The 57,671-nt window shown below is 52.4% G+C and carries 54 protein-coding genes (2 of these 54 running past the window's edge); 24 read left to right on the forward strand and 30 right to left on the reverse strand.

Annotation, left to right across the window (positions count from 1 at the left end):
* Positions 1-623: the end of an apolipoprotein N-acyltransferase gene (lnt, locus tag KO508_RS12555; RefSeq protein WP_216008646.1), read on the forward strand. It extends 928 nt beyond the left edge of the window; the window shows 623 of its 1,551 coding nt (coding positions 929-1,551); the start codon falls outside the window, past its left edge; it ends in the stop codon at positions 621-623.
* 186 nt (positions 624-809) lie between these two features.
* Here the strand turns inward: lnt and KO508_RS12560 are convergent, their stop codons facing one another.
* Complete coding sequence (locus tag KO508_RS12560) at positions 810-1,358, reverse strand: zinc ribbon-containing protein (protein WP_216008647.1); 549 nt, start codon at positions 1,356-1,358, stop codon at positions 810-812.
* 261 nt (positions 1,359-1,619) lie between these two features.
* Here KO508_RS12560 and leuS point away from each other — a divergent pair, with 261 nt between their 5' ends.
* The 5 genes from leuS to KO508_RS12585 all read left to right on the forward strand — a co-directional run bounded on the left by leuS (position 1,620) and on the right by KO508_RS12585 (position 7,009).
* On the forward strand, positions 1,620-4,205 hold the full coding sequence (leuS, locus tag KO508_RS12565; RefSeq protein WP_216008859.1) for a leucine--tRNA ligase: 2,586 nt from the start codon (positions 1,620-1,622) through the stop codon (positions 4,203-4,205).
* 1 nt (position 4,206) lies between these two features.
* Positions 4,207-4,797, forward strand: coding sequence for an LPS assembly lipoprotein LptE (lptE, locus tag KO508_RS12570; RefSeq protein WP_216008648.1), 591 nt, complete (start codon positions 4,207-4,209; stop codon positions 4,795-4,797).
* Positions 4,794-5,801 carry a DNA polymerase III subunit delta gene (gene holA / locus KO508_RS12575; protein ID WP_216008649.1) on the forward strand — a complete coding sequence of 336 codons (1,008 nt, stop codon included), beginning with the start codon at positions 4,794-4,796 and terminating at the stop codon, positions 5,799-5,801. The genes lptE and holA overlap by 4 nt, the downstream gene beginning before the upstream one ends.
* Positions 5,802-5,910: 109 nt before the next feature.
* Positions 5,911-6,174, forward strand: a complete 264-nt coding sequence (locus KO508_RS12580; protein ID WP_216008650.1) for a hypothetical protein — start codon at positions 5,911-5,913, stop codon at positions 6,172-6,174.
* Positions 6,175-6,373: 199 nt separating this feature from the next.
* On the forward strand, positions 6,374-7,009 hold the full coding sequence (locus tag KO508_RS12585) for an endonuclease (protein ID WP_216008651.1): 636 nt from the start codon (positions 6,374-6,376) through the stop codon (positions 7,007-7,009).
* Between the two features lie 129 nt (positions 7,010-7,138).
* On the opposite strand, the gene KO508_RS12590 is transcribed toward KO508_RS12585, so the two are convergent.
* The 9 genes from KO508_RS12590 to bioB form a co-directional block, all read right to left on the reverse strand.
* Positions 7,139-8,935, reverse strand: a complete 1,797-nt coding sequence (locus KO508_RS12590) for an acyl-CoA dehydrogenase C-terminal domain-containing protein (protein WP_216008652.1) — start codon at positions 8,933-8,935, stop codon at positions 7,139-7,141.
* A 233-nt stretch (positions 8,936-9,168) separates the two neighbouring features.
* A complete protein-coding gene (locus KO508_RS12595; RefSeq protein WP_216008653.1) occupies positions 9,169-10,968 on the reverse strand; it encodes an acyl-CoA dehydrogenase C-terminal domain-containing protein in 1,800 nt (599 codons plus the stop codon).
* A gap of 314 nt (positions 10,969-11,282) precedes the next feature.
* On the reverse strand, positions 11,283-12,104 hold the full coding sequence (locus KO508_RS12600; RefSeq protein WP_216008654.1) for a putative metalloprotease CJM1_0395 family protein: 822 nt from the start codon (positions 12,102-12,104) through the stop codon (positions 11,283-11,285).
* Between the two features lie 12 nt (positions 12,105-12,116).
* On the reverse strand, positions 12,117-12,362 hold the full coding sequence (locus KO508_RS12605; protein WP_216008655.1) for a flagellar biosynthesis protein FlgE: 246 nt from the start codon (positions 12,360-12,362) through the stop codon (positions 12,117-12,119).
* Positions 12,363-12,413: 51 nt separating this feature from the next.
* Positions 12,414-13,106: a dethiobiotin synthase gene (gene bioD, locus KO508_RS12610; RefSeq protein WP_216008656.1), complete on the reverse strand. Its 693-nt coding sequence runs from the start codon at positions 13,104-13,106 to the stop codon at positions 12,414-12,416.
* A 19-nt stretch (positions 13,107-13,125) separates the two neighbouring features.
* The gene (gene bioC / locus KO508_RS12615) at positions 13,126-13,965 is read right to left on the reverse strand and encodes a malonyl-ACP O-methyltransferase BioC (protein WP_216008657.1); all 840 of its coding nucleotides are present in this window, start codon (positions 13,963-13,965) and stop codon (positions 13,126-13,128) included.
* On the reverse strand, positions 13,962-14,714 hold the full coding sequence (locus KO508_RS12620) for an alpha/beta fold hydrolase (protein ID WP_252738089.1): 753 nt from the start codon (positions 14,712-14,714) through the stop codon (positions 13,962-13,964). Before KO508_RS12620 ends, bioC begins: the two co-directional genes overlap by 4 nt.
* A complete protein-coding gene (gene bioF, locus KO508_RS12625) occupies positions 14,711-15,886 on the reverse strand; it encodes an 8-amino-7-oxononanoate synthase (RefSeq protein WP_216008658.1) in 1,176 nt (391 codons plus the stop codon). The genes KO508_RS12620 and bioF overlap by 4 nt, the downstream gene beginning before the upstream one ends.
* A 120-nt stretch (positions 15,887-16,006) precedes the next feature.
* Positions 16,007-17,065, reverse strand: a complete 1,059-nt coding sequence (gene bioB / locus KO508_RS12630; protein ID WP_216008659.1) for a biotin synthase BioB — start codon at positions 17,063-17,065, stop codon at positions 16,007-16,009.
* 263 nt (positions 17,066-17,328) lie between these two features.
* Here bioB and KO508_RS12635 point away from each other — a divergent pair, with 263 nt between their 5' ends.
* Positions 17,329-17,850, forward strand: a complete 522-nt coding sequence (locus tag KO508_RS12635) for a ComF family protein (protein WP_252738090.1) — start codon at positions 17,329-17,331, stop codon at positions 17,848-17,850.
* A gap of 16 nt (positions 17,851-17,866) precedes the next feature.
* Here KO508_RS12635 and KO508_RS12640 read toward each other — a convergent pair whose 3' ends face one another.
* A complete protein-coding gene (locus KO508_RS12640; protein WP_216008661.1) occupies positions 17,867-18,976 on the reverse strand; it encodes an NAD(P)/FAD-dependent oxidoreductase in 1,110 nt (369 codons plus the stop codon).
* A 148-nt stretch (positions 18,977-19,124) separates the two neighbouring features.
* Between KO508_RS12640 and KO508_RS12645 the strand changes: the two genes are divergently transcribed.
* From KO508_RS12645 to cmoB, 4 genes are read left to right on the forward strand one after another with little or no spacing between them, the layout of a single operon-like run.
* Entirely contained in the window at positions 19,125-20,126 is a 1,002-nt protein-coding gene (locus tag KO508_RS12645; RefSeq protein ID WP_216008662.1) for a serine/threonine protein kinase, read from the forward strand.
* Between the two features lie 30 nt (positions 20,127-20,156).
* Positions 20,157-20,543, forward strand: a complete 387-nt coding sequence (locus KO508_RS12650; RefSeq protein WP_216008663.1) for a kinase — start codon at positions 20,157-20,159, stop codon at positions 20,541-20,543.
* Positions 20,536-21,291, forward strand: a complete 756-nt coding sequence (gene cmoA, locus KO508_RS12655) for a carboxy-S-adenosyl-L-methionine synthase CmoA (RefSeq protein ID WP_216008664.1) — start codon at positions 20,536-20,538, stop codon at positions 21,289-21,291. The genes KO508_RS12650 and cmoA overlap by 8 nt, the downstream gene beginning before the upstream one ends.
* Before the next feature lie 25 nt (positions 21,292-21,316).
* Positions 21,317-22,309 carry a tRNA 5-methoxyuridine(34)/uridine 5-oxyacetic acid(34) synthase CmoB gene (cmoB, locus tag KO508_RS12660; RefSeq protein ID WP_216008665.1) on the forward strand — a complete coding sequence of 331 codons (993 nt, stop codon included), beginning with the start codon at positions 21,317-21,319 and terminating at the stop codon, positions 22,307-22,309.
* Positions 22,310-22,324: 15 nt separating this feature from the next.
* Here the strand turns inward: cmoB and alr are convergent, their stop codons facing one another.
* The gene (alr, locus tag KO508_RS12665; protein ID WP_216008666.1) at positions 22,325-23,410 is read right to left on the reverse strand and encodes an alanine racemase; all 1,086 of its coding nucleotides are present in this window, start codon (positions 23,408-23,410) and stop codon (positions 22,325-22,327) included.
* 36 nt (positions 23,411-23,446) lie between these two features.
* The gene (locus KO508_RS12670) at positions 23,447-24,706 is read right to left on the reverse strand and encodes a D-amino acid dehydrogenase (RefSeq protein ID WP_216008667.1); all 1,260 of its coding nucleotides are present in this window, start codon (positions 24,704-24,706) and stop codon (positions 23,447-23,449) included.
* A 272-nt stretch (positions 24,707-24,978) separates the two neighbouring features.
* Here KO508_RS12670 and cofG point away from each other — a divergent pair, with 272 nt between their 5' ends.
* The 11 genes from cofG to KO508_RS12725 all read left to right on the forward strand — a co-directional run bounded on the left by cofG (position 24,979) and on the right by KO508_RS12725 (position 35,761).
* On the forward strand, positions 24,979-26,106 hold the full coding sequence (gene cofG, locus KO508_RS12675) for a 7,8-didemethyl-8-hydroxy-5-deazariboflavin synthase CofG (RefSeq protein ID WP_216008668.1): 1,128 nt from the start codon (positions 24,979-24,981) through the stop codon (positions 26,104-26,106).
* 20 nt (positions 26,107-26,126) lie between these two features.
* The gene (cofH, locus tag KO508_RS12680; RefSeq protein ID WP_216008669.1) at positions 26,127-27,338 is read left to right on the forward strand and encodes a 5-amino-6-(D-ribitylamino)uracil--L-tyrosine 4-hydroxyphenyl transferase CofH; all 1,212 of its coding nucleotides are present in this window, start codon (positions 26,127-26,129) and stop codon (positions 27,336-27,338) included.
* Positions 27,335-28,297, forward strand: a complete 963-nt coding sequence (gene cofD / locus KO508_RS12685) for a 2-phospho-L-lactate transferase (protein WP_252738091.1) — start codon at positions 27,335-27,337, stop codon at positions 28,295-28,297. Before cofH ends, cofD begins: the two co-directional genes overlap by 4 nt.
* Positions 28,291-28,992: a 2-phospho-L-lactate guanylyltransferase gene (gene cofC, locus KO508_RS12690; RefSeq protein WP_216008670.1), complete on the forward strand. Its 702-nt coding sequence runs from the start codon at positions 28,291-28,293 to the stop codon at positions 28,990-28,992. Before cofD ends, cofC begins: the two co-directional genes overlap by 7 nt.
* On the forward strand, positions 28,929-29,768 hold the full coding sequence (cofE, locus tag KO508_RS12695) for a coenzyme F420-0:L-glutamate ligase (RefSeq protein ID WP_252738092.1): 840 nt from the start codon (positions 28,929-28,931) through the stop codon (positions 29,766-29,768). The genes cofC and cofE overlap by 64 nt, the downstream gene beginning before the upstream one ends.
* On the forward strand, positions 29,765-30,430 hold the full coding sequence (gene npdG, locus KO508_RS12700; protein ID WP_216008671.1) for an NADPH-dependent F420 reductase: 666 nt from the start codon (positions 29,765-29,767) through the stop codon (positions 30,428-30,430). Before cofE ends, npdG begins: the two co-directional genes overlap by 4 nt.
* Positions 30,431-30,487: 57 nt before the next feature.
* Complete coding sequence (locus tag KO508_RS12705; protein WP_216008672.1) at positions 30,488-31,492, forward strand: TIGR03842 family LLM class F420-dependent oxidoreductase; 1,005 nt, start codon at positions 30,488-30,490, stop codon at positions 31,490-31,492.
* Between the two features lie 140 nt (positions 31,493-31,632).
* Positions 31,633-32,865: a Zn-dependent hydrolase gene (locus KO508_RS12710; protein ID WP_216008673.1), complete on the forward strand. Its 1,233-nt coding sequence runs from the start codon at positions 31,633-31,635 to the stop codon at positions 32,863-32,865.
* A 32-nt stretch (positions 32,866-32,897) separates the two neighbouring features.
* Positions 32,898-34,061, forward strand: coding sequence for a Re/Si-specific NAD(P)(+) transhydrogenase subunit alpha (locus KO508_RS12715; RefSeq protein WP_216008674.1), 1,164 nt, complete (start codon positions 32,898-32,900; stop codon positions 34,059-34,061).
* A complete protein-coding gene (locus tag KO508_RS12720; RefSeq protein ID WP_216008675.1) occupies positions 34,061-34,348 on the forward strand; it encodes an NAD(P) transhydrogenase subunit alpha in 288 nt (95 codons plus the stop codon). The genes KO508_RS12715 and KO508_RS12720 overlap by 1 nt, the downstream gene beginning before the upstream one ends.
* Before the next feature lie 3 nt (positions 34,349-34,351).
* Complete coding sequence (locus KO508_RS12725; RefSeq protein ID WP_216008676.1) at positions 34,352-35,761, forward strand: NAD(P)(+) transhydrogenase (Re/Si-specific) subunit beta; 1,410 nt, start codon at positions 34,352-34,354, stop codon at positions 35,759-35,761.
* Positions 35,762-35,862: 101 nt separating this feature from the next.
* Here the strand turns inward: KO508_RS12725 and codB are convergent, their stop codons facing one another.
* The 9 genes from codB to KO508_RS12770 form a co-directional block, all read right to left on the reverse strand.
* Positions 35,863-37,164 carry a cytosine permease gene (codB, locus tag KO508_RS12730; protein WP_216008677.1) on the reverse strand — a complete coding sequence of 434 codons (1,302 nt, stop codon included), beginning with the start codon at positions 37,162-37,164 and terminating at the stop codon, positions 35,863-35,865.
* Between the two features lie 152 nt (positions 37,165-37,316).
* Positions 37,317-38,597 (reverse strand): amidohydrolase family protein, encoded by a 1,281-nt coding sequence (locus tag KO508_RS12735; RefSeq protein ID WP_216008678.1) that lies wholly within the window; start codon positions 38,595-38,597, stop codon positions 37,317-37,319.
* Between the two features lie 613 nt (positions 38,598-39,210).
* Entirely contained in the window at positions 39,211-39,858 is a 648-nt protein-coding gene (locus KO508_RS12740) for a TetR/AcrR family transcriptional regulator (protein ID WP_216008679.1), read from the reverse strand.
* 346 nt (positions 39,859-40,204) lie between these two features.
* Entirely contained in the window at positions 40,205-40,642 is a 438-nt protein-coding gene (locus tag KO508_RS12745) for a DMT family transporter (RefSeq protein WP_216008680.1), read from the reverse strand.
* A 52-nt stretch (positions 40,643-40,694) separates the two neighbouring features.
* Positions 40,695-42,134 (reverse strand): dihydropyrimidinase, encoded by a 1,440-nt coding sequence (gene hydA / locus KO508_RS12750; protein ID WP_216008681.1) that lies wholly within the window; start codon positions 42,132-42,134, stop codon positions 40,695-40,697.
* A gap of 38 nt (positions 42,135-42,172) precedes the next feature.
* A complete protein-coding gene (locus tag KO508_RS12755) occupies positions 42,173-43,693 on the reverse strand; it encodes an NCS1 family nucleobase:cation symporter-1 (RefSeq protein WP_252738093.1) in 1,521 nt (506 codons plus the stop codon).
* Positions 43,694-43,768: 75 nt separating this feature from the next.
* Positions 43,769-44,641, reverse strand: coding sequence for a nitrilase-related carbon-nitrogen hydrolase (locus tag KO508_RS12760; RefSeq protein WP_216008682.1), 873 nt, complete (start codon positions 44,639-44,641; stop codon positions 43,769-43,771).
* 31 nt (positions 44,642-44,672) lie between these two features.
* Complete coding sequence (locus KO508_RS12765) at positions 44,673-44,813, reverse strand: hypothetical protein (RefSeq protein WP_216008683.1); 141 nt, start codon at positions 44,811-44,813, stop codon at positions 44,673-44,675.
* 342 nt (positions 44,814-45,155) lie between these two features.
* A complete protein-coding gene (locus KO508_RS12770) occupies positions 45,156-46,076 on the reverse strand; it encodes a LysR family transcriptional regulator (protein WP_216008684.1) in 921 nt (306 codons plus the stop codon).
* Between the two features lie 237 nt (positions 46,077-46,313).
* Here KO508_RS12770 and KO508_RS12775 point away from each other — a divergent pair, with 237 nt between their 5' ends.
* Positions 46,314-47,609, forward strand: coding sequence for an aspartate aminotransferase family protein (locus KO508_RS12775; RefSeq protein WP_252738130.1), 1,296 nt, complete (start codon positions 46,314-46,316; stop codon positions 47,607-47,609).
* Between the two features lie 31 nt (positions 47,610-47,640).
* The gene (locus tag KO508_RS12780) at positions 47,641-49,131 is read left to right on the forward strand and encodes a CoA-acylating methylmalonate-semialdehyde dehydrogenase (protein ID WP_216008686.1); all 1,491 of its coding nucleotides are present in this window, start codon (positions 47,641-47,643) and stop codon (positions 49,129-49,131) included.
* Positions 49,132-49,200: 69 nt separating this feature from the next.
* Here the strand turns inward: KO508_RS12780 and KO508_RS12785 are convergent, their stop codons facing one another.
* The 8 genes from KO508_RS12785 to mutL form a co-directional block, all read right to left on the reverse strand.
* Positions 49,201-50,496 carry an adenylosuccinate synthase gene (locus tag KO508_RS12785; RefSeq protein WP_216008687.1) on the reverse strand — a complete coding sequence of 432 codons (1,296 nt, stop codon included), beginning with the start codon at positions 50,494-50,496 and terminating at the stop codon, positions 49,201-49,203.
* Positions 50,497-50,594: 98 nt separating this feature from the next.
* Entirely contained in the window at positions 50,595-51,776 is a 1,182-nt protein-coding gene (locus KO508_RS12790) for an ATP phosphoribosyltransferase regulatory subunit (protein ID WP_216008688.1), read from the reverse strand.
* A gap of 180 nt (positions 51,777-51,956) precedes the next feature.
* On the reverse strand, positions 51,957-52,832 hold the full coding sequence (gene hflC, locus KO508_RS12795; RefSeq protein WP_216008689.1) for a protease modulator HflC: 876 nt from the start codon (positions 52,830-52,832) through the stop codon (positions 51,957-51,959).
* A gap of 2 nt (positions 52,833-52,834) precedes the next feature.
* Positions 52,835-54,022, reverse strand: a complete 1,188-nt coding sequence (hflK, locus tag KO508_RS12800; RefSeq protein ID WP_216008690.1) for an FtsH protease activity modulator HflK — start codon at positions 54,020-54,022, stop codon at positions 52,835-52,837.
* Positions 54,023-54,101: 79 nt separating this feature from the next.
* Complete coding sequence (hflX, locus tag KO508_RS12805) at positions 54,102-55,400, reverse strand: ribosome rescue GTPase HflX (protein WP_216008691.1); 1,299 nt, start codon at positions 55,398-55,400, stop codon at positions 54,102-54,104.
* Positions 55,401-55,516: 116 nt separating this feature from the next.
* Positions 55,517-55,768 carry an RNA chaperone Hfq gene (gene hfq / locus KO508_RS12810; protein ID WP_071264098.1) on the reverse strand — a complete coding sequence of 84 codons (252 nt, stop codon included), beginning with the start codon at positions 55,766-55,768 and terminating at the stop codon, positions 55,517-55,519.
* A 36-nt stretch (positions 55,769-55,804) separates the two neighbouring features.
* Positions 55,805-56,800 carry a tRNA (adenosine(37)-N6)-dimethylallyltransferase MiaA gene (gene miaA / locus KO508_RS12815; protein WP_216008864.1) on the reverse strand — a complete coding sequence of 332 codons (996 nt, stop codon included), beginning with the start codon at positions 56,798-56,800 and terminating at the stop codon, positions 55,805-55,807.
* 73 nt (positions 56,801-56,873) lie between these two features.
* A protein-coding gene (mutL, locus tag KO508_RS12820; RefSeq protein WP_216008692.1) for a DNA mismatch repair endonuclease MutL crosses the window boundary here: on the reverse strand, positions 56,874-57,671 show its 3' portion. The gene runs 1,119 nt beyond the window's last position; the window shows 798 of its 1,917 coding nt (coding positions 1,120-1,917); its start codon lies beyond the right edge, outside the window; the stop codon is at positions 56,874-56,876.

The raw sequence follows: 57,671 nt of genomic DNA on the forward strand, positions 1-57,671 counted from the left end.
CCGGTATTCCGTGGTACGGGTTCAGCGAGCGGGCTAGCGACTTCACCTTCCACAATAGCATTACGGCCATTGGGAACGGCGAAGGAATTTATCACAAGCAGAAGTTGGTGCCTTTTGGGGAGTATGTTCCGCTTGAGGGCGTTTTACGCGGGTTGATCGGTTTTTTTGATTTACCCATGTCGAGCTTTACCCGGGGCCCGGAAAACCAGTCGCCTTTGATCGCTAATGGTACCAAGGTGATGCCTTTTATCTGTTATGAGGTGGCTTACCCGGACTTTCTTGCTCGCAATGCGGTGAATTCGGATTTGCTGCTAACGATCAGTAACGATGGTTGGTTCGGTGATTCTGTGGGGCCGTTGCAACATTTACAGATTGCGCGTATGCGAGCTTTGGAAACCGGGCGTTATATGATTCGCGGTACCAATAATGGGGTGACGGCGATCATCGATAACAAGGGGCAGATTACGGCACGTATTCCGCAGTTTGAGCGTGCGGTGCTAACTGGTGAGGCATTTAAGGCTAGTGGTAGCACGCCATACATGATGACGGCTTCTTGGCCGGTTCTTACCTTGGCGTTGATTTTGATTGTGTTTGTTCGTGAGAGGGTTATTCCTAAGAACTGAACCCCTCATAGCTATATTTTCGCAGCACGCAACCAAGATCGGGCAGCTTTTCAAAACACGCCGCAAGTACATCCTTGTAGGCTCGGCTCCGCCATCCATGGCTCCGCACGGTTTTGAAAAGCTGCCCGATCTCGGTTACCCCGAGCCCGGAAGCAGCCTGCTAGCCCCTCTTTCACCGACTAGGTATCAGCTTTCCTTGCGCGGCCAAATACTGGTAACCCGCTTGTAGTATTGCGATCCGCAGGCTTCGCATGGTTCTAAATGGCTAGTCGATGTGAGGCACAGCATGTGCTCGCAGTTCAGACACTGGAACATACCAGCGGTGGCCACTTCCCCGGCGATGTATTGCCCGGCGTCGTGGCTTTCGAGTTTTTGCTTCAGTGCGAGAGTATCGACCAACGTTTGGTCGGCAACCGACAACAAACGCTCGGAAAGCCGCTGCTCTAGCAACGCCAAATCAAGCTGCAACCATTCCGCCAATCCTTCACCGGTTTCGTCCACAAAGTGGATAAGGTGCTCAAGATCTCGCTGAAGGTAGGTCCCGAGGAGGCTGATTTCATCTCTGGTCATCTCCTCCAGCTCTTGCTCTGCCTCAATCGCTTTATCAACCTCTTCTTCCAAAGTGTCCAAAGAAGTTTCCTGTATTGCTCTTAGGCGGCTCTGCACTCGCTCAAGCATACGGTCATAGACCTCGAGGGCTTTTCCGGATAAGTGACTTCTTTCGGGCTCTGTCATTAAGGACTCCTCATAATTTACGGGGCGTCAGCCGGTGGGTCTCCCCGGAACTGTCGGCAGCAGGGATGCTGCCGTCAAGCCTACATGGATGTATTCACGGCGTGTTCCGGGGAGAGCCAACAGCTGGCAACCTTCAGCTTATTTATCATCATGGCACAGTATCAGGCTTTTGGCAGGCTACCTGTTACGCCTTGTGTGCGTTAGAATGTTCGGCCGCTCCGCACATCATTTTGATACAGGGTAACTTTGGTAATGGCAGGTATGGACGAGCAGTACAATCCCCGTGACGTTGAACACAATGCGCGCACCTTCTGGGACGAGAACAAAACCTTTGAAGTCAGGGAAGAACCGGGTAAGCCGAAATACTACTGCCTGTCTATGTTCCCCTACCCCAGCGGCAAGCTGCACATGGGGCACGTACGCAACTACACAATCGGCGACGTAATCTCCCGTTATCAGCGCATGCAAGGCAAAAACGTCATGCAGCCCATGGGCTGGGACGCGTTCGGCCTGCCTGCAGAGAACGCAGCCATCGCCAACAAAACGGCACCGGCAAAGTGGACTTACGCCAACATCGATTACATGAAGAACCAGCTCAAACAGCTGGGGTTTGGCTACGATTGGAGCCGCGAACTGGCTACCTGCAAGCCAGATTACTATCGCTGGGAACAATGGTTCTTCGCTCGCCTTTACGAAAAAGGCTTGGTGTACAAGAAAATGTCCACCGTTAACTGGGATCCAGTGGATCAAACCGTCCTTGCCAACGAGCAAGTGGTTGACGGCCGCGGCTGGCGTTCAGGCGCTCTGGTTGAGCAGAAAAAGATTCCCCAGTGGTTTATCCGCATTACCGATTACGCCGAAGAACTACTGAACGACATGGACGATCTCGATGGCTGGCCTGAGCAGGTCAAGACCATGCAACGCAACTGGATCGGCAAATCTGTTGGCACGGAGCTGACCTTCCCACTGAAAGACAGCGAAGACGGCCTCACGGTTTACACTACCCGCCCCGACACTCTGATGGGCGTGAGCTACATGGCCGTCGCCGCAGAGCATCCTCTGGCCAAAGCGGCTGCCGAGCGGCACACAGATGTGGCTAATTTTGTAGAGGAGTGCCGTAACAGCAAAGTTGCCGAGGCCGAAATGGCCACCATGGAAAAGAAAGGAGTTGATACCGGATTCAAGGCCATCCACCCGCTGACTCAGGAAGAAATTCCGGTTTGGATCGCCAATTTCGTGCTTACAGATTACGGCACCGGCGCGCTAATGGCGGTCCCCGGCCATGATGACCGCGATCACGAATTCGCACTCAAGTATCGCTTGCCCGTAAAACAAGTTGTCGCCGCCAATGATGGCCGCGAAATCGACGTGCAAGAAAAGGCTTTTACAGAAAAAGGTGTGCTGGTTTCCTCTGGTAAGTATAGCGGCCTGACCAGCGATGAAGCCTTTGACGCCATTGCCGAACACCTTGAAGACAATGGCATTGGTAAGCGCACGGTCAACTACCGCCTGCGTGACTGGGGCGTGTCACGCCAGCGTTACTGGGGCGCGCCCATTCCCATGATGACCATGGAAGATGGCTCCCAGCGCCCGGTTCCGGATGACCAACTCCCTGTTCGTTTGCCGGAAGATGTCGAAATGGACGGCGTTCAGTCTCCCATTAAAACCGACCCAGAGTGGGCAAAGACCTCCTTCAACGGCCAACCAGCAACACTGGAAACCGATACCTTCGACACCTTTATGGAGTCATCTTGGTATTACGCACGCTTCTGCAGCCCGAATTACGACAAAGGCATGCTGGACCCGGCGGCTGCAAACTACTGGCTGCCTGTAGACCAGTATATCGGTGGCATCGAACACGCTATCCTGCATCTGCTTTACGCACGTTTCTTCCACAAGCTTCTACGTGATGTTGGCCTAGTAAACAGCTCCGAGCCTTTCAAGCAGCTACTAACCCAAGGCATGGTATTGGCAGACACCTACTATCGTGAAGACGACAAGGGCGGCAAAGTCTGGATTTCACCCGCAGACGTCGTTGTAGAGCGGGACGAAAAAGGCCATGCCATTGGCGCGGTGCACAAGGAAGACGGACAACCTGTAATTGCCGGTGGCGTTACCAAGATGTCTAAATCCAAGAACAACGGCATAGATCCGCAGTCCATCATTGACGCTCACGGCGCTGATACTGTTCGCCTGTTCATGATGTTCGCTGCTCCTCCCGAGCAGTCTCTTGAATGGTCAGACAGTGCCGTAGAGGGTGCTCATCGCTTCCTCAAACGCCTATGGCGTTTGGTGAACGAACAGGTCGCAGGCGCCGCCGCCCCAGCCCTTGATGCCAACGCTCTGAATGACGCCCAAAAAGACTTGCGGCGCAAAACCCATGAAACCATTGCCAAGGTGAGCGACGATATCAGCCGCCGTCTCACATTCAATACCGCTATTGCTGCCGTAATGGAGCTGCTGAATGATGTCAGCCGCTTGAACAACGACGAGCCACAGACGCGCGCTGTTCGCCAAGAGGCTCTTGAGGCCGCTGTGGTGATGCTGTCGCCCATTGTGCCGCATATTTGCCACACACTGTGGCAGTCTTTGGGCCATAGCGATCCTGTAGTTGATGCATCCTGGCCTGTAACCGATGAAGCCGCTATGGTTCGCAGCCAGATACAGGTGGTTCTTCAGGTGAACGGCAAAGTGCGGGCTAAAGTCGACGTTCCTGCGGATATCAGCAAAGCAGATCTGGAGGCTTTAGCATTGGAGAATGAGAACGTCATACGCTTTGTTGAAAGCGCCACCGTTCGCAAAGTCATTGTCGTGCCCGGCAAACTGGTTAACGTGGTAGCTAACTGATATGCAGCTCCGCACTGTGTATGCAGGCACCGCCAAATGGGTTGTCGCCGGGTTACTGGCGGCCAACCTAGGTGCCTGCGGCTTCCAGTTGCGGAGCGCACCGCCGGTTTCCTCGGCTTTAGAACCGCTTATGCTGGACTGTCAGCCTCCCGTACCTACTTCCCTTTGCCTAGCCGTGCGTCAGCAACTTGAACTTGGAGGCGTTGAGCTGGCAGCGGAGAAGGCAGGCTCAAACTATCAGCTCAGGATTCGCGGCTTTGAGCAGGATCGTCGCGCCTCGGCTATTACCGTTCAAGCTGCAGCCGCAGAGTACACACTTAGATACTCGGTGAACCTCGAGCTGATGAGCACGGATGGCGTTCCCGTTATTGCCAACACACGCCTCACCACTACAGAGAGCTACAGGTACGACGAGACCAATGTACTCGCCAAACAGCGCGAGGAAGACAATCTGCAGCAGCAATTAAGCGATCGATTAGCCCAACAGATCGTCTTCCGACTTGCTCCGATTACCAGACAACGGCTACAAGAAATCCGCGACCAACACCAGAAGCCCAACTCTCCGGCAAAATCGCAAAACGCCGCACCATGAAGACCAATCCGGGCCAACTGACACAGCTGCTCCGAAAAGGTCTCGCACCGGTCTACCTTATTTCCGGAGACGAACCGTTACTGGTGCAGGAATGTTGCGATCAAATCCGAAGCGCTGCCAAAGATGCAGGCTTTCACGACCGTCTAACCTTTCATGCGGATCAACAACTCGACTGGAACACTGTGGCCGACGAATTCAGTGCCATGTCCCTGTTCTCCGACCGGCGCCGAATCGAAATCCGCTTGCCGACAGGTAAGTTGGGAGACGGCCGCACCGTTATAGAACGGGTTCTTGCACAACCGCCGGAAGACATTATCCTCCTGCTGATCAGCACACGTCTGGACGCGGCAGAAACTCGCCGTAAGTGGTACAAAGAACTCCAATCCACAGGTGTGCATGTACCAGTATGGCCGGTGGACGCAGACAAGTTTTCTGGCTGGCTTCAACAGCGGGCTAAGAACCAAGGCCTTAGCCTGACCCGCGGAGCACTCGCAATGCTGGCAGAACGGCTTGAGGGGAACCTGCTAGCCGCCAGTCAGGAGCTCAATCGACTGTCACTGCTGAGCAATGGCAGCACGATAGATGAAGAAACAATAGAGCAGGCCGTTCAGGACAGTTCGCGCTTTAACGGGTTTGAACTGGTAACCGAGCTACTTAGCGGCCGTGCGCCCCACGCTGGCAAGATGATTGGCGTGCTGCAGCAAGAAGGCGAAAACCCCCTCGGACTTCTGGCGGTACTAACCCGTGACATCAACTTGCTTCTGGAATTGAAAACGGGTGAGAACAGAGCGGAAACTCCCTCCGCATTCTTCAAAAAACGCGGCGTCTTCCAGCCACAACGGGCGCGGGCGCTGGAGCAAGCGGCCCGACGCCTTAACCCTGTTCAATTGCACGAAGCCTTAAGGCTGTGCAGCCAAGTTGATCGAGCCACAAAGGGCTTTGATACTCTGTCCCCCTGGCACTACTTACGCGATATGTCGGTACTTCTGTCTGCAAGATCCTGACATAGATCAAACGCAACCTATATATAACTTTTCTTGCCTCACTGTCACTTGACTGTTTTTCATACCCCGGCGCATGGTGGAGAACCACTCATTAACAGAGGTGCCTGATATGAGTATTCAAGAAGAACTTAAATCGCTCTCGGACAAAATCAAACAATATCGCGACGAAGCACGCGTTCAGCTGCATTTGGCGGGTCAGGAAGTGAAAGATGAATTTGATGATCTCGAACAGGAGTGGGATAAATTCCGAGTCCGATTTGATCAAGTCATGGATGAGGCGAGCGAAGCATCTCAGGAAGCACGGCAAACGGCAAAAAAACTGGGTGAAGATTTGAAGTCGAGTTACCAGAACATTCGCGACAAAATGAAGTAAAAACGTTAAGCCGTTAACACTACGCTGTAAATTTTAACCTAAGGGCTCTTGTTTCAGGAGCCCTCATGCCATAATCCTCTTTATAGGTGAACTGAGCGTCATAATTTAACAGGAAGTCTGGCCTATTTTGCCAATTGCAGTGACAAATGGGGCCCGGTTCGCCAAGGCGCCGTCAGACGCTAAGAGGTAACATTGGCTCATGAAAAACTCGCTTACCATCACCACTGCTCTTGTTCTGTTTGTAGCAACGACACTTGTTGTCGCACAAAATACACGCTTCAGCGACCCGGACACTGTCATTAAAGAGGAGTTCTGGGGGAACCTATATTCGGAAGGCGGTCAATCCTTCTTCTGCGACAAAGAATTCTCTAAGAAAGGCTTCTCGCTGACAGAGGGGTATATTTACCCTCTCGCCGATATACGCAATGCTCTTTCATGTGGCACTACACGTCAGTGCGAGCAAGACAACCGCTATCGCCAAATTGCTTCTGACCTTCACAATATGATTCCAGTAGGGAATCGTACCGAACTTCGACGCCGAAACACTCGCTATGACAATATTGAGGCCTCAATTGAAGAAAACGATTGTGGTATCCGAGAAAGCGGCCTCTTCTTCGAGCCTCCCACCAAAGTAAAAGGCGATGTCGCCCGCAGTATGGGCTATATGGTTGGCACCTACGGCCTGCCCTGGCTTGGGCCAGCTCAGGTATTCCAAGGCTGGAACCGAGCCGACCCACCAGATGACAGAGAGCTGTCGCGGCACAAGCGCATAGCGGAGATTCAGGGAAATGAGAATCCCTTTATCACTGATCCCACCCGCATAGAGCGCCTTTAATTTAGTACACCAGCTTAACTCACTGCCTAACGATCAAACTGAAATACCATAAAAAAAGCAGGCCAAAGAGGCTGCTTTTTTTATGGTCGATAGGGGCCTCAACTAGATAGAAGCCCCCACATAGGGCCGTTAAAATTCCTCGGCAGTATGCGCCATCATAGAATCACTACCACTGCGAATACCTTCTGCAAGAGACACGGTCTTCGGCAGGAGGCGGTCATAGTAGAAGCGTGCAGTCTTCAGTTTTCCACTGTAGAAGCCAGACGTATCATCGCCCGCCTTTGGTGCGGCCGCTTTTACGATACGGGCCCACATGTATCCCAATGCTGTAAGCCCGAACAGGTCCAGATAGTCCACTGAAGCGGCACCAATGGCGTTAGGGTTGTCGGAGGCTTGCTTGATAACATGCTCAGTCACGTCAGACAAACGCTCAAATGCAGCTGCGAGTGGCTCGATATATGGACGCAGACTTTCTTCACTGCTGTTTTCTTCAATGAAGCTGGCGACATCTTCAGCGAACAGCTCATACAGCTTGCCCTGACTGCCAACAACTTTACGCCCCATCAAATCCAACGCTTGAATACCGTTGGTACCCTCGTAGATCTGGGTAATACGGCAGTCACGTACCAACTGCTCTTGGCCCCACTCACGGATAAACCCGTGACCACCAAACACTTGCTGGCCCATAATGCAGGCGTCAAGGCCTCGGTCAGTTAGGAATGCTTTTGCGACTGGCGTCAGCAATGCAACCATGCCCTCTGCGTGCTTACGACGATCTTCATCAGCCGCATCTGCGTACTTGGAAATATCCAGCCATTGCGCCACGTACGTTGAAAAAGCGCGACCGCCTTCCACGTAACCCTTCATGGTCAACAGCATGCGACGTACATCCGGATGAACCAAAATTGGATCTGCCGCTTTTTCCGGTTGTTGCGCACCGGTTGGAGCACGGCTTTGGATGCGATCCATAGCGTATTCCCGCGCACTTTGCAGTGAAGCTTCTGCTGCTCCTATGCCTTGAATACCAACGCCTAAGCGCTCGTAGTTCATCATGGTAAACATAGCGTTCAGGCCTTTGTTTTCCTCGCCCACAAGCCAGCCTTTCGCGCCATCAAAGTTCATCACGCAGGTTGCGGAACCTTTGATGCCCATTTTCTTCTCAATGGAGCCACAGCTGAAACTATTACGCTCACCCAAAGAGCCATCGTCATTCACCAAAAATTTGGGAACCAGTAGCAAAGAGATTCCCTTGGGACCTTTCGGGGCTCCCGGCAGCTTGGCCAACACAAGGTGGATAATATTCTCCGCCATGTCGTGCTCGCCCCAAGTGATAAAAATCTTGGTGCCAGTTACATTGAATGATCCGTCGTCGTTTGGCTCAGCTTTGGTGCGGATAATACCCAGATCCGTGCCGGCATGGGGCTCAGTCAAGTCCATAGCACCAGTCCAAACACCGGAGTACATGTTAGGAAGGTACTTTTCTTTCAACTCCTGACTGCCGTGTGCGTCGAGTGCAAGGCAAGCACCGGCTGTCAGCATCGGGGCCAAACCAAAAGCCATATTGGCACCCTGCATCATCTCTTCAAACTGGGCCACCAGAGTTTTTGGCATGCCCATGCCACCAAACTCAGGGTTACCACCAAGTCCGTTCCAACCGCCTTCCACAATCGTCTGATAAGCTTCTTTAAAACCGTCTGGCGAAGTTACCTCGCCTTCATTCCATTTACAGCCTTGTTCATCCGCTTCGCGGTTTAGCGGGGCAAGAACACCACTGGTGATTTTACCAGCCTCTTCAAGAATCGCGTCAGCGGTGTCCGGATCAACATTTTCCGCTACTTTAGGTAGTGATGCCCAAAGCGCAGGAGCATCAAAAACTTCGTTTAGTATAAAACGCATGTCGCGCAAGGGTGCCTGATAATCAGCCATCAACTCTCTCCACTATCAAAAACAGTTCAATTTCGAAAAGTCCAAGTTCAAAACTCGTCTGCGTAGGTGGCTTGCGGATATAAAGCCAACTCACCTACTCGGGCCGTGTGTCCGGGCTAGTTATATTTTATGGACGTTATTCTAACGTAAAGTTGGTCTCAACTCATGAAAAAAGCCCGGCTCTTGAAGGAGCACGGGCTTTTGTTACCAGTTAAACTTCCATGCTCAAATTATCAGAGCGCGAAGGCTTCTTCCGGCATATCTAGCAGAGTGTCCGCACCTGCCAGCATGGTTGCAGCGTGGGTCTTAGTGCGCGGTAACATACGGGTGAAGTAGAAACGCGCTGTCTGCAACTTAGCGTTGTAGAACAACTCTTCAGTGGAGCCTTCTGCAAGCTTATCTTGTGCAATCTTAGCCATTCGGGCCCACAAGTATGCGAATACTGCATAACCTGAGTACATAAGATAATCCACCGAGGCAGCGCCTACTTCTTCGCGGTTCTTCATGGCGGTCATACCCACTTTCATGGTCAGGTCGCCCCACTCCTTGTTGATCGCCGCTAGAGGCTCAATAAACGGCTTCATTTGCTCGTTATCGGCATTCTCTTTGCAGAAGGTGTGAACCTGCTTAGTGAAGCCCTTGAGGGACTCGCCCTGAGTCATCAGAACCTTACGACCCAGAAGGTCCAGCGCCTGAATACCGGTAGTGCCTTCGTAGATCATGCCAATACGGGCATCGCGTACGTTCTGCTCCATGCCCCACTCGGAGATGAAACCGTGGCCACCGAATACCTGCATGCCCAGATTAGATGCTTCGTACCCAATTTCGGTCAGGAAAGCCTTGGCAATAGGGGTCAAGAAGCCCAAAAGCTCGTCAGCTTCTTTGCGCTCTTCTTCGGTTTTTGCACGCTCAATAAGATCTGCTTTCTGTGCCGTCAAATAGATCAATGCGCGGGCGCCTTCTGCTACCGCTTTTTGAGTCAACAGCATGCGGCGCACATCCGGGTGCACAATAATCGGATCGGCATAGCTTTCCGGGTTCTTAGCACCACTCAGTGAACGCATGGCCAGACGATCCTTGGCATAGGCCAGTGATCCCTGAAAGCCCAACTCTGCCGCGCCAAGACCCTGAATGGCCGTACCAATACGAGCTACGTTCATGAAGGTGAACATGCAATTCAAGCCACGGTTCTCAGGCCCGATCAGCCAACCTTGTGCACCATCAAAGTTCATCACACAGGTGGCGTTGCCATGGATACCCATTTTGTGCTCGATAGAGCCACAGGTTACCGCGTTGCGCTCACCGGCAGAGCCGTCTTCGGCGGGCAAGCACTTGGGCACGATGAACAGCGAAATGCCCTTGGTGCCTTCCGGTGCGCCCGGCAGGCGTGCCAGTACAATGTGAACGATGTTGTCAGTCATATCGTGCTCACCGGCGGAGATGAAAATCTTGGTACCGGTAATGCTGTAGGATCCGTCTGCGTTGGGCTCAGCCTTTGTGCGCAGGGTGCCCAGATCTGAACCGCAATGCGCTTCGGTAAGGCACATGGTTCCAGTCCATTCACCGCTGATCATTTTGGTGAGATAGGTTTGCTTCTGTTCTTCTGTGCCGTGCGCTTCTACAGTGTTAATTGCGCCGTGGCTCAGGCCAGGGTACATACCCCAGGACCAGTTAGCCGTGCCGTTCAACTCACTCATTACAATCCCGAGCGAGCTTGGCAGGCCTTGACCACCATAGTTGGGGTCAGCTGCCAACGATGGCCAACCACCTTCAACGTACTTATCGTAGGCCTCTTTAAAGCCAGTCGGTGTCTTTACACCGTCCTCACTCCAGACGCAGCCTTCTTTGTCACCAACCGCATTCAGCGGGGACAGTACCTGCTCAGCAAACTTTGCACCTTCCTGAATAATGGCATCAACCATATCCGGAGTTGCGTCTTCAGCACCTTCCAGATTGGCGTAGTGGGCTTCGCTGTCTAGCAGCTCGTTCATTACGAATTTGATATCACGCAGGGGCGCTTTGTACTCAGGCATGTAAACCACCTCGGTTATCGGTCTTGGCTGAAAAGTAATAACAGCTCGCGGCCTTGGGTTTGCTCAGACACTGCAACAGGGAGTGCTACAGCATTAATTAAACACTTGTTTGAAACATACGTTTAGAGGCACGGAATTGTCAATAGCCGGATGCATAATTTGTGTAGAAATTGGTCACCGAAACAGCTTATCAGGGCTTCGAAAACTGACAGGCAGTTGCATTCCTATGCCTGTAAAGGGTTTAAGGTGGTTTTTGTTAAAACGAAGGAAGAACGATAGGCGCCCAGACGATAACTGGCTAGAGAGATACCAAATCAGACCGATATGGGAAGGAAGCCGTCGCCCGGTGAGTCCAACCCCGATCCAAAACCTGCAACACTTTGATAGGCCGTTCTGGCCTGCTCAACAGATCTGGGAGATTGCTCCGATCCACTTTCCTGGCCACCATCACTTGTCGGTGAACCCCGTGAGGGCTCGCCGGAATCATTCGTGGATTCTTTGCTTGAAGGATTTGAAGATTCACTCTCCGATGCAAGCTCCGACTGGGCCTGCAACATAATTTGCATTGCCTGAGCAGCAACTGCACGGTCCTGACCAGAGGGTTCGGCTGGCGCCATGGCGGCTGATCGCACAACTCGCATTTTTTCGATCGTTGCCTGAGGGTCGCCGTTGACAGGAGAAATATCAATCGACACTTCGCCACCAACTGCGTACTGCGCGCCATCAGGGCCACGCTGGTATGAGAACGACATAGCACCCGCATACTGGCCACCCGCGGCCTGATGCGCCGCCTCATGAGCTCGAACTTCTCGGTCACGGGCTTTGAGCTCAGTAAGCTCTTTCAGTTCTGCCTCATCCAAACCACCCACTGTTTTATCAGAAGCATCAGCTTCCGGCGCTCTGCGGCTTGAGCCTGCACCTTCGTTCTCATCTGCGGCACGAACCGCTTTAGGGCCTGCTTCGGAAGGTGTCTCTCCCGTTGCATTGCCCGTACTACGGGACTCGCGAACAGAAGATGTTGAAGAGTTGAAATCTGAATTCGGTAGGGGGACGGATTGCTGGCTAGCTGGCAAACTGCCAGAAGCGCCTCTGGCAGAGTAATTCAATGCGGGGGAAAGTGACGAAAGCGGGCTCACGAATGAAAGCTCTCAGACCACGATATCTAGAAGCGTACCAAGCGTTTCATCAGCGACTTTCACTACCTGTGCCGACGCCTCAACACTGCGTTCATAGAGTTTGAGGTCGATGATGGGCTCAATCAAACTGCTCCCTGTCTCGGCACTGCCTTGAGGCCCGTCAATGCCCGCACGGGCAATTTTTCGTGCGGCATTCTCCATGCCGTACATGCCTTCCTGAATACCTTGGACACCCATTGCAAGCGTATTATTGATCATGACTGCTGCTTCCCGAGACCATTACTTAGTCCCATTAAGCCACAACATTGGTCAATTTTCAAACAACAAATCGATATCGAGATAGCGGCTCAGGGTCGCTGGCCCAACGCCTTCAAGCCAAGGCAGAACGCCTAAACAACGCGCCGGAAGTTGCTCCATCAAGTAATTCAGAGTTTCCTGCTCACAACTCATTGCATTTGGTTCAGCTCGATTTGCCACCCAACCAGTCACAATCAACCCATCATTGCGGATTGCTTCTGCGGTTAGTAATGCATGGTTAATACACCCAAGCTTGAGAGCAACCACCATTATCACCGGTATATCCAGAGCCTGGGGTACAGCTGCGTATGTTTCCCGATCATTCAGCGGCACCCGCCAACCACCAGCACCTTCAATCAGCAAAAGGTCTGCAGGTCGCATCTGCATGCCACGACAGAAACCAACCAGGCGATCCACAGACACAACTCGCCCTGCTTGCACGGCAGCGACATGGGGCGCAATCGCGGGTTCTAGTGCAACAGGGTTTACAAGCTCGTAGGTGAGGGATTCCGTGGCGGCATGTTGGAGTATTAGCGCGTCGTCATTGCGCAACCCCGCTGGTGTTCTTTCGCAGCCGGAGGCGATGGGCTTCATGCCCAGAGTGCGCTTGCCAGCGGACTTAGCAGCTTCCAAAATTGCAGCAGACACCATGGTCTTGCCAACGCCCGTATCTGTACCTGTCACAAAAAACGTTTTTTTAGCCATACCAGCAGGTTAACCCACTCTATTTATCAATCAGTGTATCGTCGTTGGCATCAGGGCTTGTCCAGTAAACCCATGCTGCCTCGTAACTTGCGAAAACACCTTCCTCCGGATCCGCGGGATAATGCTGGCACATGGCACGAAAGCGGCCCGGTGAAGTTACGGTTGAGCGCCTGTCGGCACTCTTATAGCCCGCGCCCAGTTGCCTCAGCTCCGATGCGAGAGTGAGAGGCGAATCGTAGGGCAGCTTCAGGGTTCTTGTTTCAATGTCAGCGTCCGGCAGTTCTTGGGAAGCCGAGCGCCTGAGTGCCCTTTCTGACTCAAACCGGTTTATGTGCCGTTGCCCAGGATCTGCCCGTTGCCAAGCTTGGTCCAGCTCCCTCAAGGTTCCATCAAGAAGCGTTGAGACCATCAACTTACCGCCGGGCCTGAGCACCCTCCGGCACTCTCGCAAAACCTGAGACGGCGTCGCGCACCATTGGATCATGAGGTTACTGAATACCAAATCACAACTCTGGTCAGGGAGGGGAATCGCCTCAGCGTCGGCAACAACCCATGCGATATCAGGCGGGGAATGTGCTCCTGCATGCTCTATCATGCCGAACGAAAGATCCATGCCTGTCACACACTCAGATCCCTCGAGATTGGCCAACTCGCGGCTAAACCAACCGGTTCCGCAGCCAAGATCCAGAATCTGGCCGCCCCTAAGGGGAGCTTGGCGCCCAAGCCTCTCCAGCATGGTATTGCCCATAAGCCGCTGCAAACGGGACGCACCCTCATAGGTAACCCGAGCCTTGCCGAACTCACGTGATATATCGGCCTTACTGGCAGGGCAAGAGGCAACCGCACTAAGGACACTCATGTATTCACCCCTTCCAGCGATTGAAGAAACTTTTCGATAACAACGTAACAGTCTTCCGCAAATACACCGCCTGGCCAATGGGCCATACCGGGCACACTAACCTCCACCGACGATGGCCGGGTTTCCAGAGCACCAGCCCAAGTCGCCACTACCTGATCACAAGCACCGGTAATATGAAGAACAGGAATATCAACTTGTGACCAAAGTAGCCGCTGGTCGGTTTGTTCCAGCCAGCCCAAACTTTTTACCAAATTGCCCTTCGAGACGGGGGATCCTTTGCCAAGCCATGTCTTGAGACGCTGGCGCTCGGACAAAGTGCTTGCCGAACCGTTTATCATTAGCAGCAAAAAATGCATCCAATACCGACCAGCCTCACGGCTCACGCCTCGGCTAAACACACTAAATTCCTCTACAGACATGCCATTAAGCCAACGTTCATCTGCGATGAACTTCGGGAAGCCCGCGAGAGTAATAGCCGCAGAAACCGCACCCGTACCCCGGCTAGCAGCTTCCATGACAATCTGAGCACCCAGAGACCAGCCCACCCACACAGAAGGCTTGGTATATCGCGACAGAAGCTCATCGGCCACCTGTGCCACCGACTCGCAACGCTCGATAAGATGGTCACCCAGCGATACCAACTCAACAGGCCCCGGCCAGTACCGGTATAGCTCTTCCAGCATTTCAACGCGAACGCCCCAACCCCCAACCACAACAAGACGCCGCATAGGCTTTTGCTGAGTGCTCATGACGCATTCCCTTTCTCATCCAGCAAATGACGACAGCCAGACAAAGCCTCCAACAAGCAATTCAAATCTTCATGGGAATGGGCAGCACTGAACGTAACCCGCAACCGCGCCTCACCTACCGGCACAGTCGGCGGTCGAATCGCCGTTACCAACAGCCCACACTCTTCAAGAGCCCGGCTTAGGGCTAGAGTCACCCAGTTCTCACCAACCATAATCGGCTGAATAGGCGTACGAGACGGCATGAGCGAATAGCCCAAAGCCGTGGCCTCCCGCCGAAACCGATCGATCAGGCTCTGCAAATGACTCCGCCGCCCATCACCGCCCTCTATCAAATCAATACTGGCGCAGGTAGCAAACGCAAGCGCAGGGGGCATAGCCGTTGTGTAGATATAAGTACGAGCCCTCTGCACCAAATAATCCATCAACACGGCAGGCCCCGCCACAAACGCCCCGCTGGTTCCGGCAGCCTTACCAAGCGTGCCTATCAGAACCGGCACATCCTCCTCAGACAAACCAAGCTCCCCCACACTCCCCTGCCCAAGCGGCCCAAGCACCCCAAATCCATGGGCATCATCCACCACTAGCAAAGCATCATGCTCGCGGCAAACCTCCGCCAATTCCCCCAAAGGAGCCACATCACCATCCATACTGAACACACCGTCAGTCACCACCAGCTTATGCCCAGAAGTCTCCGCAAGCATGGCCGCAAGCGACGCCACATCCCCATGGGCATAGCGACGAACCCTCGCCCGACTAAGAATACAGCCATCAATAATGGAAGCGTGATTCAGACGATCCGAAAAAACCGTATCGCCACGCCCTGCCAGCGCAGAAATTACACCCAGATTGGCCATATAACCGGTGGAGAAAAACAACGCCGAACTACGTCCGGTGAACGCTGCAAGACGCTCCTCAAGCAAGTGATGCGCCTCGTGATGCCCACAAACAAGATGAGAAGCCGCACCACCCAACCCCGCATCCGGCAGTGCGTTCTTCAGAGCTTCAACATTGGAAGGGTGATTGGCAAGGCCAAGGTAATCGTTGCTGCAAAACGACAGCAACCGCTTGCCATCAGCGGTCAAAACCGGCTGCTGAGGCCCGGAAATATGCCGGCGCGTTCGGTATAAGCCCGCCTGTTTTCGTTGTTCCAGTTCAGCTGCGAAATCACGCACGAGTGAGTTACCAAAGAAGGTGCAAGCATCTGTGCTTACTGGTTTTGAAGCGATTGAGCAGATACCCGAAAGTTGTGAGCAACAGTTGGCGCTTTCGCCTCGACGCTTGCACTCATCTAATCAGGCCGACTCAAGAGAAGCGTCATAGAAAAGATGCCGGTTAGCCTCATACTCCAAAGCCCCAACAATCGCCTCTTCCTCCTGCTCCTCAGAAGCACACTGCCCCCGCTGCTCCGGCCGAATACCCAACCGGCGGAACAACGCCATATCCGCATCCGCCTCCGGATTTGACGTCGTCAGCAGCTTCTCGCCATAGAAAATCGAATTCGCACCGGCCAAAAAACACAACGCCTGCATCTGCTCATTCATCGTCTCCCGACCCGCAGACAAACGCACATGGGAAGCTGGCATCATGATACGAGCCACCGCGAGAACACGAATAAACTCAAACGGATCCAGATCCTCCACATCTTCCATGGGCGTCCCCTTCACCTTAACCAGCATATTCACCGGCACACTCTCAGGATGCTGAGGAAGATTCGCCAACTGCACCAACATACCGACCCGGTCGTCTTGATCCTCACCCATACCCATAATGCCGCCACAGCACACCTTCATGCCTGCGTTACGCACGTTTGCCAGCGTATCCAGCCGATCTTGGTAAGTGCGCGTCGTAATAATATGGCTGTAATACTTCTCAGAGGTATCGAGATTGTGGTTGTAGTAATCCAGCCCAGCCTCGGCTAATTCTTCCGCCTGCTCCGGCTTCAGCATGCCCAGTGTCATACATGTTTCTAGGCCTAGAGACTTCACCTCCCGAACCATATCCAGAACATAAGGCATATCCTTAACGGTCGGGCTACGCCACGCGGCACCCATACAGAAGCGCGACGCGCCTTTCTCCCGCGCAACGCGAGCTTCAGCAACCACCTTCTCAAGCTCTAGCAGCTTTTCTTTTTCCAATCCCGTGTTGTAATGACCGCTCTGTGGGCAATACTTGCAATCCTCCGGGCAGGCGCCGGTTTTAATAGAAAGCAAAGTGCTAACCTGCACCTCATTGGGATCGAAATACTGTCGATGCACGGACTGAGCCCGAAACATCAGATCATTAAAAGGCATCTCAAAAAGCGCCCGCGCTTCCTGAAGCGTCCAATCGTGGCGTAATGCGGTGGCAGTCATACAGAAGTCCTGTTAACCTTTTTCGGTCTCTGGGTTTACGGATGGATCAAATGATAAAGGGACTTAACTGGCTGTCAACCTTAAATTCATCTATGGTTAACAGAGGGAAAACCAAAGGCCGCTGTGTTGCCTGCCTTTCCACCAATACCATCAACGGGTTATGCCACTTTTGCCGGGCCGACCTTCCGGTTAACCGGTGGCACTGCCGCTGCTGCGCTTTACCGATGGCGTACTCCGGGAACATCCACCTCTGTGGTGACTGCTTGGCATCACCACCTCCCTTCGACCGCACGTTCATACCTTGGCGCTACCAATACCCAGTCGACAACATGATCAGCCGGTATAAATACAGTAGGCAGCTTAAATTCGCTCGGCCGTTGGTTGCTGACCTTGCGAGTCACCTTGAGCTTGTATTTCAAGAACAAAACCATGAAAAACCGCTGTTGTTAATCCCCTCTCCCATGCACCCCGCTCGCCGACGTGTGCGTGGCTTCAATCAAGCTAGGGATATTGCTGAAAAATTAGGGAGTGTGCTGGATATCCCAGTTGACGCTGGGATTGTTCGTCGCGTACGAAAAGTTAAAGCCCAGCGGGGACTGAGTCGAGAGGCCAGACTGGCAAACCTGCGCGATGTGTTTGAAGTGCGCTCAGAAGTCCCGGAACGGGTTGCTATCGTCGACGATGTCGTTACAACCGGCGCAACGGTGCGAGTTATAGCTTCTGCTTTGCGAAGCGCAGGCGCCCGGAATATTCAAGTCTGGGCGTTAGCTCGCACCCCAGGATAGCTTTCATGACGGGGCATTAGCGCAGCTTTTCCTTCACAAGCTCGGCAATTGCCAAACAGGATGTAAGCCCCGGCGACTCAATACCAAACAGGTTTACCAGCCCCGAAACGCCATGCTCATTTGGGCCGTCTATCCTAAAATCAAAAAATCCGCCCTCCGCATCTTTTAGCTTGGGGCGAATACCTGCATAAGCTGGATGGAGGCGCTCGGAATCAAGGTTAGGCCACCATTGCCGGATCCCCCGAACAAACGAGTGCACCCTCTCTGGGTCAACCCCATAATCCTCCTGTTCAATCCACTCCACATCAGGGCCGAAGCGCGCCTGACCCGCAAGATCAAGAGTAAGGTGAACACCCAGACCACCAGATTCGGGAACCGGATAAATCAGATTGTTGAAAGGGTGGCGACCGCTGTAGCTGAAATAAACGCCACGAGCGAACCATTGAGTTGGTTTTTGTGCATCGGGGAGCCCTTGCCAATTACGTGTGAGCGGCACCGCACCCAAGCCTGCAGCGTTCACAAGGTTTCGAACTTTTAGAGTGCATGGCATTACACCCGCCACCTGTAGAATGTGCGCGTCACTCCACGACTCTATATTCTCAACCGGAGATCGCAGTATCAGTGAGCCGCCCGCATCCTCCAGCCCGCCTAGAAGCGAGAGCATAAGGCCATGGGTGTCTACTATGCCGGTTTCAGACGACCACAAGCCTGCACTGACATTTAGTTCTGGCAACTGCCTAGCAACAACGCTCCCATCCGCCAAGTCCAAATTGACATCATTGGCTGCTGCCTGAACTTTAATGCGTTCAAGCATAGGATTTTGGGCTTCATCCGTGGCAACAATCCATTTCCCACATTTACGAAACCCGACGTTATGGTTCTCGCAGTAATCATAGAGTTGCCTGCGGCCTTCAACGCAAAGGTTGGCTTTCAGAGAGTTCTCTGGATAATAGATCCCAGCGTGGATCACCTCACTGTTACGAGATGAGATGCCCTCGCCGAATCGGTCGCCAGCCTCTAATACGATCACTTCCCTGCCCGCTCGGGCAAGCGCTCGAGCCACCGCAAGGCCAACGACTCCCGCCCCAATTACAAGGGTATCCACTTCCAGATATTCGTTTGTCACCGACTGAACCTGCTATCAGTTGCCTTACCAATACGTTAACCCAATCCCAGACGAGCCGGAACCCATGGAAACATCCTTCGCTCGCATTACGGGAACACCGCCAAGCAGGTATACTTGGGCCCAACATTTACCAGTCTGGCCTCGCTCTATGATGAACGTTTCAAGCCATCCATACGATGCCCTAACACCAGACGCTATTCTGGACGCCATGGAAAATGCCGGCTTCGCGGTTAGTGGTCGCCTGTTTGCCCTGAACAGCTATGAAAACCGAGTGTATCAAGTGGGGCTGGACGAAGGCGCTCCAGTGATCGTCAAGTTCTATCGGCCAGGCCGCTGGACAGAAAATCAGGTGCGGGAAGAGCACGATTTTACCCGGGAGCTACTTGCTGCGGACATTCCAGTTGTGGCGCCTTTGGTAATGCCTTCCGGCGACACCCTTGGTAAGCATGGCGACTTCATGTTTGCCGTATTCAACCAGCGCGGAGGACAAGCGCCGGATACCAGCGTTACCGACACCCTCTACAGGCTTGGACAATGGCTAGGGCAGATTCACAACATCGGCGCCCTAAAGCCGTTTCGTCATCGCGTCGCCCTATCGCCCATGGATGGCATTGAAGCAAGCAATAACCTTTTACTCGAAGGTGACTGGATTCCGAAGGATCTTCGACCAGCTTGGGACAGCCTGATTCCAGACCTACTGACCCACTGTCGCGCTCGCATTGAAGACGCAAGAGAGGTTGAAACTATACGTCTGCATGGAGACTGCCACGCCGGTAACATACTCTGCCGGGACGAGCAGATGCTGTTTGTGGATCTGGACGATTGCCGCTCTGGCCCCGCAATGCAGGATATGTGGCTGCTACTGAACGGCGATGACCACGAGCGCGGCGCGCAACTTGGCGAGTTACTGGAAGGCTATGAAACCTTCCGGGATTTCAACCGGCGCGAGCGTCACCTGATTGAACCACTGCGCTGCTACCGTCAGATCAGCCACTGCGCCTGGCTTGCAAAACGCTGGGATGATCCTGCATTTCCGCGCTTCTTCCCTTGGTTTGGCCAGCCCAGATTCTGGTCCGATCAGGTGCTTTCATTAAGAGAACAACTGGCAGCCCTTCAGGCGCCCTCAATTACCCTTCCCGGTCAGTATTGACCGTTCATTCACGTACAAAATGAGGTAGGCATGAGCCAGAACGAGGCCCGTTACACCATTCGCAGCCTGTTTGTGACCGCTCTGGTCGCTATCGTCGGTACCGTACTGGTGCTGGAGCTGAGCGGCAATATCAAGCATTCCGACAACAAGGACCATGTTCCGGTGGGAGACTTTAAGGCGATTCATATCACTCAGGGTGAAACCTTCCGTATGTCGCCAAAATCCTCCGAACTGCACGCTGTCTGCGAAAATGGCTACATGGCTATTGCGGCAGATATCGACCCATCGTTCCGCGGCATACTTGTAGATTACAAGAACCGTGGAGTGCGCTGTTACCGGCCATCGCCGACCGCCCCGTCTGCCATACCTGAACCAGACCAAACTTCGGAGCCAGTTCAGGAAGCCCGCGATGAGTAACTCTGACCGAACTATAGAACCTCTAACAGACCGTTTGTTTGCCACGGAGCGTCAACCGGAGGATTTCCGCTTTGACGCGGCGGTTGCCCGTGTATTCCCGGACATGATTCGCCGCTCGGTACCCGGCTACACCACTATCATTCCAATGATTGAAGTCATCACCGAGCAGTACGCCCAGGCAGGTTCCAACTGCTATGATTTAGGCTGCTCTCTTGGCGCATCAACATTGGCTATGCGCCACGGCATCCCGTTTGGCGATTGTTCTTTGGTTGGCATTGATAATTCCACTGCAATGATTGAGCGTTGCGAGCACTATATCGCGCTAGACGACAACCCCCTCCCCGTGACCCTACGCTGTGAAAACATTCAGCAAACCGAGCTGTCAGATGCCTCAGTGACAACTCTGAACTTTACCCTGCAGTTTGTTCCACCAGAGGAACGCGGCGATTTACTGCGCAGAATTGCCAAGGCAACAAGACCCGGCGGCGTACTGATTTTGTCCGAAAAAATCCGCTTTGAATCAGAGGGTGAACAGGCCACTCAGACCCGCCTCCACCATGAGTTCAAACGCGCAAATGGCTACTCAGATCTGGAAATCAGTCAGAAACGCAGTGCCATAGAGCAGGTCCTGATCCCGGAAACACTCAACGCTCACAAACAGCGCCTGAAAGACTCAGGATTCGACCGCGTTCTGGTGTGGTATCAGTGTTTTAACTTCGTATCCATGCTGGCCATCAAGGCCGACTAACCACCAATCGGAGAACGGGCAGACCATGGCGCATTTTGACTGGCGCAGCTGTTTCGAGCAGCTACTGACAGAGCTGAAAGACACGGGCCTGAATGACTGGGCTGAAACCATCAAGGCTCAACTTACCTTGCGTTTTGATGACAACCCTCACGGCGATTTGGGCCGCTGGCAATCAGCGCTCGATAGCCTTCCAGCTATTCCCGAGACAGTCTCTGAACTCAACGCTTCTGCAGTGGCCCTTAGCTCACCTAATGAATTGAAGCCCAGCCAGCAACAAGCACTTGAAGCTGGGCTCCGGGGTCTTATGCCTTGGCGCAAAGGGCCTTTCGATTTCTTTGGCACCCATATTGATACTGAATGGCGCTCAGATTGGAAGTGGAACAGGGTATCACCCTACCTCGCAGATCTTTCTGGCCGGCGTATTTTGGACGTAGGCTGCGGCTCCGGCTACCACTGCTGGCGCATGCTGGGAGAAGGCGCAGGGCGGGTGATCGGCATTGATCCCGGGCTACTGTTCATGTTCCAGTTTCTCAGTGTGAAACGCTTTGTGGGCGAAGCCCCCATCGACCTTCTGCCCATACGCATGGAAGATTTACCCGAAAGCCTTGAAGCCTTTGATACAACATTTTCAATGGGCGTTCTCTACCATCGCAGATCTCCTCTCGACCATCTTCTGGAACTCAAAGGGACACTGCGCCGGGGCGGTCAGCTGGTGCTGGAAACTCTGGTTGTGGATGGACCCGAAGGCTACAGCCTGATGCCGGAAGACCGGTATGGTCAGATGCGAAACGTATGGTTTTTGCCGAGTTGCGACACCCTATTGCGCTGGCTGGATCGTACGGGCTTTCGCAACGCTCGAGTTGTGGATGTCTGTGCAACCACTACTGAGGAGCAACGCAGTACAGACTGGATGCGTTTCAACTCGCTTCAGGACTTTCTAGATCCGGAAGACCCCAGCAAAACCATCGAAGGCTATCCCGGGCCCAAGCGCGCCACTATTGTTGCTGAGAAGCCCTGAGTGCGATACGCATGATCACCCTACGTATTTTCTCGGCACTCTTTTGGTGACCCCGGTAAATAAATGGTAAGCGATCGTATCGCAATAGGACGCCACTTCATTGGCAAGCAAGTTATCACCCCAGAACTCTACTTCACTATCTGGCCCTGCCTCTGGAATGTCAGTTAAATCTACTGTCAACATATCCATTGAGACTCGCCCAATCAGTCGGGTTCGCTTGCCATTTACGAGTACCGGCACACCGTCAATCGCCTGCCGAGGGTACCCATCGGCATAGCCCATTGCGACGGTTCCTATCCTAATCGAGCGTTCTGCGACGAATCGCCCCCCGTAACCCACACTATCGCCCGGAGCCACCCACTTTGTGGCAATAATGCGGCTTTTGAGAGTCATGGAGGGGCGCAGTGCCTCACTGTATTGATTCTCTTTAGCCAGCGGAGACGCCCCATAGAGCATAATGCCAGGCCGCTGCCAGTGTTTTCTGGCCACCTTATGGGCCAAAATTCCTGCCGAATTCGCTAGACTCAACTCAATCTCTGGCTTCAAAAGAGATGACGGTAACCGGGAGATCTGATTAGCAACCGTAATGCCTTGTGTTTCGTCGTTGTCAGCATTCGCCAGATGCGTCATAACAGTTACGGCGCTTACCTGACGCATACGGCTTAAATCCCCATAGGCTTTGGTTGCTTGCTCGGGACTGAAACCAAGTCGATGCATGCCTGTATCCACTTTCAACCAAACAGGTAACGGATGGGGAATAGAACTCCGCGCAAGAGCATCTAGCTGCGTTTGGGAGTGTATAGCCGTCCATAATCCTTCGCGTGAGATCACATCGAGCTCGTCCGCCTCAAAAAAACCCTCCAACAGCAGAATTGGGTGTCTCAGCCCAGCTGCGCGCAACGCTAACGCTTCTTCAATGCAAGCCACAGCGAAAACCTCGACATCGTCTGCAAGGTATCTAGCAACTTCTGCAGCACCATGGCCGTATGCGTCGGCCTTTACCACCGCAATGGTTTTGCCATTTGGTGCCAAAGAGCGTGCCAACTGAAAGTTGGCACGGATGCTATCCAATTTTATTTCAGCAACAGCGGGTCTGGACATAGTGTTCACTCGCGTCATTGGTGCCAGTTCAATGGCTTATTTCATGTATCGGTCAATCGATAAACCTTCATTATCGATCTCTGGCGCCTTGTTATTAATAATGTCAGAGATAAGACGGGCAGAGCCCAGAGACATGGTCCACCCGAGTGTTCCGTGCCCGGTGTTTGTATAGAGATTCGTTATCGGCGTGGAACCAATAACCGGGACGCTGTCGGGCGTCATGGGCCTCAAACCGCACCAGAATGTGGCTTTGCTGATATCACCAGCACCAGGAAAGAGGTCACCCACAACAAACTCGGTGGGCTTGCGCCGTTTTTCCTTAAGACTCAAGTCAAAGTCAGCAATCTCGGCTGTCCCCCCAACCCGGATACGATCTTCGAAACGGGTCACCGCCACCTTGAAGGCCTCATCCATAACAGTGGACTGAGGCGCCTTGGTTTCATCCAGCAGGGGCAAGGTCAACGAGTATCCTTTGATGGGATAAATCGGCAGTTTGAACCCGATCGGGTTCAGCAACATGGGGGAATAGCTGCCCAAGCAAACCACATAGGCATCAGCAGTAAGCTCGCCCTCGGAAGTATGGACCGACGTGATTTTTCCAGAGGAAACCGCAAGCGCTTTCACATCCGTATCAAACTTGAATTGAACCCCGATTTCGCGGCCATGCTCTGCCAAGTTAGTAGTAAACTTCTGGCAGTCGCCAGTGCCATCCTGTGCAAAGCGCAGGCCACCAACAAACTTCTCCGGAACATTGGCAAGTGCCGGCTCGTACCGGATGCAATCTGCATGGTTAATTACCTCATGAGGCACGCCACACTCCTTGAGGGAAGCGAGATCTGCGCCAATGGAGTCCATTTTCTCCTGGTCCCGGAAAAGCTCAATGGTTCCCTTGCTCCGGTGATCAAAATCAAACGGCAACTGCTGTGTGAATTCGTCAAAACAGGTTCGGCTGTACTCCGAAATTCTCAACATCCTGCGCTTATTGATGCGGTATGCCTCTTCGCCACATTGCCCTAGCATGCGGAGCATCCAACTCGCCGTTTTTACGTTAAAGGAGCTCGGACTGACCAAGATGGGTGCCATGTCCTGCATCATCCACTTCAACGCTTTAAATGGGATGCCTGGCGCGGCCCACGGATTGGTATATCCGTACGAGAGCATGCCTGCGTTTGCAAAACTGGTCTCATCTGCCACTGTGGCGCAGCGCTCGACTACGGTCACCTCATGCCCGGAATTGGCCAGATACCATGCGGTAGAAACGCCTGTCACGCCGCCTCCAAGAACAAGAATCTTCATAGTCTTTGAACTCCGAATAGAGATATGTGCGGATTAGATTGCCCAGCCCAAACGTTAGGTTAAATAGCAATTTACTAACGATCAGTTCAGTAAATATTGAACAATCGATGGGTGCATACAACTTGAGATAGGGCCTAAATTTTATTTTTTTAAAAGTTTGACCATTTGGGAAAACATGGTCTAGGATCAATTTACCGCTTGGTAAAACGACCAGATCGCGATACCAAAATCTAATAAGCGAGCGCACAACAATAATAGGAGGCGCCGTTATCATGCTCTGCCATAGGGATGCCTTGGCGCTGAAAGAGGCGCCACCTTCAGAATTCGAGGTCTTGGCTAATCGCGCAGCCAGTCTGCGTGATGCTCACTGGGGTAAAACCCTGACCTACTCCCGTAAAGTCTTTATCCCCCTAACCACCATGTGCCGTGATGATTGCGGCTACTGCACCTTTGTGCAAAAGCCCGGAACGCCGGGAGCCTATGTGTTAACGCCAGACGACGTTATGAAGGTCGTGCGTGAAGGCGAAAAAATGGGTTGCAAGGAAGTCTTGTTCAGCCTTGGTGAAAAACCCGAACTGCGATATCAAGAGGCGCGTGACGCACTGGCCCGGCTCGGCCATACCAGCATGATCGACTACCTCGCCGAGATGTGTGACCTCGTGTTCAAGGAAAGCACCCTGCTACCCCACGTGAACGCCGGCACCCTGTCTGAAGACGAAATTGTTCAACTAAAAAGCGTTAGCGTGAGCATGGGAATGATGCTCGAGAATATAAGCCGCCGTCTTTTACAGCGCGGCCAAGCTCACTTTGCCTGTCCAGACAAAGTGCCAGTGCAACGCCTTCGTACTCTGGAACGGGCAGGCCATCATGGTGTGCCATTCACTACAGGCATCCTGATTGGTATTGGCGAAACCTGGGAAGAGCGTATAGATAGCCTCAAAGCGATAAATGATGCACACCTACGCCACGGGCATATTCAGGAAGTGATCGTACAGAACTTTCGCGCCAAACCCGGCACCGCGATGGCCAATCACCCGGAACCCAGTCTGGATGACATGGTTCGCACACTGGTGCTGGCCCGATTGACCCTTGACCCCTCAATCAGTTTGCAAGCTCCCCCGAATCTGGAATCGCGCTTCGCTGCTTATATCAACGCCGGTATTAATGACTGGGGAGGCATCTCGCCATTAACCCTTGATCACATTAACCCGGAACGGGCCTGGCCCCAGATCGAAGCTCTGAAGAACGCCACTGTACGCTGCGGTTACGGCTTGGAAGAACGCTTGGCAATTTACCCTCGGTACCTGCAAGAACCCGAGCATTTTCTTACAGACTCAATCGCTTCTCGACTGACCGGCATAGCGCGAGCAGATGGGCTTGCGTTGCAGCAGTGCATCTAGCCCCGAAAAGGAGACGTCACATGAACAACACTAATAAAGTCTATTATTCCGGCTTCGGCATCCCCGAGGAGCTTTCGCACCCTGAGGTGAGCAACACCATAAGACAAGTGCTAAGAGATGTTCTGAACGGCCAGGAACTGAGCGAGCCTGATGCTATTGATTTGTTCCAGGTTGAGGGCGCTGAACTCGACGCCCTGACAGCGACTGCTGATGTGCTTCGCCGCCGCAGCGTGGGCGACGACGCAACCTTTGTGATTACCAGAAACATCAACTACACCAATGTGTGCTACATGGGTTGCAGGTTCTGCAATTTTGCCAAGCGCAAGAGTGATCCCGACGCCGAGTTTTTTGACCTGGACGAAATCACCCGCCGCGCCCAAGAAGCCTGGGATCGAGGTGCCACAGAAGTATGCATTCAAGGTGGACTACACCCGAACATTTCCGGTCATTTCTACCGGGACATTGTCAAGTCCATCAAACGCGTGCTCCCAGACATGCACATACACGCGTTCTCGCCTTTCGAGATCTGGTACGGCGCCCAAAAGAGTCGCATGTCTTACCGCGACTACATTCGTGATTTGGTAGATCACGGCTTGGGCTCCATGCCGGGCACGGCCGCAGAGATTCTGGACACGGAAGTTCGCAAGCAATTGACCCGAGACAAACTCACCACCGAGCAGTGGGTAGAAATAATTACAACGGCTCACGAAGAAGGCTTGCCCACTACGTCTACCATCATGTACGGCCATATTGACGGCCCCGAGCACTGGGCTGCTCATTTGGGCTTGCTACGCAAGATCCAGAAGCAAACCGGTGGTTTTACAGAGTTCGTCCCCCTGGGCTTTATCCATTACAAAACCCCCCTATTTCTTGAGGACAAGGGCGTTCGTCCTGGCCCAACTCGGCTTGAGAACATTCGCATGCACGCCGTGGCGAGGCTGATGCTCAATGGCTGGATCGATAATATCCAGGCATCTTGGGTGAAGATGGGCCCTGAACTGGCCGGGGAATTACTCGCTGCGGGTGTCAACGATATGGGCGGCACTCTGATGAATGAAAGTATCTCCCGGGCAGCCGGCGCCATGCATGGTCAGGAAATGTTGCCTGAAGATATGGCACGAATCATTCGCGACATGGGCCGACGCCCTGTTCGTCGCAACACTCTTTATGAGCACGTCGAAAACTACGATGACATGCATTACTTCCAACGTATTGCAGGGATTCAGGTATGACTATGCGTATCACTTTGTTGGCTGGAGGTGTGGGCGGCGCGAAGCTGGCTGAAGGATTGGCCGCGATCTGTCCACCGGAAAACCTCTCAATCATTGGCAACATCGCCGATGACGAGGAGTTTCATGGCCTTTGGGTCTCACCGGATATCGACACTCTCACCTACAGCCTGGCAGACATGATTGACCGAAAGCAGGGCTGGGGTCTGGCGGATGAGCGGCATCGTGTACTGGCTGGGTTGGAGCGACTTGGCTGCGACACCTGGATGTCATTGGGCGACCAAGACATGGCCACCCATATATTTCGCACCCAATTGCGCAATCAGGGGGTCCGTCCCAGCGCCATTGCTCAAACTATTGCGGAGTCATTAGGCGTGAAGGCCCACATACTTCTGCCCACGGATGATCCGTTGCAAACGCGCATCAAAACGGAACAAGGCTGGTTGAGCTTTCAGGAATACTTTGTACGCGAACGCTGCCAGCCAGACGTGCTCGACATCCGCTTCAAGGGCGCAGAGGAATCCTGGCCAACTCCGGAAGCGGTACAGGCTATTAAAAACGCCGACCTGCTACTGATTGCACCAAGCAACCCAATTGTCAGTATCGCGCCTATTTTGGCAATACCGGGTATCCGCCAGGCAGTGGCCGAGACCCGTGCCGCCAGAGTGGCTGTTTCACCGCTTATTGGTGGGCGCACCATCAAAGGGCCTGCTGACCGGATGCTGGTCGCCTCAGGGTTTGCCTGCAACAGCCTTGGTGTGGCGGATAGCTATGCCGGCCTGATCGACGGGCTGGTTATTGACGATGAAGACCAAGCCGAACGCGAAGAGCTGGAAGCGCGAGGTTTTCAGGTATTAACCACCTCTACATTGATGACCTGTGCCGAAGACAAAAACCGTTTGGCAAAAGACGTGTTGGCCTTTGCCAGCACCGTCGGGGTGGAGGAGGCTGCAACGTGTTAAAGAAACCTCTGATTGTAATCCCGGTTAAGGGCTTTAATAAGGCAAAAACCCGCCTCGGCGGCAGGTTTCCTCCCCTTCGCCGCGCGACTTTGGCCAGACGTCTTTGTGAGCGTACCCTGCGGTTTTTCCATCGATACCTACCGGAATACGATCTGCTGGTTGTTACCTCATCTTCGGTTATTGCCGATCTGGCCAAACGCCATGGCGCTCAGGTTTTGCAGGAAGCCGTAGCAGAAGGCTTGAGCGCTGCCGCGGAACGCGCCGCTAAATGGAGTCAGATGCATGGCTATGAGGCCCAGCTGTTAATTCCGGCAGATATTGCCCACCTTGATGAAACCGAAGTTCGCAGCTTACTGGCAATCTATAGCGGCTCGCCCGGGGTAGTGCTTTGCCCGGCTGACGATGGCGGTACCAATGCCCTGCTGACCTCACCTCCTGACGCTATTCCTTTTCGGTTCGGCAAGCGTTCCGCCTCCGCCCACAAAGAGGCCGCATCGCAACAGGGCATACCGTGCCAGACGATTGAACTAACTCACTTACGCTTTGATCTCGACACCCCTGAAGATCTGGATACGCTCGATTCTATTGTTCAACAACACGGCGGTGACACGCCTCGGGAGCTAAAGAGGTTATGGAAACTGTGCTCAGCCCTACACGTGACAACACCTCGTTCAGCATGGATGACAACACAATGACAGCACAGGGCAAAGTGAGTCTTCGTGCACTGGAAGGCATTCCAGATATTCACCCTGGCGACGATCTGGCAGGCATATTGATCGAAAACCTGAAGCGCCAAAACCGCCCTTTGAAAGACGGCGACATTTTGGTAATTGCTCACAAAGTGGTTTCTAAAGCCGAGGGCCAGATTGTTGAATTGGCGAATATTACCCCTGAGGCTGAAGCTCTGGAGCTCGCCGAGAAAATACACAAAGACCCCCGCAAGGTAGAAGTCATTCTGCGGGAATCCACCCGTGTTGTGCGGGCAATGAAACGACCCGATCAACAAGAGGGAACCTTGATTGCCGAACACCGCTTGGGCTTCATTTGCGCAAACGCCGCGGTAGACGAATCCAACGTTGGTCGCGAGGACACCGTGATCCTTCTACCAAAAGACCCAGACGCAAGTGCCCACCGGCTTTGTGCCCGGCTGCAGGACGCATTCGGTGTGCGGGTAGGTGTCGTGATTACCGACACCTTTGGCCGGCCTTGGCGGCTTGGGCTTGTAAACGTAGCTATAGGACTAGCGCAAGTACCTGCCCGCATCGACATGGTTGGCGAACGAGACGCTTTCGGTCGTGAGCTGTCTGTGACCATGCCCGCTCTGGCTGACGAATTAGCTGCAGCATCGGGCTTGGTGATGGGAAAAAGTGACAAAACGCCGGCAGTACTATTCAGCGGCGTTGAATGGCAAACCTGCGACAGTTCTGCAGGACAACTGATAAGACCCCAACAAGAGGATATGTTCCGATGAGTATTGCTATTCTTGGTGGCACTGGCCCTCAGGGCCGCGGCCTAGCATTAAGGTTCGCCCGCGCAGGCCGCCCTGTCGTAATTGGCTCACGCGAATCTGAGCGTGCTCAAACAACGGCCGGCGAACTCAACAGCATGTTGTCTGGTGCTGCACAGATCAGTGGTGATGATATCCGTGGCGCTGTTGCAGCGGCCGGTGAAATGGTGATTCTCGCCGTGCCCTATTCGGCCCATAACGCCACACTGGAATCGGTCCGTGATCTGCTTGAAGGCAAGATTCTGATCGATATTGTGGTGCCGTTAGCCGATGGCGATCCCAAAAAAGTGGATATGCCTGCTGCAGGTTCTGCTACAGAAGCGGCCCAAGCACTGCTTGGGGATGAAATCCCTGTAGTGGGCGCCCTGCACAACGTCTCAGCAACCACCCTTAACCACTTGGACCAACGCATTAACTGTGACGTGCTTGTGTGTGGCAATGATTTGGCAGCCAAAGAAAAGGTCATAGAGTTGATTCGGTTACTGGAAGTGGAAGCATACAACGCTGGCCCCGCTGTCAACGCGCGCTGTATCGAAGCCATCACGCCAATCCTGATTCGTCTCAACATCTCAAAGAAAGTTCCGTTTACCCATGCAGGTATACGCATTTGGGCGCCCAGCGCCTGATACAAGAAAAATCAATCCGGCACCACTACAAATAAATACAAAAGAAGGAATATAACTATGGAATTCGGTATCTGTTTTAAAGGTTTCGTCAGCCCAGATCGCGCGCGCAGCTTGGTCATACAGGCAGAGGCAGCCGGCTTCGACTATTGCTGGTTTTATGACTCACACATTTTGTGGCGCGAGTGCTATCCAGCTATTGCTATGTGTATGGAGCACACGACCAAAATGCGCTTTGCTCCCTGCGTAACTAACCCCAATGCCCGTGACTGGTCGTTGGCGGCAAGCCTTTTCGCCAGTCTCGCCAAACAGAGTGGTGGTCGCTTCGACATAGGGCTTGGTCGCGGCGATAGCTCAGTAAGGGTTATGGGTAAAAAGCCGGCATCACTGGCCCGAGTAGCAGAGTTCACTCAGAAGGTCAAAGCGATGGTACGCGGTGAAGAGGTAATGTATGGAGACTGCCCGGAGCCTGTGAAATTCCCGTGGTCTGATGGCTACGAGCTGCCCGTGCACATCGGTGCGTATGGTCCCAAGGCCCTGAAAACTGCAGGCGAAGTTGGGGATGGCGTTATCTTGCAGATCGGCGACCCTTACATCGTGGAGTGGCTTGGCAACCAGGCTCGCACTGCTGGTGAGGAAACTGGACGCAACATGGACGATTACAAGGTAATCGTTGCCGCTCCTGCGTACTTTGGCGACAAAGACAGCTGCATTGAAGCCACCAAGTGGTTTCCCGCCATGGTTGGTAACCATGTGGCAGATATCGTTGAAAAATATGGTACAGACAGCGGTATGGTACCCAAAAGCCTTACAGACTATATAGAAAAACGTAAAGGCTATGATTACTCCAAGCATGGCCAAAGCGACAACCCTTATCTGGATTTCATAACACCAGAGATTGTCGATAGCTTTTGTGTACTGGGTCAGCCTGAAGACCATATCAAAAAGCTTCAGCATCTTCAGGAGGCTGGTATGACTCATTTCAACATCTATCTGGATAACGGAGATGAGGAAAACATAATCGCGCAGTATGGCGAGCATGTGATTCCACGCTTCCAGAAATAACCCAGGTAGCCGGTGGCAATGCCACCGGTTCCTCCCCCCCCCGTTGTATAGCAAGACTAAGCCACATTGTGGCTTGGCAAGGGATTCTGACGACTTTTTTAAAGCAAACTGAAGTCAAACAACGTATCGCGAGGCAGAGCATGAAAGACATTCGTATCAACAAGCAGCGCTTATGGGACACTTTGATGGAGATGGGCGAGATAGGCGGCACCGAAAAGGGTGGATCCTGTCGGTTAGCGCTTACCGACCTGGACAAGCAGGGCCGTGATCTTTTCGTTCGCTGGTGCGAAGAAGCAGGTTGCACCATCACCGTCGATAAAATGGGCAACATTTTTGCTCGCAGAGCAGGCGAAGATAACTCCTTGCCGCCAGTTGTAATGGGCAGCCACCTGGATACCCAGCCCACAGGTGGCAAATTTGACGGGGTGTACGGCGTACTGGCCGGCTTGGAAGTTATTCGCACCCTCAACGATAACGATATCAAAACTCGCGCGCCAGTCGAGGCCTCTGTCTGGACAAACGAGGAAGGTTCGCGCTTCCCACCGGCAATGGTTTCCTCCGGCGTGTTTGCGGGCGAATTCGACCTTGAGTATGGCCTGAGCCGGGCTGACCTTGACGGCAAAACCATGGGTGAAGAACTAAAACGCATTGGCTATGCCGGAGACGCCGACGTTGGCGGGCGGTCATTCAAAGCCTTCTTTGAAGCCCATATTGAACAGGGCCCGATTCTTGAAGACGAAGACAAAAAAATCGGCGTGGTGACAGATGCCCAAGGGCAGCGCTGGTACGAGCTCACCCTGACCGGTCAGGAATCCCATGCTGGCCCTACGCCTATGCCCATTCGTCGTGATGCATTGGTAGGCGCTGCACGCATCATCGATATGGTGAATCGCATTGGAATGGATAACCAGCCGAACGCCTGCGCCACCGTAGGTCTTCTGCAAGTGTTCCCAAACTCGCGCAACGTTATCCCGGGCGAAGTGTTCTTTACTGTGGATATTCGCCACCCAAATGACAAGATTCTGGAACAGATGGACCAGGCCCTACGTGAAGGTGCTGAGCGCATTGCTGAAGACGCTCGGCTGGAAATGGAGTTCAAGCAGATCTGGCACTCCCCGCCCGTTCCTTTTAACAAGGACTGTGTTGACTCTGTAAGAAGAGCTACGGAAGAGCTGGGGTTCAGTCATCGCGACATGGTCAGTGGTGCAGGTCATGATGCCTGCTATATCTCCCGGGTTGCCCCTACATCCATGATCTTCGTACCTTGCGAAGACGGTATCAGCCATAACGAGGCCGAACGCGCAGACCCGGATGACCTGGCCGCTGGGTGCGATGTTCTGTTCAGAGCTGTAGTTCAGCACGCCAACGATTAATTACAGGTTCGAACAGACCCCGGAGAATAACAATGAAAATATCAGTCATGCGAGAGCGCCATCCGAGTGGAGGTCGGGTGGCGCTCACACCCGCAAACGTTTCAGCTTTGAAAAAACTCGGTTGCCAGATCTTTGTTGAGACTGGCGCCGGTGATGCAGCCAGTTTCAGCAACGACAACTATCAGGAAGCGGGTGCCGAGATTCTTGAATCCCGCGCACAACTTCTGGAAAAGGGTGAGATCATTCTATGCGTAGACGCCTCCCGTGAGGAGGCGCTGGCCGACCTAAAGGCTTGCCACATATGTATAGGCTTGATGGATCCCCTTAGTAACTGTGATCGTTTCAGTAACCTCGCGAAGCGCGGCATCACAACAATTTCACTTGAATTGGTGCCACGTATCAGCCGAGCTCAGAGCATGGATGCACTCTCATCCATTGCGACTCTGGCTGGCTATAAGGCCGTTTTGATGGCCGCCTCTCATGCCCCCCGTATCTTTCCAATGATGATGACAGCCGCCGGTACCCTAAGCCCCTCCCGCGTATTCATTATGGGTGCCGGAGTAGCCGGTTTGCAGGCAGCCGCTACTGCCAAGCGATTGGGTGCTGTAGTGGAAGCCTATGATATCCGACCAGCTGCACGAGAGCAGATCCTCTCCGTAGGTGCAAAGCCTGTCGAGTTGGATCTGGACACCTCGTCAGCAGAAGGACAAGGAGGCTACGCCAGCAAGCAGGATGAAGATTTCCTCAAGCGCCAACGTGAACAGATGAGTACGGTGCTGGCACAACAGGATGTTGTTATCACTACGGCGGCCATACCTGGCGCGAAAGCCCCGATACTGATCACGGAAGAAATGGTGAAAGGCATGAAACCAGGGGCAGTGATCGTAGATCTGGCTGCCGAACGGGGCGGCAACTGCGAACTAAGCAAGGCTGGCGAAACCGTGACCGCCTATGGCGTTACTATTCTGGGCCCCATCGACATTGCAGCGTCCCTACCTAACCATGCCAGCCAAATGTTTGGACGCAATGTTGAGAGTTTGCTTGAGCACCTTCTCGATGAAGAGGGGCGGCTGACGCTGGATTTCGAAGATGAAATTCTGGATCAGACCGTCATTACACACGAGGGCGAAGTTCGTGCGACCCGCATTCGTGAACGCTTGACTCCCTTAATTCAGCCACAAGAGGCCATAGCGTAATGGACATCTTAATTATGCAGATATCACTCTTTGTGCTGGCGGTCATTCTGGGGATCGAATTGATCACCAAGGTACCCGCAACCCTACACACACCATTGATGTCTGGCAGTAATGCCATTTCAGGCATCACTCTGGTAGGCGCACTTCTCGCGGCTGGCTCGGGCGATGCCAACAGTTTATGGGTGTCGACTCTCGGCATGGTCGCAGTAGCACTGGCTACCATCAACGTGGTGGGTGGATTTCTGGTCACCAACCGTATGCTGCAAATGTTCAGCAGAAGGAGGTAAACCATGAGCCTTTCATTTGTTAATCTGTTTTATCTACTCTCGGCAGTGTTATTCATCGGTGGCATCAAAAGCCTGACACATCCACGAACCGCCGTACGCGGCAACTTGATGGCGGCTGTAGGGATGTTAGTGGCCGTTGTGGTCACACTGTTGGATCAGTCCATCCTGTCCTATGCATGGATTCTTGCCGGCGCCCTGATCGGGTCGGTTGTTGGCGTACTCATGGCCACCCGAATCCAGATGACTGCCATGCCACAGATGGTTGCCCTGCTTAACGGTTTCGGTGGTGGCGCATCCCTCGCTGTTGCGGTTGCCAGTTTTCTCGCTATCAATGGACCAGTTGCAGCCTCTGGTGTCATTGGCATGCTTGCGGTTGGCCTTACCGTTCTGATCGGCGCTATCACCTTGACAGGTAGCGCGGTGGCTTTCGGCAAGCTCCAGGAGTTGTTGCCGGGAAGAGCCATCGGATTCAAAGGCATTACTTTATTCAATGGCGTGATGATGGTTGTAGCCTTGTCTATCATCGCTGCCCTGACCGCGGGCCAAGGTGGCACGGGCTTGCTGCTGCTATTGATAACCATAGCTTTGGTACTCGGTGTAACTCTGGTGATTCCCATCGGCGGCGCCGATATGCCCGTGGTTATTGCGCTGCTCAACTCCTACTCAGGTATCGCTGCGGCAGCTGCGGGTTTCATAATGGGCAATACGGTACTCATTGTGTCGGGCGCTCTGGTAGGAGCCTCGGGCATCATACTTACCCGCATCATGTGTGTGGCCATGAATCGCTCCCTCACTGGGGTTCTATTCGGGTCTATCTCTGAGGAAGGCGGCGAGCAAATGGACGCAGATGAAGTCTATGCCGGGAAAGTAAAGTCGTCCTCACCCGAGGAGATAAGCATGTTGCTTGAGACGGCGCAGCGCGTTGTGATTGTTCCCGGCTTTGGCCTGGCCATGGCGCAGGCGCAACATGCCGTTCGCGATCTGGCTGACACCCTTGAACGCCGTGGCACAGAGGTAATTTACGGACTGCACCCCGTTGCTGGCCGCATGCCTGGACATATGAATGTGCTGCTTGCTGAAGCGGAAGTCGACTATGACAAGATGCAGACAATGGAACAGGTTAACCCGCACTTTGCGCAAACGGATGTAGTGATTGTTATCGGCGCCAACGATGTCACCAACCCTATGGCACGTGAAGACAAAGGAAGCCCGATCTACGGCATGCCAATTCTGAATGTTGATCAGGCACGCACCGTGGTAGTGGTCAAGCGCAGCCTGAGCCCCGGCTTCGCCGGGTTGCCCAATCCACTCTTTGCAAACAGTAATACGCTCATGCTGTTTGGCGACGGAAAACAAATGGTCCTGGAGCTAGCGGGTGCGCTCAACGAAGCCACACCACGTCAGGCTGCCTGATCAGGACCGGGGCCATCATCAAAGAGTAATTTTTAATAACAGATACGGGTCAAGAGTTATTATTGACCCGTATCTTCCATTCACAGCCTATCAATCGCTATCTAAGCCAGCGTTTGTTTAGTTTGGTCATAATCTTTTGCATAGATTACCTTATAAGCCGGTACGTAAATCACCACTGCGGTGATAATTGCGTTGAGCGGTGCAATACTAAACACACCGTCGCTCGGTGACATAACTGACACACCTATAGCCAAACCCCAAGCCAGCATCGCTGCCCAGTTGATCTCTTTAAATTTATGCGTCTTCGGTGACGGGTACTCCGTTTTACAGCGCAGATAAAAGTCGCCAATGATGACGCCTCCAATAGGCGGCAAGGAAACACTGAGGAAGACTAGCCAACCGACGAAGTTATTGTAAAGGAACTCCGACAAAACAGTGCCAACAACGCCAGCTGCCAACACCAAATGAACTCGTTTGAGCCCAGTAATATTGCGCAATCCAAGACTTGACGCATATAGGGCGTTATCGTTGGTTGTCCAGATATTCAGCACCAACAATGCAATACCGGCACCTAGCAAGCCTTGTGCGGCCAACACCTCCGAGATGTCCGACAGCCCGGTAGCCGTAGCGCCAACCGCTCCGAAGATAAACATCAGGCTATTTCCAAAGGTAAAACCGATAATAGTCGCCCAAACACCAACCCGTTTAGTTTTGGCAAAACGGACAAAATCAGGGGTTAAGGTGGCACCACTGATAAAAGAACCTACCGCCAATGAAATACCTACAGCAAAGGTTATCGTTTCTACTGGCTGCACTTGCACCAGCGTACTCAGGCCTCCATCAGTATCGGTGATCGCCTTGGTTACCGACGTAACACCCAGAATCAAGATGGCGGGCACCGCAACAATGCTCAACCATTCAATCGCTTTAAATCCGACCATCACGGTATAAGTCATGACGATACCGCCGCCGATTATCAATGGCAGGTTATCGATGCCTAAAAACTTATTGATCGGGTAAGCGAACATGGCAACGCCAACACCAAACCAGCCGATTTGAGTCAGCGCCAGCATGAACGATGGCAACTTCGACCCAAACACACCAAAGGCATAGCGTGACAGAACATGGGTCGAGAGGCTTGTTTTTGCAGCTGCATAGCCGAGCAATGAGCCGTAGACTCCCAAAATCACGTTACCACCAAGAATTACAAGAAACAGGTCGGGCCATAGTTGGAGACCCTGACCCAGCGTGCCGCCAGTCCACATACTGGCGGCAAAGAAGGTAAAGCCCAGCATGACTGCAGACATACCAACCAAGCCACGCCTTGCGTTTTCAGGTACCGGGGTAAGTGCATAATCATCGTGCGCGTCGGCATAATTTTCATCATCATTGCGTTGGGACATATTCAGTTCCTTATTGTTGTTAAGCAATGCAATAACTTTTGGTTTATCAAGTTGGGCTAGCTGCGCTCTACAGCAATATTGCCAACCCAGATCAGTGATTCATTCAGGTATCAGCCTTTTTCTCTTTTCGGTCTTATAGTTAAAGCTTGTGATTAAAATAAATTGCGGCTGAAATTGACGGGGTCACTGTGCTCTCCAATCAGCAGCGAAGTAGTCGCAGGTTCTGTCGTGGCAACCACTTCGCCACGACGGATGACAAACAGTCGTTCAGGCCGCAACCGTATAGCTTCGACAGCACTTGATGCTTGGAGAATAACGATATCCGCATTACAACCTGGCTCCAGCCCATAGCCATCCAGCTGCAATGTTTTTGCACCATTGCTAGTGATCGCTTGGAAGCACTGGTTCATCTGCTCAACACCGGTCATCTGCCCGACATGAAGCCCCATATGAGCCACATCGAGCATGTCGTGTGAGCCAAGGCTGTACCAAGGATCCATCACGCAATCGTGACCGAACGCGACATTCATTCCAGCTTCCATCAGTTCTTTAACACGAGTCATCCCCCTGCGCATGGGATAGCTATCATGGCGCCCTTGCAGAGTGATATTTATAAGTGGATTTGCTACCACATTTAGGTCAGCTTCGCGCATCAATGGAATCAAGTTGCTGACATAATAATTATCCATCGAATGCATAGATGTCAGATGTGAACCGCACACTCTGCCATGCAACCCCAACCGATTAGTTTCAAAGGCAAGGGTTTCCACATGGCGCGACATTGGATCATCACTTTCATCGCAGTGCATGTCGACCAAGAGGCCTCTGTTTGCAGCAAGTTCACAAAGCATCTTGATTGACTTCGACCCTTCGCTTTTGGTGCGCTCGAAATGAGGAATTCCACCAATTACATCAAGTCCCTTGTCGAGCGCGCGCTGCATGTTGTTCAATGAACCTCGGTAGCGCAGATAACCATCTTGTGGAAATGCGACAAGTTGCAGGTCGATGTAGGGCTTCATCTGCTGGCGAACGTCCAGCAGCGCCTCTACCGCTAGTAACCGATCATCACAAATATCGACATGACTACGTATAGCCAAGGTTCCGCGAGCGATTGCCCAGCGGCACATTTCCAACGCACGCTGTTTGATGGCGTCTACTGTTAACTGAGGCTTCAACTCACTCCAGATCTCAATACCCTCAAGAAGCGTGCCGCTCTGGTTAAGGCGAGGCTGTCCCAGGCTAAGAGCGCTATCCATATGAAAGTGGCTATCAACAAATGGGGGAGAAGCCAGATGTCCACGACCATCGATTTCCTTTAAAGCCTGCCCTTGGATCTGGGTCGAAACCTCGACAATTTTTCCTCCTTTAATCGCAATATCAAAGCCCTTACGGCCATCTGGTAAATTCACATTACGCACGAGCATATCTAGCATTTTTTAATTCCTTAGAAATCAAGTCAGCAAGAAAGTCAGATAATAAAATCCGTTAACGCAGGATAAAAACCATAGCAATAATATAATCTTAGGCATGAATATAATTGACGAAAAATCATCAACCACCAAAGACTAGAAAATAGCTTTATGAAATATTACTAATTGATATATCGGAAGGGGATACTAATTAATAATGTAAGAAACCTTTACTTTCTTAGCATTAAAAAGATAAATAGATGGCAAAAAAGGTGGTTTTTTTATAAAAAAATTGCTTTTAGAAAGGGGGTCTGAAAATGGGACCGTAAGTTCGGCAGGAGATATATGCACTTTTATAAAATATACAATAACAGATAAGCAATAACGCGCATAAACAGGACGTGAAACACTGCAGCAAAAAATATGCGGAAGTTTTTTATTGGCAGATAGGCTACTCATTGAACCCATTCTCTCAACAACCTATTTATTGACACCAACCTTAAAAATCGACGCTTATAATCCTTTTAATAGATATAAAACGCTAGTACAACAATAAAAGTACTACCATTCCAACCAATGGTCAACACTATTTTCCAGTCAATTTGACTTTATATTAAAATACACATTTCATCTTTTCTTAAGGAACAAGTCCCATGCCCTTGAGTAGAACATGAATTAGGAAATCACCAGCTTGAACAAAATCGTCTTCATCAAGCTGATCCTTGCCAAGAGCTAAGCTGATCTGCGCTGAAAAGTCCGCATAGGTCTGGGTCGTTGCCCATATGGTAAAAAAAAGATGCTTTGGTTCAACCTGATCCATGAGGCCCTGATCGATCCAGCTGTTGACAAGAGCTACGTCCGCTTCCAACTGTGGAAGCAAATCATTCTCTATGTAGCCCTGAAGGTGTCCCGCACCACTGATAACTTCACTAGCAAAAACCTTAGAGCCGTGGGGGCGGGTGTAGGATAGTGCCAGTTTTCCGCGTATATAGTTCTCAATCATCACCGCCGGCGTATCCCCTGCCTGCTCAATCAGGGCCATTTTCTCAATCCAAATGCCGAGAATATCTTTGAGTACGCGCTGATAAAGACTTTCTTTGGAGGGAAAGTAGTAAAGCATATTCTGCTTCGAAAGCCCGGCACGGTCGGCGATGGCTTCGATAGACCCACCACTGAACCCCTGTTCAGCAAAAACCTCTTCGGCCGATGCCAAAATCCTCTGCTCTATTGCTTCACGGTTTACTGAGCGCCGGCGTGGCTTTCGAGCAACATCAGAATTATTCATTCAGTATTCCTATGACCATATAAGATTTTAATCTTTCGTTGTACACGGCCATCTTTATAGCCCCGGATCAACGTACCTGCTCGTGATGCCCATCGCTATCAGAAAGCAATCTTCGAAAAACATCAAAGCGGGCAAGCGTATTATCAACAATTGGCTTCGGCAAGTATCGCTACGGAAGACGCATTTCAAAATTGCCACGAGAACGTGAATTTTCTGAACACTATTACGGATGGATCGTCAGTACAGACCACTGCCTTCTACAGGCGGGCCATTATAACGAAAGAGTGAAGGAGAAACAGAAGAATTGAGCCAGCGAAAGAAGTGCGTAGGCAAGATCTCATGGAAATTAGAACTTTTTGATGAGTAGGACCCCAATAAAAAGAAGAGCCACACCTAATGCTCGCAATGGAGTGATTGACTGCTGGTTAAAACCAAGAAAGCCATAATGGTCAAGTAGCGTCGACCCCAGCATTTGTCCGGTTACCACCAGTGCCAATAGCGTAGCTGCACCCAATTTTGGTGCGAAAACCACCATTACAGTAACGTAAAAGGCACCCAGAAAACCGCCCGACCAGGTCCAGATGGGTAGCGAAGCAAGCTGCTGCCAATTGGGCACTGTAATTCTCATAAAAAATGCTGTCACTAATAGCACCAGAGTACCAATTCCGAAGGAGGCGGCAGCTGCCCACAAAGGGTGCGAAGGTCGAGCCAAGCCGGCATTTATGCCGGCTTGGATAGGCAGCATCGCTCCCGCTGCCATAACTGTAAAAAAATAGAACCACATATACGACTGCCCTCAAATCGCCGGCGACTTTAGTATACCGCCGGCATGCCAGTTAGCGCTCCACTGCTTCAGGTTTATTAACTTCAGACTGGCGGGCTGCTGCTTCCAAGAAAGGCGCAAAAGTCTCCCGGTGCACATAACGTCCCGCACCTCGTTCCGCGCGCAATTCACCGTTGCACCACACAATTTTTCCGCGGCTCACAGTATGTGACGGGACGCCCTTCACTGTCCGCCCTTCAAATATATTGAAGTCGACGTTCATATGATGCGTCTCAGCCGAAATCGTGCGGGTCGCTTCGGGATCCCAAACAACAATATCGGCATCAGCACCTACCGATATACTGCCCTTCTGAGGGTACATATTGAACAGCTTTGCTGTATTAGTTGAGGTTACCGCGACAAACTCATTCATGGTCAGACGGCCTTTATTCACGCCGTCATCCCAAAGAATCGCCAAACGGTCCTCGATCCCCGCCGTGCCATTAGGTATTTGAGTGAAATCATCACGGCCCGCCGCTTTTTGTTCCTTACAGAAGCAACAGTGGTCGGTAGCAGTAGTGTGTAGATTTCCACCCTGCAACCCTTGCCATAGGGCCTCTTGGTGCTCCTTGGAACGGAACGGCGGGCTCATAACGTGGCCTGCGGCGAAATCAAAATCCTTGCTGCGGTATACACTTTCATCAATAGTAAGATGACCCGCCAAAACTTCACCATAAACTCGCTGACCTGATGCTCTGGCACGGGTAATTGCCTCCAGCGAATCCTTACAAGAAACATGCACTATATAGACGGGCGTATTCATTGCCTTGGCCACCTGAACCACTCGGTTAGCAGCCTCTCCTTCTACCAGGGGAGGACGAGACAATGGGTGAGCCTCTGGACCGGTTATTCCCTTTTCCAGCATTTCTTGTTGGAGCTGATAGACCAGTTCGCCGTTCTCAGCGTGCACAGTGGGCATTGCCCCCAGCTCTACGCAACGGCGGAAGCTCTTAACCAGAGTTTCATCATCCGCCATGATGGCATTTTTATATGCCATGAAGTGCTTGAAGCTGTTAACACCGTGCTCACGGGCAAGAGTTCCCATATCTTCACGAACTGAATCGTCCCACCAGGTAATCGCAACATGGAAGGTGTAGTCTGCGGCAGATTTTTCTGCCCAGTCCCGCCACTGCTCATAGGCCTCCATAAGCCTTTGCCCCGGTTTCGGAATCACAAAGTCGATAATAGTGGTTGTGCCACCTGCGAGCCCTGCGGCGGTACCCGTATAAAAATCATCACTTGCAACTGTACCCATAAAAGGGAACTGCATGTGGGTATGTGGGTCGATTCCACCAGGCATTATGTACTGTCCACTGGCGTCGACCACCTCAGTTGAGGCCGGGATATTCAGATTCTCACCTATAGCAGCAATTTTTCCACCCTCACAGTAAACATCTGCGCGGAATGTATGGTCAGCCGTAACGACCGTGCCATTTTTAATCAAGATGGACATAAAACTCTCCTTTCATGACTTAGCGTTGTTGTTCGGTTCTAACCAGCTTCGGGTTGTGCCATTGCTGCTACCGGATGGCTGATGCGCATGAGCACAAAATAAATGCCAGCGCCCAAGGCGACGCCTACAAACCAGGCATAGTTGTAGATGGTGGTGAAAAAATCAGGAACACTCTCAATGGCTCCTGCGGCCGCCAGAAATCCGGGCAGGTTAGGAAGAATCGCTACGACAAGCGCGATAAAGGCATTCGTATTCCAGCCGTTGCCGTAGCTGTAAACCCCGTTATTTTTGAATAGATCTGCGTGGGAAAGTTCTGTTTTTCGAAGCAACAGGTAATCAGCGAGCATAATGCCAGCCAGCGGGCCCAATAGAGCGGAGTAGCCTATCAACCAGATGAAAATATATGCACCCGTGGATTCCAGAAGTTTCCAAGGCATGATAGCGATGCCCAACCCTGCGGTGATGAAGCCACCCATCCGGAATGAGATTAAGCGTGGACTAAGGTTTGCAAAGCCATTCGCCGGGGCAACCACGTTAGCCGCTATATTCGTTGTAACCGTGGCAACCAGCAGCGCCAGCAATGCTATAATCACCGCGAAACCACCCATGCGCTCAGTAATAGCAATGGGATCCCACAGCGCCTCGCCATAAATAACCACCGTTGCAGAAGCTACTCCTACAGCGATGAAGGCAAGTAGCGCCATGGGAATAGGCAACCCAACTGCCTGACCAATAAACTGGTGGCGCTGATTTTTTGCGAATCGGGTGAAGTCAGGAATATTCAGGGCCAGAGTGGCCCAAAAGCCAACCATGGCTGTTAAACCAGGCCAAAATGCCTGCCAGAATTCGCCCTCACGAGCGCCGCCCTTCACGAACTCTGACGGGGTTGACAGCATTGAGCCAAAACCGCCTGCCTTAACAACCGCCCATGCCAGCAGACCAACGGACATAGCAATCAGGAAAGGAGCGGCATAGGTTTCCAGTACTCGGATAGACTCGGTTCCACGAGCAATGAAATAGATATGCATCCCCCAGCAAACCAGAAACGATAGAAACTGTGCGAGGTCGATACCCAGCCCCGGGATGGGTTCTCCCACTAAGGCCTGATCCGTCACAATATTCAGAATCACGTAGATAGCGGAGCCACCCACCCACGTTTGTATGCCGAACCACCCGCAGCCGACAACACCCCGCAACATAGACGCCAATTTGGCCCCTGATGTGCCAAACGATGATCGAAGCAGTACAGGAAAAGGGATACCATGCTTGGCGCCCGCATGCCCCAATAACAGCATGGGAATCAACACAATAAGGTTGCCAATAAATACTGTCATCACAGCCTGCCACCAGGACATTCCCTCCGGAACCAGACTGGCTGCCAGCATGTAAGCAGGAACGCAAACCACCATGGCAACCCATAGCGCGGCGATATTCTGCCAACCCCAGGTTCGCTCTTGGGGCTCTACGGGGGCGAGGTCATCATTCCAGAGATTGGGGCAATATCCGGTCGGCATGCCCGCCTGTTTTTTTTCTGACAAATTATTTGTTGTATGGCTCATGATTCAACTCATCTATTGTAATTGTGATACCTGAGACTCAGAACATCTCAGGGAGCTTCTCTTTTTTATAAAGCCTTATTGTGTAGTTAGTTTCTCGTATGAATCGGGGCGACGGTCACGGAAAAACTGCCACCCTTTGCGTACCTCACGAATCATGTCCAGATCAATCTCATGAACCAATAGTTCATCCTGATCTTCGCTCGCTTGAGCTTCAATTTGACCAAGTGGGTTGACGATGTAACTAGCGCCGTAGAACTCCCCCATTCGATCGTCCCAAGGGGCTTCTTTTCCGACACGATTTATCGCGGCGATAAACACGCCATTGGCTGCAGCGGAAGCTGGCTGCTCAAGCTCCCACAGATAGCGACTTTTCCCCTTGACGGTTGCTGAAGGATTAACAATGTATTCAGCGCCATTCAGCGCCAAAGCGCGCCAACCTTCGGGAAAATGACGGTCATAGCAAATGTATACACCGAGCTTGCAATAAGCGGTATCAAACACGGGATAGCCGCTATTGCCAGGTTTGAAGTAGAGTTTCTCCCAGAATCCGGGCGCCGTATCGGGGATGTGATTTTTTCGATATTTTCCGAGATAGCTGCCATCTGCATCGATCACCGCTGCTGTGTTGTAAAAAACGCCCGTAATATCCTCTTCAAATATCGGAACAACGATAACCATTTGATGTTTTTTTGCATACTCTTGCATCAATCGAGTGGTATACCCATCCGGAATACGCTCAGCGGCGTCGTACCATCTGGTGTCCTGACTCGCACAGAAGTAGGGCTGGGTAAACACTTCTTGAAAACAGAGCACTTGAACGCCTTGCTTACCAGCTTCGTCGATCAATGGTAGATGAGCAGATATCATCTCATCCCGGATCTGGTCAGGGCTCATCGAGGTATCACCTTTCAGTCCCATCTGAATCAAGCCGCACTTAACTTTCGCCATAGCTTTCACCTCTTTTTATTGTCAGGTAGTGTCAAAAGCCTTCGGTTTTCTTCAGCACTTCTGAATAAAAACCCCAAAGGCATACCACGCGGACTGAAATTACAAGCGCAATTTCAATCAAGTATTTTCGACGCACGCCGGAATGTTTTTGAAAGCCTAGATATGTCGTCATAGCCTTCTCCATGCCAGGCGACCTTCTCGTATCCCTCTGAAAATATTAGATTTAAATTATTAATTCAGAAGAAAATAGAATGTTATTTTTTTTACCTGTTGGTAAAGGTAGGAGCCGTTCTAGGGATAGTCAAGGGGAATTTTTTACAAAAGGAAAAATTTAGGTGCAGCCAGCACGTACCGTGCCGCCCCAGAGAGGACGGATAAATAAATCTTTAAAATCATAACGTTAGATCATTAAAGCCAAACTTTTAATTTTCACTATTCCTGCGTGAGCCTTCCATAAAGGAACCAACTAAGTTTCTGATTTAGATTAATTAAAGTTATTACTAAGTAAGGCAAACTATTGGCCGTTCACGCGATCCAGCTCTTCAAGATAACTTTCCAATACTAGGTTGGGCGGCGCACCTTTCCGAGTAATAGCACTATAACGAGTCATGTATTGGCATGTATCAGGCATCAAAGCCCGCATGTTGCCATCGCGCACCCAATGGTAGGCATAGTGGGTGGGCAGGTAGCCAATGTAGGAGCCTGATAAAATCAGAAAGGCTATTCCTTCGCGATCGGTTGAAGAAGCCAGTCCATTAAGCGGCTCCATAATTGCCTTAATCTCAGGTGCCTGAGCATAAGCAGGCATGACAGCATCGTGTTTAGTTAATTCTTCAAGACTCGTCAGCCCCGTCTCAAACAGCGGATGAGCAATGCCGCAGTACAGATAGGATACTTCTTCGTAAAGTGGGCGGTAGTGCAATCCCGGCAGCGTTTTCAGGGTTGGTACCACGCCGGTATGCAGGCGCCCATCCAACACTCCCAACTCGATATCGCTGGGTGGAATCATACGGATATTGATCTTTACTTCCGGGCCACGCTGTTTCAGCCTGCTAAGTGCACTGGTTATGTGCATTTCGGGTATGGTTACAAGGTTGTCAGTAATACCAATATTCAACTCGCCTTTCAGTCTCGCATGCAAACTGTTCACCCGAGTGCGAAACCCCTCAACTGACGCCAATAGCTGAAGAGTTGCCTGATACACTTCGGCACCTTCGTCGGTCAGCGAAAAGCCGCTGCGCCCCCGATGGCAAAGCCGGAGTGAGAGCCGTGTTTCCAAGTCGCTCATCGCCATGCTAATAGCTGCGCGGCTGATGTTCGCCTCAACTTCTGCTGCTGAGAAGCCGCCGCACTCAACTACCATTCGATAGATCCTGAGCAACCTCAGATCGGTATCACTTACCTGTCCGGATATCGCCTTATTGCGACGCTTCATACCACTTCCCCTTGGTGTCTTCTGAAGAATGCGGCCTATAGTTAACCAAATGCTTACACAAAAATAAATACATCGATATTTAACTTACCAACAAGCTGTCCCATGGTGTGAGTAAGAAAAAAACTAAACAACAACCCAAAGGTAGGGGGCTGCATGAATAATTTCGCGATTCAATCTGGAGCTGACGGCGAGAACGAATTGGCCAAGGATCAATTTTCCGGGCTAAGCCGTGAGCAAATGGATGCATTCTGGATGCCGTACTCAGGCAACCGGCAATTCAAACGTGATCCGCGTTTAATCACTAGCGCGAAGGGACACTATTTCACTGACGCCAGCGGACGTCAGATCCTAGATGGCCTTTCAGGCCTGTGGACTTGTGGCGCAGGCCACGGCAGGCCAGAAATCGCAGAAGCGGTAAGTCGGCAACTGCGGGAACTGGACTACGCCCCTTCTTTCCAGCTGGGTCACCCCAAGGCATTCGAACTGGCACACCGCCTGCGCGAGCTCATGCCCGAGGGTCTAGATAATGTATTTTTCACCGGGTCAGGATCAGAAAGCGCAGATACGTCACTGAAAATTGCCCGTGCCTATTGGCGGAAAAAAGGCAAACCAACCAAGACCAAACTTATAGGCCGCGCCAAAGGCTACCACGGCGTCAACTACGGCGGCGTCAGTGTGGGCGGCATTGGCGCAAACCGTGTCTTGTTTGGCCAGGGCTTAGATGCAGACCACCTACCTCATACTCTTTTGAAAGAGAACGCCTTCACCCGAGGCATGCCGGAGCAAGGTGCTGAGCGCGCTGAAGATCTGCTAGAACTTATTGCCTTGCACGATGCATCAAACATTGCTGCTGTCATTGTGGAACCATTGGCGGGTTCTGCCGGTGTGCTTCCACCTCCCAAAGGTTACCTGAAGCGATTGCGGGAAATCTGCGACCAGCATGACATCTTGCTCATTTTTGACGAAGTCATCACTGGTTTCGGACGTATGGGCTCCATGACTGGCGCTGAAGAGTTCGGCGTAATACCCGACATGATGAATATCGCAAAGCAGCTGACCAACGGCACTGTGCCTATGGGGGCTGTGATAGTGCAGAAAGAAATCTACCAAACGTTCATGGAGCATGGCGGACATGACTACATGATGGAGCTACCCCATGGTTATACATATTCAGGTCACCCAGTAGCTTGCGCGGCGGCGATGGCTGCCCTGGATATTCTGGAGAAGGACAAGCTGATAGATCAGGTACGCGCAATCAGCCCGAAGTTTGAAAATGCTTTGCATGAGCTCAAAGGTACTCGTTACATCAGTGACATTCGCAACTATGGATTGGCAGGTGCTCTCCAGATAGAAAGCTACCCTGGTGAACCGGCGCGTCGCCCATTCGAGATTGCTATGAAGTGTTGGCAGAAAGGATTCTATGTGCGCTACGGCGGCGACACCATCCAGCTTGGCCTGCCCTTCACCATCACTGAGCCCGAGCTTGATCGAATCATCAACACCATCGGCGATGCCATAAACGAAATCGAATGACGTTATACACACTCTTAACAGGACACAAACAATGAATACTATTGGACACTTGATTAACAGCAAAGTCGTAACGACCAGCGATCGCATTCAAGATGTTTATAATCCTTCCACCGGCGAGGTAGCAGGCAAGCTTAGTCTGGCATCAAAAGCGACTGTAGAAGAGGCAGTTGCTGCAGCACAAGCAGCATACCCTGCCTGGAGAAACACACCGCCTTCCAAGCGTGCCAGCATTATGTTCCGATTCAAAGAACTCTTGGAGCAGCATGCCAGCGAAATCTGCAGGCTTGTAGGGCAGGAGCACGGGAAGATTGTTCATGACGCAATGGGCGAACTGAGACGCGGCATTGAAAACGTAGAATACGCTTGCGGAGCACCGGAGTTACTTAAAGGCGATTACAGTAAAAACGCAGGGCCCAATATCGACTCGTGGAGTGATTTCCAACCGTTGGGCGTTGTTGCAGGCATCACGCCTTTTAACTTCCCGGTCATGGTACCGCTATGGATGTACCCTATGGCAATAGTCTGCGGCAATACATTCGTACTCAAGCCTTCAGAGCGCGACCCATCGTCGGTGCTGTTCATTGCTGAACTGCTACACGAAGCAGGTTTGCCCGCTGGCGTTTTGAACGTTGTTAACGGAGACAAAGAGGCCGTTGACACGCTGCTGGATGATGACCGCGTTGAGGCCGTCAGCTTTGTCGGATCAACCCCTATTGCTGAGTACATATACTCTCGTGCCAGTGCAAACGGTAAACGCTGTCAGGCACTGGGCGGCGCCAAAAACCACGCGATCGTTATGCCAGATGCAGATCTGGATAATGCGATTAGTGCTTTGACTGGTGCCGCTTTTGGCTCCTCCGGCGAACGTTGCATGGCGCTTTCGGTTGTTGTCGCTGTGGGCGATGAAATGGCGGACGCCCTTGTCAGCAAAATGAAAGAGCAGATGGGAAGTCTTAAAGTGGGCCCCTTCTCCGATGCCAAGAATGATTTTGGACCAGTGATCACGAAAGCACATCAGGAGAAAGTGTGCGGGTATATCAGCAGTGCAGAAAAAGAAGGCGCTACTGTAGTGGTTGATGGCCGCAGTGTTGCTGTATCTGGCCACGAGAATGGATTTTATGTTGGGGGCACATTAATAGACCGCGTAACCCCGGACATGACTTGCTACCTTGAGGAAATCTTTGGCCCTGTGCTGCTGGTAATGCGTGTCAATTCCATGGAAGAGGCAATGCAGCTGATTAATGACCACGAATACGGCAACGGCACGTGCATTTTCACTCGCGATGGCGAGGCCGCCCGTTATTTCAGTGACAACATATTGGTAGGCATGGTTGGCATCAACGTTCCACTGCCAGTTCCAGTTTCTTACCATAGCTTTGGTGGCTGGAAACGTTCTTTGTTTGGAGATCTTGGCGCCTACGGCCCGGATTCAGTCCGCTTCTATACACGGCGTAAAACGATCACCCAACGCTGGCCATCTGCAGGAGTTCGTGAGGGGACTCAGTTTTCCTTCCCTTCCTGACACAAATATAGATTGAGGGCGGCTTTTAGTAGTCGCCCTCAATCTATTCTGACCGGTACTCGTCAGCACTTATTCATCAAACGGGTGACGCAAGGTAATGGTTTCAACCCGATCCGGGCCGGTAGAGATGATATCGATGGGCGCCTCAATCTGTTCTTCTAGAAACTTGATGTAGGCTCTGGCGTTTTCTGGCAATTGCTCCAGTTTTGTCAGCCCGAACGTGCTTTCGCTCCAACCCGGCAATTCAACGTATACCGGCTCAATGTCCGTGTAGCTGTCACAACCGATCGGTGGACGAGTCATTTCGCCGTTAGGTGTTTTATACCCCACGCACACTTTAACGGTTTCCAGACCATCGAGAACATCCAGTTTGGTCAAGCAAATACCGGATACACTATTGATCTCTATAGCATGATGTACGGCCACCGCATCAAACCAGCCACATCGGCGGGAGCGACCCGTCGTAGTACCAATCTCATTACCTTTGACAGCTAGATGCTGGCCCATATCATCAAAGAGTTCTGTCGGGAAAGGTCCCGCGCCTACACGGGTGGTGTAAGCCTTGGTGATACCCAACACGTAATCCAGATACAAAGGGCCAAAGCCCGAGCCTGTGGCCGTACCACCCGCTGTCGTATTGGAAGATGTCACGAACGGATAAGTACCTAGATCTATATCCAGCAAGGAGCCCTGAGCGCCTTCGAACATGATATCCTGGCCGCGCTTGCGATAGCCGTGCAGCAAATCTGTTACATCTGCAGCCATGGGCAGGATTTCTTTGCCCATCTGCATCAATTCGTCCAGAGCCGCATCTATATCCTCGGCTTCTTCCTTGAAGTACTCTGTCAGCACAAAGTTATGATAAGTCATCAGTTCCCGCAGCTTCTCCTCGAAACCAGCTGGGTTGTGCAGATCGCCAATGCGAACACCGCGACGCGACACCTTATCTTCATAAGCAGGGCCTATACCCCGCCCCGTGGTGCCAATTTTGTCATTACCCTTTGCACGCTCCCGGGCCTGATCAATACGCACGTGGGTGCGCAGGATAATCGGACATGCCAAGCTAATACGAAGCCGGTCACGAACGTCTATGCCCGATGCTTCAAGCCCGCGGACCTCTTTCAGCAATGCTTCCGGTGATACCACCACACCGTTACCAATGAGGCATTCAACGTTCTGCCGGAGAATACCGGAGGGAATCAGATGCAAAGCCGTTTTCTTGCCATCGATAACAAGGGTATGGCCCGCGTTATGGCCGCCTTGAAAACGAACAACTGCTGCAACTTTTTCAGTTAACAGGTCAACGATCTTACCCTTGCCTTCGTCACCCCATTGGGTGCCTAGCACAACAACGTTTTTACCCATGATTCTCTCTCATTGCGCACACTGCTTTGGGTGCGTCTTGCAAATTTGGCACATGTACCTTTATGAGTTCAATGCGGTTCACTGGCGTTAATCCAGCACTAATCCAGAGTCTGGACTACCCATTGACCACCCTGTTTCACCAGCTGTCGGTCGCACCCTCGAGTAGAGGGGTTTACGCCGTTATCTTCCGGCAATGCCCGAATAACGATGTCTGACTTTCGCAATTCTGCAATAGCCCGCTCCAAGTCCGCATCACTCTGAGCAGGCGCCCACACGGCCTTACGGCTTTTGATCTCGCGCTCACCTAGCGTTACCAGTGCGCGTATATCAAGACTGAAGCCAGTGGCCGGACGTGCCCGTCCGAAATCGCTGCCAATGGCATCGTAACGGCCGCCCTTGCCAATGGCATCACCATGACCCGGTACATAGGCTGCAAACACCAGCCCCGTATGGTAGTTGTAGCCGCGCAACTCGCAGAAATCGAACCCGAAACTGACTTCCGGGAAATCCCTTTCGAGCATTTCTGCCACACGGCCCAGTTGATCCAGTGCCGCACTCAAGGTATCGGAGGCCCCACTTAAAATTTTACGTGCTTCAGTCAGTACTTCGGCACCCCCGCTAACACGAGCGAGTTCACGCAAACGAGCGCCAGCAGAACCATCCGGACAGTCACCTAAAAGCCGATCAAGTTCAGGAACCGACTTACGTGCCATAGCGTCGAAGATCGCGGCACTTGTGTTGCGATCGAATTCCGCCTCGCCAATCAGGCTTTCATAGATAGCCACATGGGCCAGATCCAGATGCACACGGGGCAAGCCAGCGACACGAAGTGCCTCAAGCATCAAGCTGATAACTTCAAGGTCTGCAGATTCAGAAGCGCTGCCAAACAGCTCACAGCCAGCCTGAATAGGCGTGCGGCTGGCAAGCATGTGTTTGGGGCGGGTATGCAGTACATGACCGGCATAACACAAACGGGTGATCCCTTCCTGCCCCAGAGTGTGGGCATCGATGCGCGCAGCTTGTGGTGTCATGTCTGCCCGAACACCCATCATGCGCCCTGTCAGCTGATCGGTCAGCTTGAAGGTTTGCAACTCCAGATCGTGCCCGGTTCCGGTGAAAAGGGATTCGAGGTATTCAATAAGCGGTGGGATTACCAGTTGGTAGCCCCAACGCTGGCAGGTATCCATTACATCCCGGCGCAGGGATTCTATCTGTCCGGCCAGTGGCGGCAAGATATCCTCCACCCCGTCCGGCAGTAACCAGCGATCAGATACTGTCATGAGATTCCGTTGTCCATCCAGCGCACCCCACTATTTATCGTAGTTGGAGCTAGCCGGTTTTTAGGGTGACGCTCGGGGCAGAAAAACCCGAACCAAAACCTGAGGGATTTTACACTGTTGGCAGACACAAAAAAACCGGAATACCTGAGCATTCCGGTTTTTCGCTATGCAAGGCGGGTTTTAATTTCCGCCCTGAGAATCCTTAAGGAATCTCATAAAGTCACTTTCGGCGTCAATAACCATCAAATCATCTTTACCCGAAAAGGTATTCCGGTAAGCCTGCAGGCTACGATAGAAACTGTAGAACTCCGGGTTGGAGCCGTATGCATCTGCGTAGATTCGGGCGGCTTCGCCGTCACCTTCACCACGCGTAGTTTCCGAAGATGCAAACGCTTCTGCCAAAGTAACCGTTTTCTGGCGGTCAGCATCCGCACGAATACCTTCTGCAAGCTCCTTACCGCGCGAACGGAATTCCTGAGCCAGCTTCTCACGCTCTGTCGCCATGCGGCGATAAACGTTATCACTGACCTGTCCCGGGAACTCAATGGCCTTAACCCGGATATCTTTTATGTCGATACCGAATTCCTTAACGGAGGTTTCGTTAACCCGGTCGCGCAGGTTGTGCATAAGCTCATCGCGCTGACCCGAAACGACTTCGTGCATGGTACGGATACCAAACTCGTCCCGCAGGCCGTTGTCTACTCGAGATAACAGCAGCGACTGGGCACGGAACTCATCTCCGCCGGTCGCCCGGTAGAACTGATCCACATCGCGAATTTTCCAAGCGATGTAGGAGGTAACATCAAGCGGCTTCTTTTCAACCGTCAGGTACTGCCTTGAGGGCAGATCCATGGTCAGCACGCGGATATCAAACTCCCGAACCTGGTCAATAACCGGCACCTTGAAGTGAATGCCCGCTTTGATGTCAGTCTCTACCAACTCACCAAATCTCAGCATCACACCGCGATGGGTTTCCGGAATAATAAACACGCTCGAAAGTACCAGCAGGACAACGATAAGAGCGCCTGCAAGACCCACTACACTTTTAGGTCCCATGATTATCTGCTCCTCCGGGTATTAGTGTCCTGTCTGGTTCGCAGCTCCTGAATCACTTGATCCGTTACCGTCTGAATATCCATTTGAGAGGCGCTTCCAGAGGTTTGGCTTCCACTCCGCGACGCTGCGCCTTGAGTGAGGCGATCCAAAGGCAGGTACATCATATTGCCGCTGCTTTCGGTATCCACAAGAATCTTGCTGCTGTTTGAAAGCACCGTTTCCAGTGTCTGCAGGTACATACGCTCACGAGTTACCGTGGGCGCCATCTGGTAAACCGCCAGTAACTCTAGGAAGCGGGCACTTTCACCACGAGCACGCTCGATAACTTCCTGCTTGTAGGCACTCGCCTCTTCAATCATGCGCTGCGCTTGACCGCGTGCTTCAGGAACCACCTTGTTGCGGTAGGTTTCAGCTTCTTCTTTCACGCGCTGCTCGTCCTCACGGGCACGCTGAACCTCACGGAACGCATCCTGTACCGCTGCGGGGGGCTGAGTGCTCTCAACGTTAACCCGAACAATTTCAAGGCCCGTTCCGTATTCCTGAAGGAAGCCCTGCAAACGCTGCTCAACACGTACCGCCAATTCCGCACGACCTTCAGTCAGCACGTCATCAAGGGAAGAGCTACCCACTTCGTGACGGAGCGCACTGTCTGTTGCAAATGCCAATGCCTGATTGGAATCCCGAACGTTCAGCACGTAATCGCGGGCGTCACCAACGCGGTACTGAACCTGTAGATCAACCGTAACTAGATTTTCATCCTGGGTCAGCATCTGACCACTGGACTGAGCGGTTCTCACACTGGTAACCAACACCTTGGTTACATCGTCAATCAGGGGAACCTTGAATCTCAAGCCGGGGTTTTCGGTCTTGGAGTACTCTCCAAACCTAAGCACCACGGCGCGTTCCTGTTCGTTTACTGTGTAAAACGACTGGAAGACGACATAGCCCACAACAAGAATGGCTGCTAACGCCAGTACGGCACCAAAGCTGCCCGCTGAACCGGAGCCGCCACTGCCACCCCCGTCTCCACCCGACTTTTTACCTTTGCCGCCCAACATTTTATTGAGTTTGTCGAGGCCCTTTTTCAGCGCCTCATCAAGGTCTGGTGGTCCCTGATCATTCCCGCGACGACCACCATTTCCCCAGGGGTCATTATCGTTGCGGTTTCCACCCGGTTCATTCCAGGCCATAGTGCTCTCCGTTCCTAACGTATCGAATGGCTGCAAATACTAGGGATTTATCATCGCCCCGGCAATAGTTGCTATGGTTTCAGGCTTGCCCGCTATCCAGGCGCACCGTTTCTTCACTCATATCTGCACGACTCAGTAACTGCAGCCAGTCCCGGTGTTGCAACCGAACTTCAACTACTGTGTCTCCGGTTTCCCGATGTTCTTCACTCAGCACCGAGCCCGCTTCGTGCAAAAGCGCCCGAAGCTTGCCATCAGCAGGCCCAAGCATAACAAAGTGATGGACAACATCTTCAGCTAAGCGCTCAACGATGGCATCGTAAAGACCATCCAAGCCTTCGCCGGTAACTGCAGAGACCCAAGCTCGCACAGGCACGCCATCTTCGTTGCGTTCCACCCGTGGCGCAAAATTGTCCAACAAGTCTATTTTATTGAATACCTGCAACACCGGTATCTCATCGGCACCGATTTCCGCCAAAACGTCTTCAACCTGCTCGATGTTTTCATCGCGTCGACTGTCGTGGCTGTCCACAATATGCAGCAAAATGGTTGCTTCAGTGGTTTCTTCCAAGGTTGCCCGGAACGCTTCAACAAGCTTATGGGGCAAGTGCCTGATGAAGCCTACGGTATCCGCCATTACGACCGGCCCGATGTCTGGAAGTTCCAGCCGTCGGATGGTCGGATCCAGCGTTGCAAACAACTTGTCCGCTGCATATACGGAGGACGTTGTAATTCGGTTGAACAGCGTCGACTTACCAGCGTTGGTGTAGCCGACCAAAGATACTGTTGGTATATCAGCACGTTGACGCGCTCGACGGCCCTGATTGCGCTGTTTGCGCACTTTTTCGAGCCGCTTATGAATAGACTTGATACGCTCGCGCAGAAGCCTGCGGTCTGTTTCGAGCTGAGTTTCACCCGGGCCGCGCAGGCCAATACCGCCTTTCTGCCGCTCGAGGTGAGTCCACCCTCGCACTAACCGTGTAGACATGTGCTCCAACTGGGCCAACTCTACCTGCAACTTGCCCTCGTGCGTGCGGGCACGTTGGGCAAAGATATCCAAAATAACACCGGTACGGTCCAGAACACGGCATTTGAGCTCGCGCTCAATATTCCGTTCCTGGCTTGGGCTCAGGGAATGGTTGAAAAGAACAACATCCGCTTCGTGCAGCGTTACAGCATCGCGGATTTCTTCAAGCTTGCCGTCCCCCACAAACAATCTAGGGCTTGGCTGCTTGCGAGACCCGGTTACCGTTCCAACCGCTTCAACACCGGCAGAGGCTACCAGCTCGCGGAATTCATCCGGATCTTCAGAGCCTTCGTGGGACGAGAAATCGATGTGGACGAGTATCGCTCGCTCACCAACATCAGGGCGTTCAAACAATGGGCATCAACTCCACAACAGTCAGTGCATTAACATTATAAAAACAAACACCCGCGGCCATCAGAACCCAGAGGCTCGTCAGGAACGCGGGTGGCAATACCGGAAACCCGGGCAAATCAGTCTTCAGGCTCATCCTCTCCAGCAGGATTCTGCTGTGGAATGCGAACATTCCGGGCAGGAACAACGGTGGAGATTGCGTGCTTGTAGACCATCTGGCTGACAGTATTTTTCAGCAAAATCACAAATTGGTCAAAAGACTCTACCTGCCCTTGCAGTTTGATGCCGTTAACCAGAAAGATGGATACCGGAATGCGTTCCTTGCGTAAGGCATTGAGGTAAGGGTCTTGTAACGAGTGCCCTTTTGACATGTGTATTCTCCTGTTTTTAGTAAATGCAGATCGTCATTATTCAGTGCTAAATGTGGTGTGAAGTCTGACTTTTTTCAAGGCTGCATCAGCGATAAAACTATCTTCGCTGTCGAGCCAGTGTAAATCAGTCCACTTTCGGAGCCATGTAAGCTGCCGTTTGGCTAGCTGACGAGTGGCCGCAACTCCCTTGCTTACAAATGCATCATAATCATCTACACCCACCAGATAATTCCAGGCTTGGCGATAACCGACACAACGCATGGACGGTAGGTCAGGGTGTAAGTCGCCCCTAGCCATCAGAGCCCGAACTTCGTCCAGAAACCCCGCTTCCAGCATATTCAGAAAACGCTGGTGTATCCTATCGTGAAGCACTCGCCTCTCCAGAGGCGCCATGGCAAGCTGTACAACAGTATACGGAAGCGATGAAGTTTCGTCTGCCTGCCATTGAGTATAGTAGGTGTAATCCTCAATACCCTGTTGACCCTCGCTTTGATTCGACGACTGGCCAGTTTCTGCTTCCCAGAACGCCGAAATGGGCCGTCCAGTCAACCGAATAACTTCCAAAGCCCGCAACAGGCGCTGGCGATTATTTGGGTGAATCAATTTTGCCGCCACCGGATCAGCAGCCTTCAGCTGATCGTGAAGTGCGGGCCAACCAAACTGGCTGGCTTCTGCCTCAAGCGTTTTTCGAAGTTCCGGGCTAGCCGATGGCAACCCGGACATTCCATGCAAAAGGGCTTTGAAATACATCATAGTGCCACCCACGAGCAATGGAATACGCCCGGCAAGGGTAATCCGATCCATTTCAAGCAACGCATCTCTACGAAAATCAGCGGCGGAATAGGTTTCGGCGGGATCGCAAATATCAATCAGCCGGTGCGGTGCGCGCGCCAGCTCAGCGGCAGTGGGCTTTGCAGTACCTATATCCATGCCGCGATAGATCATTGCCGAGTCGACGCTGATGATCTCGCAGGGCAATTGCTCACACAGCGCCATGGCAAGATCGGTTTTTCCGGACGCCGTTGGCCCCATCAAGAAGATAGCAGGTGGCTTAACGGCTTGGGGCGTTCCTGATAGCACTTTTGTTAACCCTCCCAAAACCAGCCTAGCGCCCCCGCAAAAAGAGCTTATCCAACTCTGCCAAGGTGACCAGCGCCCAAGTCGGGCGCCCATGATTACATTGACCGCTGCGCTCTGTTGCCTCCATGTCCCTGAGAAGTGAGTTCATTTCCGGGATGGTCAGCTGGCGATTTGCCCGCACTGAACCATGGCACGCCATGGTGCCTAGCAGTTCGTGGGTAACTGCCTCAACTCGGTCACTCTGGCCATGCTCAATCAAGTCAGACAACACGTCACGAACAAGCTGCTCGGCATCGGCTCCCCGCAACAACGCAGGCACCTGTCTGATAGCTAAAGTCTCAGGCCCGATGCGTTCAATTTGCAGCCCTAAATGCTGCAATTCCTCGCTATGGGTTTCAGCTAACGCTGCTTCTTTTTGGCTAACTGCGAGAGACAATGGCACCAGCAACGGCTGACTTTTGAGATCCTGCTCTGCAAGCGCACGTTTCATTCGCTCGTAGGTGATGCGCTCATGGGCCGCGTGCATATCGACAACAATCATGCCGGCACTGCTCTGGGCTAGAACGTAAATGCCATGCAACTGAGCAATGGCATATCCCAAGGGCGGCTCTTCGTTGTTGTCCGCCCCAGCATGCCGATCCGACGGGATTGCGGCTACGCCACCAAACGATGCCGGCTCTTGTCGGGTGCTGACGCCACCCCCACCGAGGGATTGGTAAAACGCCATTTGATCACTAGCTCGCCACTCTTGTTGAGGTGCAGCCTGCCCTCTGACCCCCTCTGAAGGTGAAGGCGTTTGACCACCCAAGGAAGGCGCCGTGGG

The sequence above is a fragment of the Marinobacter salexigens genome, assembly GCF_018860765.1.
Lineage (GTDB): Bacteria > Pseudomonadota > Gammaproteobacteria > Pseudomonadales > Oleiphilaceae > Marinobacter > Marinobacter salexigens_A.

What these genes read in the sequence shown, in the direction of transcription:
- KO508_RS12560 (WP_216008647.1), bottom strand. Translation starts at nt 1,358, where the DNA reads ATGACAGAGCCCGAAAGAAGTCACTTATCCGGAAAAGCCCTCGAGGTC.
- leuS (WP_216008859.1), top strand. Translation starts at nt 1,620, where the DNA reads ATGGACGAGCAGTACAATCCCCGTGACGTTGAACACAATGCGCGCACC.
- lptE (WP_216008648.1), top strand. Translation starts at nt 4,207, where the DNA reads ATGCAGCTCCGCACTGTGTATGCAGGCACCGCCAAATGGGTTGTCGCC.
- holA (WP_216008649.1), top strand. Translation starts at nt 4,794, where the DNA reads ATGAAGACCAATCCGGGCCAACTGACACAGCTGCTCCGAAAAGGTCTC.
- KO508_RS12580 (WP_216008650.1), top strand. Translation starts at nt 5,911, where the DNA reads ATGAGTATTCAAGAAGAACTTAAATCGCTCTCGGACAAAATCAAACAA.
- KO508_RS12585 (WP_216008651.1), top strand. Translation starts at nt 6,374, where the DNA reads ATGAAAAACTCGCTTACCATCACCACTGCTCTTGTTCTGTTTGTAGCA.
- KO508_RS12590 (WP_216008652.1), bottom strand. Translation starts at nt 8,935, where the DNA reads ATGGCTGATTATCAGGCACCCTTGCGCGACATGCGTTTTATACTAAAC.
- KO508_RS12595 (WP_216008653.1), bottom strand. Translation starts at nt 10,968, where the DNA reads ATGCCTGAGTACAAAGCGCCCCTGCGTGATATCAAATTCGTAATGAAC.
- KO508_RS12605 (WP_216008655.1), bottom strand. Translation starts at nt 12,362, where the DNA reads ATGATCAATAATACGCTTGCAATGGGTGTCCAAGGTATTCAGGAAGGC.
- bioD (WP_216008656.1), bottom strand. Translation starts at nt 13,106, where the DNA reads ATGGCTAAAAAAACGTTTTTTGTGACAGGTACAGATACGGGCGTTGGC.
- bioC (WP_216008657.1), bottom strand. Translation starts at nt 13,965, where the DNA reads ATGAGTGTCCTTAGTGCGGTTGCCTCTTGCCCTGCCAGTAAGGCCGAT.
- KO508_RS12620 (WP_252738089.1), bottom strand. Translation starts at nt 14,714, where the DNA reads ATGAGCACTCAGCAAAAGCCTATGCGGCGTCTTGTTGTGGTTGGGGGT.
- bioB (WP_216008659.1), bottom strand. Translation starts at nt 17,065, where the DNA reads ATGACTGCCACCGCATTACGCCACGATTGGACGCTTCAGGAAGCGCGG.
- KO508_RS12645 (WP_216008662.1), top strand. Translation starts at nt 19,125, where the DNA reads ATGATGAACGTTTCAAGCCATCCATACGATGCCCTAACACCAGACGCT.
- KO508_RS12650 (WP_216008663.1), top strand. Translation starts at nt 20,157, where the DNA reads ATGAGCCAGAACGAGGCCCGTTACACCATTCGCAGCCTGTTTGTGACC.
- cmoA (WP_216008664.1), top strand. Translation starts at nt 20,536, where the DNA reads ATGAGTAACTCTGACCGAACTATAGAACCTCTAACAGACCGTTTGTTT.
- cmoB (WP_216008665.1), top strand. Translation starts at nt 21,317, where the DNA reads ATGGCGCATTTTGACTGGCGCAGCTGTTTCGAGCAGCTACTGACAGAG.
- alr (WP_216008666.1), bottom strand. Translation starts at nt 23,410, where the DNA reads ATGTCCAGACCCGCTGTTGCTGAAATAAAATTGGATAGCATCCGTGCC.
- KO508_RS12670 (WP_216008667.1), bottom strand. Translation starts at nt 24,706, where the DNA reads ATGAAGATTCTTGTTCTTGGAGGCGGCGTGACAGGCGTTTCTACCGCA.
- cofG (WP_216008668.1), top strand. Translation starts at nt 24,979, where the DNA reads ATGCTCTGCCATAGGGATGCCTTGGCGCTGAAAGAGGCGCCACCTTCA.
- cofH (WP_216008669.1), top strand. Translation starts at nt 26,127, where the DNA reads ATGAACAACACTAATAAAGTCTATTATTCCGGCTTCGGCATCCCCGAG.
- cofD (WP_252738091.1), top strand. Translation starts at nt 27,335, where the DNA reads ATGACTATGCGTATCACTTTGTTGGCTGGAGGTGTGGGCGGCGCGAAG.
- cofE (WP_252738092.1), top strand. Translation starts at nt 28,929, where the DNA reads ATGGAAACTGTGCTCAGCCCTACACGTGACAACACCTCGTTCAGCATG.
- npdG (WP_216008671.1), top strand. Translation starts at nt 29,765, where the DNA reads ATGAGTATTGCTATTCTTGGTGGCACTGGCCCTCAGGGCCGCGGCCTA.
- KO508_RS12705 (WP_216008672.1), top strand. Translation starts at nt 30,488, where the DNA reads ATGGAATTCGGTATCTGTTTTAAAGGTTTCGTCAGCCCAGATCGCGCG.
- KO508_RS12710 (WP_216008673.1), top strand. Translation starts at nt 31,633, where the DNA reads ATGAAAGACATTCGTATCAACAAGCAGCGCTTATGGGACACTTTGATG.
- KO508_RS12715 (WP_216008674.1), top strand. Translation starts at nt 32,898, where the DNA reads ATGAAAATATCAGTCATGCGAGAGCGCCATCCGAGTGGAGGTCGGGTG.
- KO508_RS12720 (WP_216008675.1), top strand. Translation starts at nt 34,061, where the DNA reads ATGGACATCTTAATTATGCAGATATCACTCTTTGTGCTGGCGGTCATT.
- KO508_RS12725 (WP_216008676.1), top strand. Translation starts at nt 34,352, where the DNA reads ATGAGCCTTTCATTTGTTAATCTGTTTTATCTACTCTCGGCAGTGTTA.
- codB (WP_216008677.1), bottom strand. Translation starts at nt 37,164, where the DNA reads ATGTCCCAACGCAATGATGATGAAAATTATGCCGACGCGCACGATGAT.
- KO508_RS12735 (WP_216008678.1), bottom strand. Translation starts at nt 38,597, where the DNA reads ATGCTAGATATGCTCGTGCGTAATGTGAATTTACCAGATGGCCGTAAG.
- KO508_RS12740 (WP_216008679.1), bottom strand. Translation starts at nt 39,858, where the DNA reads ATGAATAATTCTGATGTTGCTCGAAAGCCACGCCGGCGCTCAGTAAAC.
- KO508_RS12745 (WP_216008680.1), bottom strand. Translation starts at nt 40,642, where the DNA reads ATGTGGTTCTATTTTTTTACAGTTATGGCAGCGGGAGCGATGCTGCCT.
- hydA (WP_216008681.1), bottom strand. Translation starts at nt 42,134, where the DNA reads ATGTCCATCTTGATTAAAAATGGCACGGTCGTTACGGCTGACCATACA.
- KO508_RS12755 (WP_252738093.1), bottom strand. Translation starts at nt 43,693, where the DNA reads ATGAGCCATACAACAAATAATTTGTCAGAAAAAAAACAGGCGGGCATG.
- KO508_RS12760 (WP_216008682.1), bottom strand. Translation starts at nt 44,641, where the DNA reads ATGGCGAAAGTTAAGTGCGGCTTGATTCAGATGGGACTGAAAGGTGAT.
- KO508_RS12765 (WP_216008683.1), bottom strand. Translation starts at nt 44,813, where the DNA reads ATGACGACATATCTAGGCTTTCAAAAACATTCCGGCGTGCGTCGAAAA.
- KO508_RS12770 (WP_216008684.1), bottom strand. Translation starts at nt 46,076, where the DNA reads ATGAAGCGTCGCAATAAGGCGATATCCGGACAGGTAAGTGATACCGAT.
- KO508_RS12775 (WP_252738130.1), top strand. Translation starts at nt 46,314, where the DNA reads ATGGATGCATTCTGGATGCCGTACTCAGGCAACCGGCAATTCAAACGT.
- KO508_RS12780 (WP_216008686.1), top strand. Translation starts at nt 47,641, where the DNA reads ATGAATACTATTGGACACTTGATTAACAGCAAAGTCGTAACGACCAGC.
- KO508_RS12785 (WP_216008687.1), bottom strand. Translation starts at nt 50,496, where the DNA reads ATGGGTAAAAACGTTGTTGTGCTAGGCACCCAATGGGGTGACGAAGGC.
- KO508_RS12790 (WP_216008688.1), bottom strand. Translation starts at nt 51,776, where the DNA reads ATGACAGTATCTGATCGCTGGTTACTGCCGGACGGGGTGGAGGATATC.
- hflC (WP_216008689.1), bottom strand. Translation starts at nt 52,832, where the DNA reads ATGGGACCTAAAAGTGTAGTGGGTCTTGCAGGCGCTCTTATCGTTGTC.
- hflK (WP_216008690.1), bottom strand. Translation starts at nt 54,022, where the DNA reads ATGGCCTGGAATGAACCGGGTGGAAACCGCAACGATAATGACCCCTGG.
- hfq (WP_071264098.1), bottom strand. Translation starts at nt 55,768, where the DNA reads ATGTCAAAAGGGCACTCGTTACAAGACCCTTACCTCAATGCCTTACGC.
- miaA (WP_216008864.1), bottom strand. Translation starts at nt 56,800, where the DNA reads ATGGGGCCAACGGCGTCCGGAAAAACCGATCTTGCCATGGCGCTGTGT.